Source organism: Pseudomonas akapageensis (genome assembly GCF_011355085.1).
Taxonomy (GTDB): Bacteria; Pseudomonadota; Gammaproteobacteria; order Pseudomonadales; family Pseudomonadaceae; genus Aquipseudomonas; species Aquipseudomonas akapageensis.
On sequence record NZ_VXCP01000057.1, the window covers coordinates 1 to 56445 of the forward strand.

Sequence of the window (56445 nt, forward strand, 5' to 3'; positions counted from 1 at the left end):
TGAGCGGGTGTTTTGCCAAGGTTCAAAAGAGTGGGTAGATGATTATCGCAGTGCGATCACCTTAGGCATGGCCCCCGGAGGCATCGTCAAGGTCTGGGTGGGTGGTCCGTGCCTGGGGTTCAAGGAGGTCGGTCGCTTTCAAGCCGAGATCGAGCCGCTTGGGCCGTACAGGGGGAAGAGCAACGGCCAATACGTGCCTATAGAGCCTGAGAACAAAGCCTATATCGACCAGCACGGGATTCCATATGGCTCTTGGTAACTCGCCCCCCATGAAGCGTCTGAGCCTGCTCGTCGGCCTGCTGTTCAGTTTGTCTGCCTGTGCCAGCGGCCCCAGGCCGCCCAAGCTGCCCTATGACGGCTGGTACGTTGGCTTGGCCGCGCCGCGCCACATGGAGGTCTGGGTCGAGACCGTGGATGTGCTCGACCAGCGCGGGATGGCGTTCTTTCGTGTGCATGGTGGTGTGGCAGGTTACACCCGCAAACCGGAAGGCTGGCACAAGGGCGGGGGGAAAATGAAGCCGGTAAACAACGTCGATCTGCCGGAGCGGATCTTCCTGCGCTGGCAATCGCTGGCAGAGCCGCAAGCCTACAAGATCAGAATCCAGATCCCGCAGTGGGTGCGCGATGAGATGGTTAGACCTGAGCGGGTGTTTTGCCAAGGCTCAAAAGAATGGAAGAACGACCATCGCAAGATGATCACCTTAGGCATGGCCCCTGGCGGAATCGTCAAGGTCTGGATGGGTGGACCGTGCCTGGGGTTCAAGGAAGTCGGTCGTTTTCAGGCCGAGATCGAGCCGCTTGGGCCTTACAGGGGGAAGAGCAACGGTCAATACGTGCCTATAGAGCCTGAGAACAAAGCCTATATCGACCAGCACGGTATTCCATATGGCACTTGGTAGGATTACCCGAAATAAACACCTGGCGTTGCTTATCGGCCTACTGCTCAGCCTTTGCGCCTGCGCCAGCGGTCCCAGGCCGCCCAATCTGCCCTATGACAGTTGGTATGTCGGGCTGGCCGCGCCGCGCCACATGGAGGTCTGGGTCGAGACTCTGGATGTGCTCGACCAGCGCGGATTGGCGTTTTTTCATGTGTTCGGAGGGGTAGCCGGTTACACCCGCAAGCCGGAAGGCTGGCACAAGGGGGGAGGGGCAATGAAACCGGTGAACAACGTTGACCTGCCGGAGCGGCTCTTCCTGCGCTGGCAATCGCTGGTGGAGCCGCAAGCCTACAAGATCAGAATTCAGATCCCGCAGTGGGTGCGCGATGAGATGGTTAGACCTGAGCGGGTGTTTTGCCAAGGAGCCAAAAAGTGGAAGGACGACTATCGAGACATGATCACCTTAGGCATGGCCCCCGGCGGCATCGTCAAGGTCTGGGTGGGTGGTCCGTGCCTGGGGTTCAAGGAGGTCGGTCGCTTTCAAGCCGAGGTCGAGCCGCTTGGGCCGTATCTGAACGGCAAAGGTATCTGTTACCGAGCGCCGAATCCCGAGGCTAAGGCCTATATCGATCAGCACGGTATTCCGTATGGGACTTGGTGAGGAGTACTTAAAGCGTGTTTGTTTTTATTTTCTATTTAAAACTCCGCTTTATTACTAGCGCATTTTGAGAAAGGGTAATTCCATGCAGAGAGTAAAGCATGCAGGTGGCACAAATAACTCTGATGGCAGTGTAACCAAGGTTGTGTCGGCGGACCATAGTTTGACGTGGGTGTCGCCAGCTGAAAACGAAGTGTTCAGTATCATGCAGGATGCCACGCTTCCCGAGATCGTTTTCGAGTTCCGCGCACAAGCGGCAGGCGATTATAAATGGTCATGGGTGATCGAATGGGAGGCGAAAGCCAGTGGGTTGAGGGAGCGGGCGCGGAAGGGCGATGTCCTGCAAACCTTCAAGGACTCAGGCTCGTTTCTCAGTAATGAGAGAACATGGTCGGTTGATTTTTCCGAAAAAGTCCTCGGTGGCAAGCTGACAGTGACGGTGGTTGTCGGCCAAAGGAAACTTGTGAGATCAGTCATGATAACGGGACAAAACCCCACCTCAGAGAGTGTTGCGACTTATGTAAGCACTCTCGAGGACATGACCGGTTTCGAAAAACTTCTCGAGCAAGAAACTAACTGCAAGCACTTCATCGATTTTGATGGTGAGCCAATCGTTGCCTTTGATAAAGGCTATGGCATCACGCAAATGACCAATCCTGCGCCTTCCTATGAACAGGCATGGAGCTGGAAAGCCAATATCCTGGCGGGGTCGTCCATTTACAAGGACAAAGTTAGGGCTGCCAGGAAATACCTGGGGCAAGCGGGCAGAACCTATACGGACGATCAGCTTCGGCATGAGGTGTTCAGCCGTTGGAACGGCGGTTCCTATCATGTGTGGGACTCGGCGGCAAATGCGTGGGTCAGGAAAAAGAACATCCTCTGCGATTCCAATACCGGGAACATCGGCTGGTCGATGGATAACGAAAAAAATAAAGACAAGACGGAGGCCGAACTGCGTGAGCGAGATAAGGATACTTACAAGAAAGGCACGAAGGGACAGTCGGATGATCACCCGTGGGGATATAAGGGAGTGTGCTATGCGGATCATGTCCTCGCGGAATAAATTTGGACGGCCGCTGGTTTTTATTTTGCTGGCTTTTACTGCAGTGGGCAATGTGTTTGCCGGTGTCGCAGCGTCATGGGTGGGCAACAAGGACGGCCAAGTGCGTATTGAGATGGCGGATGGAAGTGACTATGGCTTGAAGTTGTTCTCCGATGTGCAAGGTGTTTATTACGACAAGAGCAAGCACCAGATTGAGGGGAGTGCTTATGTCTCCGTATTCCAAGTGTCGCCTTCCAATCCTGGAAAGCCTGAGGGGTTTTGTGGAGCGGGCAGTGAGGTTTGGCTCTATGTATACAAGGTGGCCGGCACCAATTTGAGCGAGCAAACAAGAGTGTTGGTGAGTAGTTGCCTGCGTTCGATTTCAATGAACAGTCAGAATTCGGGTGAAGACACACAAGATGCTGATTTTTCTTCAGTGCAATGGCATGCACAGGGCTTTTCCATTGAGTGGTTCGAGAATGTAGATGCGGCAGGGCGGTCCTTGAGCTCAACCAAATATGTATTACGTGACAATGTGTTTTTGCCGCTGGAAGTATTGAATAAAGAAAGCCCGAATGAGTAAGTGATCGGTTCGTTTAAAAAGGAGTAATACATGAAAGGCATCATTCGTATTGGCGACAAAACGACCGGGGGTGGCACCGTACTTTCGGGCTCTACCGCCATGCAGTTCGGTGGTATCGGCGTGGCTCGTCTTGGCGACCCAGTGAAGTGTCCGATTCCGGGTCATGGTCGCACCGTGATTGCCGAGGGGCACCCGGTGTTTAAAGACAACGGAGTGCCAATTGCATTTCAAGGGCATTGCTGCGCCTGCGGTTGCACGTTGATTTCGTCACTCTCTCAAGCGGGCGCGATCTGACCATGCCAGTCAGACTGGATCAAGTTCCGGCGCTGGCGCCGCGCCCCGTCCCACCTCGTGCCTGGCTGTGGCTAGGCCTGCTTTTGCTTTTTCTGCTGCTGGGTGTGGGATTGACGTTGCTGTTCGGTGATGAAGCTTTGCGCCAGCAACCCGTTGATTTCTGGGGCCTGGCCTTGGGTGTGCCGCTGTTGGGTTGGGGCTTGCTGGGTTTAGGGCGCGCATTGCTTTACATCGGCCAGCAAAGCGCAGCCGACGGTTGGGATGAGGCGCGCGAGGAGGACTTGATCCGCAGAACGCGTCGGGGGCGGCGTTCCCAGCAAGTGTTGAGCGCCAGCGTGTATACCGCGCTGCGAAAGCCAGGGGAGAAGCCGGGAGCACAAATGGACGCCCTGCTGAAGGGAACTGTGGTGTTAACGGCACAGCCATCCCGGCTGGGCGAACCGGGACTGCGTCATAGCCGATTGCCCGGCGATACGGAAGGAGGCCCGGAGCTCATACTGCTGGGGGCCCTGGCGCAAGTGCTCGCCGACCTCGCGCCAACCCTGACACATCTGCCTGACGATACGCCCTTGGCCTTGCTGTTGGAGGTCGACAGCAGTTTGCCGGAGCATCAGTTGCGCCGCGTGTGGCGACAGGCCTGGAGTGAGTGCGGGATCCGTCAGTCGACCACGCCGGTCGAAGGAAGTGGCCTGACCGCACTCGACCAATGGCTCGACCAGCGCATCGACGATCAAGCGCTTTTGCTGGTGGTTGCGGTGCAGTTCGCCCCAGAGCAGCCCGAAGGCACGGCCGAGGCAGCGGTGGGGTTGCTGTTCGGCAACCGCCTGACACAAACCATCCTGCCGGCGATTGCCTACCTCCACCGTCCGGAGCAGGCACGCGGGCCGAGCACCGAAGCAGTGCGCTATGGGGCACGCCAGGCGCTGGACTGGGTGCCGCTGGAAGCGCCAGCCATCCAGCACGTCTGGCGGGTGGGAGTCACTGCACAACAGGATGCGGCGCTGAACACCGTATTGGCCGAACTCTCATTGCCGGCCAAGCCCAAGCAGAGCTTTTGCAACCTGGATGCAACGCTGGGGCATCCCGGCCAGGCCTCACCATGGCTGGCCATCGCCGCCGCGACCCAGACCATTCAATGTGGCGTCGGGCCGCAATTCATTTTCAGTGGGGGCGGCGCCAACGAGGCGGGGCTCTGGAGCACGGTGGTGACGCCGGTGCCATCGCTTTCGAACTAGGAGTCTTGCATGCAGTTTCGACGCTCGGTAGGGGTAGGTGGTGTTCTGGTTGGTGGGCTGTTGCTGACCGCTGTGGTCCTGGGGGGGGTGGTCTGGTTTCACCCAGAGTGGTTGGGGATGGCCGCTGGCAGTGCCCGGCAAACGTTCTGGCTGTCGGTAATCGCGGCGGCGGCATTGGTCGTGGTGACATTGCTGGGCAGCTACCGTCTGCTGTGGCGGCAGCAGGGCCTTTCCGCCTATCGCCTGCAGTACGCGGATGAAGGGTTACAGCCCAGGCAAGTCAGCTTGCCTCCTCCCGCAGAGGCGCGGACGGCGCAAAAGTTTGCCGCGCTTGATGCGCAAATGCGTCACCGCTACGGATTCTTCTGGCGTCGCAAGGTCCGTCTGCTGCTTGTCGTTGGCGAACCCGCACAGATCGATGCCATCGCCCCGGGCCTGATCGAGGCGCAGCCATGGTTGGAAGGGCAGAATACGGTGCTGTTGTGGGGCGGCAGTCTGACGGGCGCGCCGGGTGAGTCCTTGATCGAACAGTGGCGTCAGCTGTGTCGCTGGCGTGGGCTGGATGGGGTGGTCTGGACTTTGGACAAGGCGCAGAGCGCCGATGTGGCCGTGATGGGCGCGGGCGTGCGCCGTTTGCAGGATCTGGCCCGGGGGGGCGGCTGGCAGCTGCCGCTGCACCTGTGGCAGGTTTGCGACAGCGCCTGGCCGCAAGCCACGCGTAAAACCCAACCGGTGGGCTGCCGGTTGCCCCCGCAATTAACCGAGCAGGATCTGCAAACCCATCTGGATCCGTTGCTGGACCCCTTGCGTAGCACGGGCCTGGAGCAGATGCAGGGCGATATGGGCCATGACTTTTTGCTGCGCCTGTCCCGCGATCTGCAAGTCGAGGGCATTGCCCGCTGGCGCCAGGCGCTGGCGCCTTGGTTAAACGAGTTCGCCCGTGGCGTGCCACTGCGCGGATTGTGGTTCAGCCTGCCGCTGCAACGCGGTTCGGTGTTGCTCCAGCACGATTGGCTGGCGGACCCAGCCTGGGGTGGTGTGCTCGGTGATCACAACGCGACTGCTCGCCGGGTGGGCTGGAGCGCCCCGCGTATCGGCTATGCGCTGATGCTGGGTCTGGCCGCTGTGTGGGGCGCGGGGCTGCTGCTGTCGTTCACCAGCAACCGCGCGCAGATCGCGGAAATCCAGACCTCGTTGGCCACCCTTCAACAGGCCGAGCCCGGCGAAGCACAACGCCTGGCCCTGAGCGAATGGGTCCTCCAGTTGGGACGCCTGGACTACCGCGCCGAACACGGTGCGCCCTGGTACCAACGCTTCGGCCTCAACCAGAACCGCGCCTTGCTCGATGCTTTGTGGCCGCACTACGTCGAGGTCACTCACCGCCTGCTGCGTGATCCAGCCGCCGCCAATTTGACCGCGCAGCTCAACGCCCTGATCAAACTCCCCCCGGACAGCCCGGAACGCGCCAAACGTTCCGGCGAGGCCTACGACCAACTCAAGGCCTACCTGATGTTGGCGAACCCGGAAAAGGCCGACGCGGCTTTTCTGGTCAAAGTCCTGGGCCACGCCGAACCGGATATGTGGCAGTTCTACGCCGAACAGTTGCCCACCCATCCCCAGTGGCGCCTCGAAGCCGACCCTAAGCTGGTCGCCCAGGCCCGCCAGGTGCTGCTCGGCCAATTGGGTCAACGCAATGCCGAGGCCAGCCTGTACCAGCAGGTCCTCGACAGCACCGCCAGCCACTACCCAGCCTTGCGCCTGCAGCAGATGCTCGGTGACAGCGGCGGCATGGCGCTGTTCTCCACTACCGCCAGCGTCCCCGGCGTGTTCACCCGCCAGGCCTGGGAAGGGCAGGTGCGCCAGGCCATCGACAAAATCGCCGAGGCGCGCCGCGAGGAAGTCGACTGGGTGCTCAGCGACAATCCCGCGAGCCTCGCCGTCGAGCTGAGCCCGGATGTGCTGCGCGAACGCCTCACCGCCCGCTACTTCCAGGATTACAGCGGCGCCTGGCTGGATTTCCTCGGCAGCCTGCGCTGGCACCCGGCCGACAGCCTGGGCGATGTGATCGACCAGTTGACCCTGATGAGCGACGTGCGCCAGTCGCCGCTGATCGCCTTGATGAACACCCTGGCCTACCAGGGCCAGGCCGGCAGCCGTCGCCAGGCCTTGGCCGATTCGCTGCTGCAGTCGGCGCAGCAGTTGATCGCCCAGGATAAGGTGCCGGCGATCGAGCAACAGATGCAGGGCCCAAGTGGTCCGCTGGACGCCACCTTCGGCCCCTTGCTGACCCTGCTTGGCAGCGCCTCTGAAGACAAGACCGGCAACGACAGCCTGAGCCTGCAAGCCTTCCTCACCCAGGTCACCCGCGTGCGCCTGACCCTGCAACAAGTAAGCACCGCCCCCGACCCGCAAGCCATGACCCAGGCCCTGGCGCAAACCGTATTCCAGGGCAAGAACGTCGACCTCACCGAGACCCAGGCCTATGGCAACCTGCTCGCCGCCAGCCTCGGCGCGGAGTGGGGCGGGATCGGCCAGACCCTCTTCGTGCAGCCGCTGGAGCAGGCTTGGCAGCGGGTTCTGCAACCCTCGGCGGCGAGCCTCAACCGTCAGTGGCAGCGGGCGATTGTCAGCCATTGGCAGAGTGCGTTCGCCAGCCGCTACCCGTTCGCTGCTACTCCGAGCGACGCTTCGCTGCCGATGCTGGGGCAGATGATCCGCGCCGACTCCGGGCGCATCGAGCAGTTTCTGCAGCAGCAACTGGGCGGCGTATTGCGCAAGGAAGGCGACCGCTGGGTGGCCGACCCTCGGCACAGCCAGGGCCTGCGCTTCAACCCGCAGTTCCTCACGGCCATCAACCAGCTCAGCCACCTGGCCGACGTGCTCTATACCGACGGCGGCATGGGCCTGAGCTTCGAACTGCGCGGCAAACCGGTGCGCGACGTGGTGGAAACCATTTTCGTCCTCAATGGCGAAAAGCATCACTACTTCAACCAGAAGGAAAGCTGGCAGCGCTTCGCCTGGCCGGGACGCAGTGACCGGCCAGGCGTAAGCCTGACCTGGACCAGCGTACGCACTGGCGCGCGCCTGTTCGGCGATTACGAGGGCACCTGGGGCCTGATCCGCCTGCTGGAACAAGCCCAGGTCACCCCGCTGGACGACGCCGACAGCCGCTACCGCCTGGTGCTCAAGGCCCCAGATGGCCTGGGCCTGACCTGGCATCTGCGCACTGAACTGGGGGCGGGGCCCTTGGCCTTGCTCAAGCTACGGGGTTTCAAGTTGCCGTCGCAGATATTTCTCGCCGAGGGCGGTAAGAACGGAGGATTCGAATGAGTTTGCACAGTTTGATCACCAGTTGCCTGGGGGACCGCGACGCCCTGGCCCTTGCCCGGGAGCAGGAAGCGAAGTGGTCGGCCTGGCTGATGCCAATCAATCCCGACTCGCCCGTAGGCGAGGACCCTGGCTACGACGACGACTTCCAGCGCATGCGCGAAGAGGTCAACAAACTCTCCGGGGCGGATGCCGAGCGCGTGGTGCAACTGGCCGAAAAGCTGTTGACCCAAACCTGCAAGGATCTGCGCGTGGCCACCTATTACCTGTGGGCGCGCCTGCAGAGGGATGGTGAGGCAGGGTTGTCCGACGGTTTGAGCCTGCTGGCCGCTATTGTGGAGCGCTATGCCGCCCAAGTGCTGCCCGCGCGACCCAACAGCCGCAAGATGGCCCTGGAGTGGCTGGCCAGCAGCAAGGTGCTGGACAGTCTGTCGCTGTACCCGGAGGTGGTCAAATGCGAGGCTGAGCGCACGGTGGCGGCGCTGGCCTGGCTGGAGCACGGCCTGCAAGCCTGGCCGCAAGACCAGCGTCCGGCCCTGGGTTCGCTCTATGCCGCGTTGTCCGCCCGGCTGGCGCAATCCGGCGGAGTCAATGCGCTGGTGCCGCAGACCAGTATCAGTCACGCGTCAACCGCGCAAACAGCCTCGCAGAGTACCCCGGCCATCAAATCAGGACGCGACCTGCTGGACAGCGGCCGGGCCTTGGCGGTTTATCTGCGCGAGCAGCCCCTGGGCTGGCTGGCGGCCCACCGTTTGATGAAGAGCCTGCGCTGGGACACCGTGCACCAGGCGCCGCCCCAGGACGCCAGCGGCAACACCCGCCTGGCGCCACCGCGCGGCGACTATCGGGCGCAACTCAAGCGCCTGTATCTGCAACAGAGCTGGAATGAATTGCTCGACCAAGTCGAGCGAATGTTCGCCGAAAGCGTGAACCATTTCTGGCTGGACCTGCAGTGGTACCTGTTCCAGGCGCTGAGCAAGCAGCCCGCGCCACAGGATGGCTGGGCCGATATTGCCAAGCGTGACCTGGGCATGTTCCTCGAGCGCCTGCCGGGCCTGGAGGAACTGTGCTGGAGCGACGGTACCCCCTTCGCCGACGAGACCACCCGCGAGTGGCTCACCCAGCACGTCAGCGGCAATCGCCCGCAGACATGGCTGCCTGCACCGGCGGCAGCACCGGCAACCGCAGCTACCGAAATCCTCTCGCTGGAAAGCGAGGCCCTGGCCCAGGCCGACAGCGAGGGTGTGGAGGCAGCGCTGGTTTGGCTGGCGGAACGGCCCGGCGTGCAAACCGGCCGCGAACGCTGGTTACTGCGCCTGCTGATGGCGCGGGTCGCCGAGCAATGCGGCAAAAGCGATCTCGCTATCCACCTGCTGGGCGAACTGGACGCCAGTGCCCAGCGCCACGGTCTGGCGGAATGGGAGCCGGAGCTTAACTTCGAAGCCAAGGCACGCCTGCTCAAGCTATTGCGCCTCAAAGCCCAGCGCAACGATGCGGACAGGCCGGCCCTGGCCCGGCGAATGGAGGCGTTGCTGGCAACGCTGGTGGCCATTGACCCGGTACGCGCCGCAGTGCTCTGCGGCTGAACCTCACTGATCAGGACTTTTTATGGACAAGGACAATCTGACGTTGCACTACTTCGACGCCGAAATGCGCTACCTGCGCGAGGCCGGCAAGGAGTTTGCGCAAGCCTTCCCGGACCGGGCGGCACAGCTGAACCTGGACAAGCCGGGGGCGCACGACCCTTATGTGGAGCGCCTGTTCGAAGGCTTTGCTTTTCTGATGGGGCGGCTGCGCGAGAAGCTCGACGATGATCTTCCGGAGCTGACCGAAGGGCTGGTCAGTCTGCTGTGGCCGCATTACCTGCGCACTATTCCATCGCTATCAGTGATCGAGCTGGTGCCCGAGCTTGACCAGATGAGGACGAGCAAGCAGATCAGCAAGGGCTTTGAAGTGTTGACGCAGCCCATCGGTCCGCAGCGCACCCGTTGTCACTACACCACCACCCAGGACTTGACGCTGCAACCTCTTGCCCTGGAGTCTCTGCGAGTTGCCCATGAGCCGGATGGTCGTTCGCTGCTGCGTCTGCGCTTTGCTTGCAGCACGCTGACGGAGTAGAATCAAACAGACCTGAGGCGCCTGCCGTTGTACCTCAACGCTGACGCTCCGATGGCCAGTGCGCTGCACCAGGCACTGACCCTGAACACCCAGGCCTTGTACGTGCGCTTCCCGGAGCAATCGGACCGCCAACCGATGGACGGCCATTTTGCGGCCAAGGGCTTCGCCGATGAAGATAGCCTGTGGCCCAAGGGCGACAGCGCTTTCAGCGGTTATCAACTGCTGCTGGAGTATTTCACCTTCCGTGAGAAGTTCATGTTCGTGACCCTTTGCGGACTGGAACAGTTGAACATCCTGCCAGGCACACCCTGGTTCGAACTTGAAGTTGTGTTACGCGAGCCGTGGCCGCACACATTTGACCTGAGTGCCGAGCATATTCGACTGCATGCGGTGCCGGTGATCAATCTGTTTGCGCTGGAGGCGGATCCCTTGGCCCTGGCACCCTTGCAAACCGACTACCTGCTCAGGCCCATGCGTCTACAGGATGGCCATACCGAAATTTATTCGGTGGACCATGTCACTTCTTCGAAGAACGGCGAGCATACGGAATATGTGCCATTCACCAGCTTCCGCCACAAGGGCGGCATGCTGCGCGACGAAGCGCCCGAGCGGTACTTCCATACCCGCCTCAAGCGTGGCGCCAACGGACTGTACGACACCTGGCTGATCCTGGGTGGCGACGGCTTCGACAAGGATAGGCTGGACGAGAACAAAAACCTGTCGTTAAGCCTGACCGGCACCAACGGCCAGCTCCCGCGCAAGGCCCTGCAAAGCACCTTGCTCGATTCCCTGGTGCAATCCCAGGATGGCTTGCGGGTGCGCAACCTGTGCGCACCGACCTTACCCTGCTACCCGCCAAATCGCGATCGTTTTCACTGGCGCGTGCTCAGTCACCTGGGCTCGAATTTCCTGCCGATGCTCGACAGCGCCGAAGTGCTGCGCGGCACCCTGGCGCTGTACGACTGGACGGGCAGTGAACTGAACCGTCGGCGCCTGGAAGCGATAGTCGAAGTCAACCATTACCTGATCCAGCGTTTCGAGAAAGGCTTCCTGCTGCGCGGCGTGGATATCGAAGTGACCCTGGATGCCAATGGCTTTTGCGGCGAAGGCGATATCTGCCTGTTCGGCGAGATGCTCAGTCGCTTCTTTGCCCTGTACGCCGACATTCACCTGTTCAACCAGCTCACGCTGATCCTGCAACCTACTGGAAATTGTCTGCGATGGAACGAGAATCACAGTCAGCGTATTCCCGGCTGAAAGCCGATGGCTTGCTGGAGACGCTGGAGGGCAGGGTGGCCGAAGCCAATCTGTTTCGCTTCTGCCAATTGCTGGAACAGGCCATGCCCGGCCATCCGCCGTTGGGTAGTACCACGCGCCCGGCGGATGACCCTGTGCGCTTTCGTCCCGATCCCGGCATGGGCTTTCCTGCCGGCGAACTGAAGGCCATCGAAACCGATCGGCATTATCCCGAGCGCCCGGCCACGGTACGTACCCGAATGCTCGGCCTGTATGGTGTCGACTCACCCTTGCCGACCGCCTATCTGGATGACATCGCCCAGCGCCGGGAAGGGCATGACGCGCTGGAAGCCTTCCTCGATATCTTCAACCACCGGATCTTCACCCAGTTCTATCGCATCTGGCGCAAGTACTCGTACCCGGCCACGTTCGAGCCCGGGGGCGGCGATGCGACTTCCCAATGCCTGCTGGGGCTGATCGGTCTTGGCATTCCCGGCACCGCCGAGCAGATTGCCACGCCGATGTCGCGCTTTCTGGCGTTGCTCAGCGTCATGCGCCTGCCTACCCGTAACGCAGAAGGCATCACCGCGCTGGTCACGCTTCTGGCACCCAATACCCAGGCACGGGTGACCCCGCACTGGCCGCAGAAAATTCCCTTGGCGCATCCCGCCAGCCTGTCCGCGAGCGGTCCTGTCAGCCTGTCCCAAGGCACGCCCTTGGGCAGCGTTGGGCAGGACGCCAACAGCCAGCTGCACCTGGCGCTGTTCACCGACGACCCGGCAGAAGCCCGTGGCTGGTTGCCGGGTGCCCGCTTGCACAATGATCTGCTGGTATTGCTGCGTGTGTACCTGGGCTGGCGTTGTACCGCGAAACTACAGCTGTCGCTTCCTGTATCCAGCCTGCCGGAACCGGTGCTGGGAGGCACGCCGGTGCTACTGGGGATGACCGCTGTACTGGGCTTGGGCGGTGAAGCCTGGCAAGTCGCGGATAACGCCACGATCACGATCAACCTGGGCCGCTACCAAGGCCTGCAGAGCAACTTCATGGACAGAGAGAAAAAGCATGTCGTGTACTCGTTTTAATGCATTGATGGTGGTTGCGCTCGGTGCGCTGCTCGGCGGATGCGGGCTGACCCAAACCGTGGGTGACTCCACCACCTCCACCGCCCAGGCGATCTTCTACAAGCAGGTGAAAACCCTGCACCTGGACTTCAGCGGTCGAGCGGCGATGAACACCGATGCGGCGGACATGAGCGCGTTGTCAGTGCCTACACTGGTGCGGGTGTACCAGCTGCGCGATAGCAAGGCGTGGGAAAAGGCAACCTACGACACCTTGCTGGCCGATGGCGACCGTGTACTCGACGCCGATCTGCTGGACCAGCGAGCCTTGGTGGTCAAGCCCGAGGAGGGTGCGCAACTGAACGTGCCAATGGCCAAGGGCGCACAATTCGTCGCGGTGGTAGCGTTGTTCCGTGACCCCGAAACCCCAATGACTCCGTGGCGCCTGACGCTGGCCCGCGAGGACCTGGAGCCGGACCGGGCGCGTGTGATCGAACTGGGGGACAACCGGCTGACCCTGCGCCCCTTGGCCAAGGAGTGAACAATGACCGAGTTCAATCCTTCGCTCTACGAAACGCTCCTGCAGAATTTCACTGGCGAACTGGACCTGCATAGCGTCGGTGAAGAGGACCAGCAGACCCTGTCGGTGCTGGACAACGTGCAACGCATCCTCAACAGCCGGGCGGGCACGCTCAGTCATCTGCCCGACTACGGTCTGCCGGACATGGGCCAGATCCTGCAGGGGCTGCCCGCCTCGGCGCAGGGGCTGATGAACACCATGGCCACGACCCTGCTCAACTACGAGCCGCGCCTGGCGTCGGTGAATATCGAGCTGCTGCCCCAGGTGCTACCAGGGCATCTGGAATATGCCCTCGACATGCAACTCAAAGGCGGCAGGCGAGTGTCCTTCGGTACGACCCTGGCGCCTGAGGGCAGAGTACTGGTGCGTCACCTCAAAAGGCAGGCTTACCTGTCGAAGCCGTGAACCTGTAAACGAAAGGAAGCCCGATGACGGCGCTGTTTGAAATGCGTATTCGAGTAGGCGGGGATCCCCGCGGCTTCGCCGAGTTCACGGCGCTGCGTGAGGAATTGGCGAAACTCAGCCACCCGGCTTGCCCGGACGTGGACTGGGGCCGGGTAGAGCAGTTGTGCCTGGGTCTGTTTCAGAAGAACGGTGCGGATCTGCAAACCGCCGCCTTTTTCGCCCTGGCCCGTAGCCAATGCCTGGGCCTTACGGGCATGGCCGAAGGGGTGGCGCTGATGAGCGCGCTTACCCGTGAATGGGTGCACTTGTGGCCGCCGATGGCGCCCGTGCGCCTGGACATCATGGCCTGGTTTTTCGCGCAATTGCGTCCGTTGCTGCGCAGCCAGGAAGTGAATTCGCGATCTCTGCCTGCACTGGTGCAGGTAGACGCAGAGCTTGAACGATTGAACGAGCAACTGGATCGTCAGGTGCAGGTTACTCTGGTGACATTGCAGGCCCTGCGCCAGCAAGTCGGCAGCCTTATCCAACGCCTGGCGCGAAACAGCGTTTCGGGCGAAGTCGTGCTGCCCTACGCCAGGTTGCCCGAACCGGAGCGCCTGATGCCGGTCATGATCCTGCCGCCGCCCCCTCTGCCCGAGGTGACGGTCCTGCAGCCGAACGCAAAGAGGCGTCGCATGGCTATGTGGCTGATCGCCGCGGTCGCCACGATCATCTTGGCCGGCGGGCTTTGGCTGGCAGGCTCGGGCGGTGATGGCTGGCTTCGCGCGGTGAGTCTCTCCCGACAGGAACAGCCGACACCTGAACCGGTACGCCTGGACAGTCTCATGCTGTTCAACGCCGGGAGTGCCGAGCTCAAACCCGACTCCACCCAGGTACTGATCAATGCCCTGGTCAACATCAAGGCCCAACCCGGCTGGCTGATCGTCATCGCCGGGCACTCCGATGCCACGGGCAACGCCGAGCAGAACCTGCAGTTGTCACGCGCCCGGGCAGCCGCGGTGCGTGACTGGATGCAGCGCATGGGTAACATCCCCGACAGTTGCTTCGCTGTCCAGGGGGTCGCAGACGGCCAGCCCATTGCCAGCAACGACACCGAGGCGGGGCGTGCGGCCAACCGGCGGGTCGATATTCGTCTGCTACCGCAAGTGGGGGCCTGCATGCCGTAACGGTCCAGGGTGCTCCCTAAAAACAAAGCCCCGACCAAAGTTGGCCGGGGCTCTGTCATTTCTGCGTTATGCACAACACCCCAATCAACGAATCCCCGCGTTCCGCAACGCCCCCGGCGTGAAGTCGTTCATGGTGCTCTTCTGATCATACCGGGTGGCAAATTTCGATTCGTTGGTCATGCCCTGGATCACATAGCGACCGGCGACCAGGTCATACAGGGCCTGGCCTGCATAAAGGCTGATGCCACGCTGGTAGTCCTGCACCTGGTAGCCTTCGCCGACCCGCCACAGTTGGCCGCGACCGTCATAGTGATCGACTTCCACCAGTGTCCAGGTGTCCTCGTCGAAATACATGTGGCGCTTGGCGTAGATATGACGTTGGCCCGGCTTCAAGGTGCCTTCCACTTCCCACACGCGGTGCAGTTCGTAGCGCGCCAGGTTCTGGTCAATGTGCCCGGGCTTGAGGATGTCCGCGTACTTCACCTGGGGCGACCAGAGCTTGTAGTTGTTGTACGGAATGTACATTTCCTTCTTGCCGATCAGCTTCCAGTCGTAACGGTCCGGTGAGCCGTTGTACATGTCGGCGTTGTCGGCGGTGCGCAGGCCATCGGCCGCGGTGCCCGGTCCGTCATAGGCGACTTGCGGGGCGCGCCTGACGCGGCGCTGGCCGGCGTTGTAGGCCCAGACGTCGCGCGGTGCCTTGACCTGGTCGATGGTCTCGTAGGCCAGCAGCACGTTGCCGGCCAGGCGCGACGGGGCGGTCACCGTCTGCTTCATGAACATGAGCTGGTTGGCGCTTTTTTCCGGGTCCACGTCCGGCATCTGCTGCGGGAAGGCGAGGTCCTGGTCCATCAGGACAATGTTGTAGTCGCCGTTGACCTGAGGCGTCGCCTGGGCGACGGTCTGGGTGTAGTTGGTGCCGCGATAGCGGGTCTCGTGGTTCCACACCACCTCGACACCGCTCTTGGGGATCGGGAAGGGGTAGTAGCGGTTGGTGCTGAAGTTGCTCAGGCCGTTGCCGTCATTGACCAACTGGGTCGTCACGGCGCTTTTTTTGGCGATCTCGTAGATCTCCTGGGGCGCGGCAGCGGTGCGCTGGGTCTTGTAGACCGGAATCTTGTAGGTGTCCGGATAGCGTTGGAACATGGCCTGTTGGCCAGGGCTCAGCTTGTCCTTGTACTGGGCGACATTCTTCGCCGTGATGACGAACAGCGGTGTTTCGCTGGCGAAGGGGTTGCCGAGGAAGCCGTTGGCATCCACCGGCGCGGCATTGGGCTTCAGGCCGCCGGTCCAGGCCGGGATGCTGCCGTCGGCGTTGCCTTCCTTCTGGCCGCCCAGTGGGGTCAGGGTGGTGCCCAGTTGGGCCGCTTCCTGGGGTGAGACTGCCGCCATCACGCTGCAAGACAGCAGCGACAGGGCCAATGCGCCAGTGCGCAGCATAGTGATCGTGTTCATTGTTATTGTCCTCTGCTGGTGTGGATTCAGAAGTTCACGCCGAAGCTGAGCGCGACATAGTCGCGGTCGGTATTGGTGTTGAAATCGCCACCGAAGAAGTCGGTGTAACTGAGGCTGGCGGTGTAGGTGCTCTGGTAGTCGGCATCCAGGCCCAGGCTGACGGCCATGTTGCCTTCCTCGAAATTGGGGCCGAAGCCGTCCACGTCGTGGGACCAGGCCAGGTTCGGCGACAGGTTGATGCCGGCGATGACGTTCGGGTAATCGAGCTTGGCGCGGGCGCGGTAACCCCAGGAGTCGGCGGTGTAGAAGCCTTTGTCATTGCACTTCTGTTGTGGGTTGCTGGCATTGGCCTGGCCCACGTTGGTGCCGACACACAACGCGTTCTGGGCGCCCGGGAGTTCACCTGGGCCCCAGCCCGGGTTGCGGCCGAAGCGCAGGTCGCTGCCATCGGCGCTGCCCAGGCTGCTGATATGGTTGTAACCGACTTCGCCCACCAGGGTCAGGCGGCTGGCGCCCAGTACCTGGTCGTAGAATTGGGTGGCGGTCAACTGCGCCTGGTACACCGGCATGCGCTTGTAGCCGTCGATGGTCGCCCCCGGTGCGTTCACGGCCTGGCCGGTGGTGAAGATCGCGCCCCTGGGGTTCTGGCCCAGCGCCGCCAGGTTCAGGTCAAGGGTGTTGATCTGCAACGGCATGTTCGGCCGATAACTGATCTCGCCACCCAGCGCGGTACCGCCCACATTGGTCTGGAAACTCAGACCGTAGAGATGGATATCCTCGGGATAATCGATGTAATAGCGTGCAGAACGGATGGCCCCGAATGGATCGCCAGGCGCCGCCAGGGCCGGGTTGTTGCGTTGCAGGCTGAGGAAGGGGCTGCGGCTGTGGTAATTCAGGGCGTAGGCACCGAATTCGGTGTCGTTCAGCTCCGGCATGAACCAGCGCAGGGCCACGCCATACTGGCCGCCATCGCGGGCGTCATTGTCCTGCAGGCGCGGGACATAGGCATCGTCCGTAAAGCGGGCCAGCACGGCGGCCGCCCCGCCGGTGTTGGCGGCTGTTCCGGGTGCCAGGTCCAGGCCCTGGGCCACCAGGCGGTCGTTGCAGCCTTCGGCGATGGTATCGGTGCCAAAGAAGGTGCCGCAGTTGTCGACCACCGACTTTTCCCACTCCAGCTGGTAGAAGGCTTCGGCGGTGATGTTCTCGCTCAACCCCTGGGACACGTAGAGCATGTTGACCGGGATCAGGCCTTCCTTGATCTCGGCGCCGGGGCGGCGCAGGGCAGCGACGTCGATCGGGTTGATGCTGTTGATGGAGTTGCCGATGAAGGTGCTTTCCCCCCAGCTGACCACTTGCTTGCCCAGGCGCACGTTACCCGGCAGATCGGCGATGTTGTAGTTGTGGTAGACGAAGGCGTCGAGAAATTCCGCACCGGAGGCCTTGGCCAGGTCATTGCGACCGCTGTCATCGATGTCATAGAAGTGCTGGTGGCCATCCTTGAGCTCGAAGTCGTACCAATACTTGCCGCGCAGGAAGGCGCCGCTGTCGCCGTACTTGAGCTCCAGGTCGTGGATACCCTTGAATATCGTCGAGAAATTCTCGCCCGCCCGGAAGTTCAGGTGATTGTCGTCGATGGTGCGCGACGCCGCCGTGCCACCTGCAACGCCCTGGCTATTGAAGTTGGAGATGAATTTCCTGTCCGGATTGGTCGTCGACCAACTGCCCCCTACCGACAGCGATGAGTCGAACTGCCCCTCGATCTCCCCGACAGTGAAATTGACGGCGTGCGCCTGTGTGCTGGCGCCCAGGGCGACGGCCAGGGTCAATTGGCGCAGGGGCAAAGCCCGGGGGCGGGATTGGATCGGTAGCCACATGCTGGGGTTCCTCGATGCTTTCTTGTAATTGTTTTTGGGGGCTGCGAACCGACGCACAAATGGCTCCGGACAGGATGAAGCAGCCCGGACAAGGTGCTTGATTATCGAAAAGGAAGCGCAAGCGACGGCCGACAAAAAATGATCATGGCGGTGCTACGCACGAGTGACTCGATGGGAGGAGAAGTGGGACGGTGCGAGTATCTGCAGATGAATAGTTTTTGTCGGGCATCGCTTGCGCCGGATCCTGCGCGATACCGCTTTACTGCGGCGCCACCTGTTCGGGTGTGCGCCGCTTTCATTTCTGCCAGGAGAGTTTGCCGTGTCCTATGCCTTGAATATTCCTTTCAGTCGCCGACGACTGCTCGGTGCAATGGGCCTGCTCGGGGCCACTTCGTTGTGCCCCGACTGGATCCTGGCCGCCAGCCGCTTGAGCGACACTCGACCTGAAGATGTTCGGGCGATTGCCCACCAGGCCTGGATCTACGCCTATCCGATGCTGATGCATTACCAGACCCTGCAAAAGCAGGTGCTCAATCCTGGCGCCGCCGAATACACCGGCGGTTTCAATCGCTTCCGGCATTACAGCCAGCAGTTCACCCCGAACAACCGCGATATCGTTACACCCAACAACGACACGCCATACTCCTGGGCCTGGCTGGACCTGCGCAGCGAACCCCAGGTGTTGAGCGTGCCGGTGGTCGCGGACGATCGCTATTACGTGCACCAGTTGGTCGATCAGTACACCTACAACTTCGCCTACGTCGACGTGCTCAGCACCGGGCGCGAGGCGGGCGACTACCTGATCGCCGGGCCGAGCTGGAAGGGCGAGATACCGGCCGGGATCAAGCAGGTACTTCGCAGTGAAACCGAGATCGTCATGATCCTTGGGCGTACCGGTCTCAGGAACGCCGCCGACATGCCAGCGGTGCAAGCCTTGCAACAGCAGTACCGCCTGCGCCCGTTGCACGAATATGCCGGTACGCCGGCACCGCAAGCGGTTGCGCCCGTCCCTTGGCTGCCGTGGGACAGCAAGACCGGGTTGGGGCCTGGCTTCATCAATCATCTCAACCAGATCTTCACCTTGTGCCCGACTCATCCGTCCGAGCAGGCCCTGCGCGACCGCTTCGCCCGTATCGGTATCGTCCCCGGCCAGGCGTTCGACATCGCTGCATTGACGCCTGAACAACATCAGGCGCTGATCGCCGGTATTCAGGATGCCCAGGCCGAGCTGCAAGCAGCCGGGGCCAAGGTACATTCTACCCTCGGCCTTTTCGGTACCCGTGAGGCGATGCACGGCAATTACCTCAATCGTGCGCTGGCCGCGGCCATCGGGATCTACGGCAACAGTGTCGAGGAGGCGTTCTACACGGGAAGCAAGCAGGACGATCAGGGCCAACAGCTGATGGGAGGACGGCGCTACCGCTTGCGTTTCGCCCCGGGGCAGTTGCCACCGGCCAGCGAGTTCTGGTCATTGACCCTATACGACCTGCCGGATCGGCAACTGGTCGCCAACCCTATCGACCGCTATTGCCTGAGCAGTCGCGATGCACTGCAAACGGACGCCGATGGCGCCCTGACCTTGCTGGTACAGAGCACGGCGCCGCAGGAAGGGCTGCAAAGCAATTGGCTGCCAGCGCCGGCATCGGGGGCGTTTACCCTGGTCTTGCGGCTGTATGGGCCCGGGAAGCAGGTGATCGAGCAGCGGTGGCAGATGCCGGTTGTAGAAGTTATAACGTGATTCCACCCATACCCTCGTTCCCACGCAGAGCGTGGGAACGAGAGGTGTGAGCCTGGGATCGAGGTGTACATGATCAGGGCGTGACGATATTGAACTGCGGACTGAAGGTATCCAGCGCCCCCAGCAACTCGCCCAGTTTCTTGCCGTTACCCTCGAGCTTGATAAACCCTTTCTGGATCGCCGTCGGGAAGTCCAGTTGCTTGAGGCTGATCTGCTCCAGGGTGGACTTGTCCATGCTGAGGCTGGCATCGGCCTGGGGGTTGCTGCCGGCGCGGTGGGTCAGTACGCCGTTGCGCAAGGTCAGGTTGAAGGGCTGGTTCTGGTCGGCGAAGGTCCAGTTCAGGGTCAGGTCGTGGCCCACGGCCTTGTCGCTGTCCAGGCGGATGGCCAGGTAGTCGAAGAACATGTCCGGGGTCATGGCGCGGACCATGTCGGCCGACACCGAGCTGCCTGCATAAGCGGGTACGCCATTGCGCAGTTCCATCACCGCGGTGAGGTACATGTTGCGCCACAGGGCGTTTTCGCTCTGGTAGCCCAACTGTTCCAGCGCATCGGCCTGGGCCGCGCGGCCCTGGGTGTTGTCCGGCTCGGCGAACATCAGATGATTGCCCAACTGCGCCGCCCAGCGGTATTCGCCCTTGACCATGGCCTCGCGCATCTTCTCGACCACTGCAGCAGCGCCACCCATGGCCTGCACGTAGTGCTGGGACGCCTCCACCGACGGCAGGGGGTTGAGGTTCGCCGGGTTGCCGTCGTAGAACCCCATGTAGCGCTGATAAACGGCCCGCGAGTTGTGGCTCAGCGAGCCATAGTAGCCACGGGTGTACCACTTGTTCTCCAGGGCGCCGGGCAGCTTCTGCATGTTCTGGGCGATTTCCATGGGCGTCATGCCCTGGTTGAGCAGGTGCAGGGTGCGGTCGTTGAGGAATGCGTACATGTCGCGCTGGTCGGCGAGCAGGGTGCGGATGCGCTCGCCACCCCAGGTCGGCCAGTTGTGCTGGGTGAACAGCACGTCGCTCTTGTCGCCATAGCGGGTCAGGCTGCTGTCCAGGTACTGCGCCCAGGCCTTGGCATCGCGTACCAGCGCGCCCCGTGGCGTGAGGATGTTATGCATCATCTGCGTGGCGTTTTCGGCCATGCACAGGGCACGCAACTGGGGCAGGTAGAAGTTCATTTCCGACGGCGCTTCGGTACCCGAGGTCAGTTGGAACTCCACCTCGAGCCCTGCGATGGTGCGGGTGTCGAGTGCCTTGCCGATCAGGTCGGTGGGCTCGATCAGGGTGATGCTGCCGCCCACCGGCAGGCTCTTGCCCACGCCGGCGTCGACCTGGGCCTTGTCGCCACGCGGCAGCAACGTGCCGAACTGATACTGGGCGCGGCGGCTCATGGCGTTGCCGGCGTACACGTTCTCGCTCATGACGTGTTCCATGAACCCGGACGGCGCGTACACCTTGACCTTTCCGGCCTTGACGTCGGCCTCGTCGATCACCCCGCGCACACCGCCAAAATGGTCCACATGGCTGTGGCTGTAGATGACCGCCACCACCGGCTTGCGCGGGCGGTTCTGGTAATACAGGTCGAGCGCTGCCCTGGCGGTTTCAGCCATGGTCAGCGGGTCGATAATGATCAGGCCATCATCACCCTCGATGAGAGTCATGTTCGACACATCGAGACCGCGCACCTGGTAGATCCGTGGGCTGACTTCGAACAGGCCGGCGTGGGCGCTGAGCTGGGCCAGGCGCCAGAGGCTGGGGTTGACGGTGTCCGGGGCCTGGTCCTTTTCCAGGAAGCGGTAGGCGTCCATGTCCCAGATCACCTTGCCGGCGGCATCCTTGACCTGGCCCTTGAAGGGCGCCACCAGGCCACGGGTCACCGACTCGTAGTCGGTGCGATCGCTGAAGGGCAGTTGCTGCAGGACGGCGGCGTTGCTGGCGGCCGTGATACTGCTGGCTGCTGCCGGCAAGGCCGTGGGGTCTTGAGTTGTCGCGAACACGGGTTGCGCCAGGCAAGCGGTAATGAGACTGGCCAACAGGGCGCGAGGGGGCAGATTGAAGCTAGGCATGAAAACTCCGTTTTCTTGTCGTTATTGCGGGCGTCCTGAGCCTGAGGTTTGCGAGCAAAACCCGCGCAATCGTCAAACGACAAAAAACATGCAGCCTACTGCCCCGAGCGGCCCAACGCCTCCAGCTGCTGGGGTGACAGAATCTCGATGCGGCCATAACCCAGGGCCAGGATACCTTCGCCTGCCAATGCATTGAGCTCGATGGACAGGGTTTGCCGCGACACGCCCAGCATCATCGCCAGGGTTTCCTGGGGGACGTGCAGCGTGTGGTGCATCTCCACGCTCTGGATCGAATCGCCATGGGCCAGCGCCAGCAACCGGCGCGCGACACGGGCGCGCAGGCCGCGCAGGGTGGCATCCTCCAGCAGCCCGAAGAGGGTACGGATGCGCCGGCTCAGCAGGGCAATGATGGCCTGGGCAAAGGCATTGTCCTGCATCAGCCGGGCATAGGCGTCGTTGGGTACCACCAACAGCTCCAGCGCAGTCAGGGCCGTGGCGTCATGGGTGCGCGGCACACCATCGAAGGGGGTGATCTCGCCGAACCAGCTGCCGGGTTCCAGCACCGAAAGAATGGCTTCGCGGCCATCGCTGCGCAGGGTGGAGATCTTGATCTGGCCGGATACCAGGCCATAAAAGCCACCGCTTGCCGCATCCACCGCTTCGTTTTGGCGAAACACTACAGCTCCCTGACCCACGTGCTGCCATTGGCAGGCTGCGAGCAATGCCTCACGGGTGGCAGGGGGTAGATTGCTGAACCAGGGGTTGATCGAGAGTGCCTGACGCTGGGCTTCGGACAGGGGCGGGTGCAGGGGCATACAGGCGTCCGGATGGTCGGAAAGCGGCAATTGTCGGATTCCCGATAGTTGGTGGTCAAGGGCGTGGCTAGAGTGAGCCTCGTCGCCCTGACAACAACTACAACCACAACCTTTGGGAAGATCCGACCATGAATTGTGCCGCGCCCTCCGATGTTCAAGCACGCGTGTCCGCCGAAGAGTGGAATCTGCGCGTCAACCTGGCCGCCTGCTACCGCCTTGTGGCTTTTTACGGCTGGACCGACCTGGTGTTCACCCATATCAGCGTGCGCATTCCAGGACCGGAACATCACTTCCTGATCAACCCCTATGGCTTGATGTTCGACGAAATCACCGCGTCGAATCTGGTCAAGGTCGACCAGGACGGCAACAAGGTGCTCGACACCCCGCACCCGGTCAACCGCGCCGGTTTCGTGATTCACAGCGCCATTCATGATGCCCGCGAAGACGTCCAATGCGTGCTGCACACCCATACCCGCGCCGGCGTCGCGGTGAGCGCGCAGAAGTGCGGGGTGTTGCCGATCAGCCAGCAGTCGACCTTCGTCCTGGCTTCGCTGGCCTATCACGACTATGAAGGTGTGGCGGTGCACGATGAAGAGAAGCCGCGCCTGCAACACGACCTGGGCACCGCCAGTTTCTTCATGCTGCGCAATCACGGCCTGCTGACCGTCGGCAAATCCGTGGCCGAGGCCTTCCTGGCCATGTACCTGTTCGAAAGCACCTGTCAGATCCAGCTCTCGGCCCAGGCTGGCGGCGAGTTGCTGCAGGTTGATCCGCAGATCATCGAAGGCACCGCCCACTCGATGAAAGTACAGACCAGTGGCCTGGGCGCGGACTTCGTCTGGCCGGCCTTGCTGCGCAAGCTCGATCGCACCGACACCAGCTATCGCACTTGAGGAGTTCGACCATGACCCGGAAAATCTGCATCGCCATTTCGCGCCAGGTTTCCGAGCCGATACTCGAGCGCCTGCGTTCACTCGGCGACGTGCGCATGCCGGACTCGGACGCCCCGGCCGATCTCGCCGAGCTGTTCAAGGACGCCGATTACGCACTGGTTACGCCGCTCGATGGTCGCATCGATTGGGCAGTGCTGGCGGCATGCCCGCGACTGAAACTGATCAGCACCATCAGCGCCGGCTACGACCACATCGACATCGAGGCCTGCACCGAGCGTGGCATTCATGTCTGCAACACCCCCGGCGCGGTGGTCGCGGCCACCGCCGACCTGGCCTTCGGCCTGATGCTGGCGGCAGCGCGCTGTATCGTCGAAGCCGATGCCTTCGTCCGCGCCGGGCGCTGGGGCAGTGGTTCGGCACCGATCTACGGCATGGACGTGCACCACAAGCGCATGGGCATCATCGGCATGGGACGGATCGGCGCGGAACTGGCCAAGCGTGCGCGTGGCTTCGACATGGAGGTGAGCTACTACAACCGCCGCCAGCTGCCGCCGGAAGAAGAGGCGCGGCTCGGTGTGCGTTATCTGGATCTCGACAGCCTGTTGGCGCAAAGCGATTTTGTCATGGTGCAGGCACCCTATGGGCCGGACACTCGCCATCTGATCGGTGCAGCGCAACTGGCGCGGATGAAACCCACCGCCGTGCTGGTGAATGCCGCACGTGGTGGCGTGGTGGATGACGCGGCGTTGGCTGCGGCGTTGCGCGACAAGCGCATTGCTGCCGCTGGGCTGGACGTGACGGAGGGCGAACCGAGCGTTCATCCGGATTTGTTGCCGCTGAGCAACCTGGTGCTGGCTCCGCACATCGGCAGCAATACCCGCGAAACCCACTTGCGCATGGCGATGGAGGCAATCGAAAACCTGCTCGGAGCGGTCCAGGGCGCGCCGTTGCGCAATTGCATCAACAAGGCTGAGGAGGCTGCCAGCGTGCCAGCCTGAGTCGTGTCATCCTGTGGGAGCGGGCTTGCCCGCGATTCAAACGCCGCGGTATGTCTGAATTTTTGCAGTGTGGCCATCGCTGGCAAGCCAGCTCCCACAATGACCCTCCAAGTTTTCTGCAAGCTGTCTGTCAGCAGTTATAGGCCCACACCGCTCACCGCCGCGCCGTGCGCCGCGCCACCCCGGCAACGCTCACTGGCGTCAGTGGGCGCCCGACCACGGCTTCGGCGGAGGAGATGATGCTGTGCACCCCGGGAACCGAGAACGCCTGGCCCAGTTCAAGGGCGCAGACCATGATGAACCCGCCCAGCAGGCAGGCACCGACTAGCTTCACACTGTTCATTTGGCTTTTCCTTTGACAAAGTTCGACGGCAGTTCATCGGCCTCGGGAAGGTCCTTCAGGTCGATCTGCTTGGCGTTCGTCGAATTGTTGAAGACAAAATTGTCGTGCGGGACATCACCCCCGGTTTTCCAGTTGTGGATCTGGATACTGTACTGGGGCGAGCCGGCCACGAGCTTGGAGGTAATGACATAACGGCAAGGGTAGGGCTGGTTGCCCTGGGCGATCCAGATCTGCCAGTCCACTTCCTTGGTGCGAAAGGCCAGGTGGTCGCACTCCACGCCGCCGATCACGCCACTGCCCAGGTCCTTGGCGTCGACCACTTCAGGCATCAACTGATCGTGTACGTTGGCCATCAGCAAGTCGGCGCCGGGAAGGGGCCGATCGTATTTGTCGCGCAATACATCGACCAGGTTATCGACGGTGCCGGGTACTTCGACCTGGGTATAGAGGTTGGCGTTCTTGCCGAACACGGTCAGGGTTTTCCCGTCAAACAGCATCTCGATATTGGCAAAGCCACCGAAGCGGTTGCTATGGACTTTGTCGGGCCGATTGAGCAGGACGCTGCCGGAACTCGCCAGCGCCAGTTTCTGCTTTTCCTTGGTGACGATCTCGAAGTTGGTGTCGTAATCAAACGACAGGGTCGTTTGCGCTGCCAGGTACTCGGACATGTTCTTGACCAGCGACCGGGCATTGGCAGAGTCTTCGGCATGGGCGGGCAAGGGCGCCGCCATACCGATCATCATTGCGAGCATTGCGCCAGCGATGTCGGGCGCAGGGAGGTTCCGTTTCCAGGCCGTCATGTGCATCTGAGCTCACCCATTCTTGGAGTGTTGGCAGAACATCAGATTTATAACGATAGCCCCTCCACGAAGCAGGTACTGCAAATAGGCCTGCCATCGGGCGGGTAACTCAACGCCGTGCTCAGCGACGGTGAAAGCCTCCACCGCCACCCATCCTGGGAGCAGTCATCTTCTGTCAACGTGTGCATCAGGGCGTACCGGCGGCGTTTTCGATAATTTCCCGGTAACGGCCGTTCTCGTGGATATGCTCCAGGCCGCGATTGAAGTCGTCGATCAACTGGACGGCATCGGGCAGTACCCGGGGCACGATGAGATAGTTCAGGTCGGTGGCAATGACTTCCCCCACCGGGACGACCTTGTGCTCCAGGTGGAGCCTCCTGTTCAGGCTGCCAGCCACCATGGGGTTGATCGCCGTGAGCTCAACCCGCCCGGAACCCACCATCAGCAGGCAGTTCTCGATATCCGAGGGCCGTTCGAGCTTGAAGCCGTAGTGCTCGATGGGCTGCAGCAGTTGCGTGGTATCCCAGCCGTCCGGGATGCAGAGGGTTTTGCCATACCATTGCCGGGTATCGGCCATGGGGCTGTCCAGCAGGGCGAAGAAACGTATCTGGCCCTGGTAGATAGGGTGTGAATAGAGGAAGTGTTGCTTGCGCTCTTCGTTCATTGCCCAGGGGTAGGAGGCGGCATAGTGGCCGGCACGGGTTTGCGCCGCTGCCCGCCGCCAGGGCATGAACATCAGGGTGGTCTGATAGCCCGCGGCCTCGAAGGCCGAGCGCACGATCTGGCTGCTCAGGCCCTGGCCTGGCAACGACTCGCTGACGTAAGGCTGGAACTCGCCGGTGGCCAGTTTCAGTGTTTCGGCCTGGACAGCCGGCAATGCACCCAGCAAAAGCCATGAGAGCAGGACACTGGGGAATAGCCGAGGTCGTCGGTGGGTGTCGCCCAAGCGAAATCTCCAGGTGTCGGACAGGAAGGCGCGGTTCAGCGCTGCATTATCGCTGAAGCCGGCAATCAAGATAGCCCTCCTGGATCATATCGAGCGAAATGTCCTCGTTGCTCTTGTTCCCGCGCTCTGCGTGGGAATGCCTCACCTGACGCACTGCATCTCGACGCGGGGAACGTCTGTCGCTGCATTCCCACGCAGAGCGTGGGAACGAGAAATCCCGGACTATGCTTTCTTCACCGCCGTGCAGCCTGGAAGGAGCGTGAAAATGGCCACCGTAACCCCGGATTCAGCTTGCAAGTATCTCAAGGAGCTCGCGCTGCCCGGTCTGGCGCGTGGTTTTGACTTCGAGGGTGGGCCGAGCCTCGACTTCGATGCCTTGAAAGACCAGGCGGCCGTGGTCGGTTCGGAAGTGGTGTCGTTTGCCAAGGGCGTTTCGGCCGAACACCGCCAGGACATTACCGATTGCACCTTGTTGGCGCAGTTGGCGGCAAACAGGAAAATCACCCCGGGTAGCGGGATCTTCGACTGGTACAACGATTACTTCGCGGTATTGGAGAACCTGGGCTGGGTGATCCAGTCAAAAAGCTTTGACGTCTATCACGCCCAGGCCGATGGCCTGGAAACCCACGAGGCCATTCTCAAGGTCGCGGCCGGTTTGCTTGGCGCAGGCTCTGGCGCATTGGCGATCGTGGTGTCGACGCTGGAAGCGATGAAGTCGATGGACGCGGATAACCCCTGGATCACCATCTTCAACCGCGAAAGCCGGCGCGCGAAAGCGACAAGGTTTCAGATCGCGCTTGCGCAACAGCAAGATAACGGCGCGCTGGGCATTTCGATGATGGCCTTTGCACTGGAAGCCGATGCCGTCACGACCCAGGTGCTGTTTTTCAAGGTCCGTTCCGATGCGCTCCAACTGGAGCATTGCTCGGGCCAGGTCACTGTCGACGAAGCGGTGCTGACGGGTGTTCGTGATGCCTTGCGGGAGAAACTGATTGGTCGGAGCAAGGGGTTCATTGATTCGATTGATCTGGGGTAGTGGGGGCTGCTTGGCAGCCCATCGCGGCGGTCCGGCGATCCGGCAAGCCCGCTCCCACAGGATATGTGTGGATCCTGTGGGAGCGGGCTTGCCCGCGATGACGCCAGACCAGGCAACGCAATACTCCGATCAGACATCACGCCACGAGCGACAATCCAGCTCAGCCATTTAAGAACCAGTGACTACCCATTACACTTCACGTCACAAAATCGACGACTGACTCAAACCGAGACCTTACATGGCCCGCCTGCACCTGGAATTTCCTGAAGATCAGTTTTACTACACGACCCAGCTGACCGTCCGCGTGACCGATATCAATGCCGCCAATCATCTGGGCAACGACTCGATGATCTCGATGATTTCCGAAGCGCGCGCCCGCTTTCTGTTCGATTACGGTGCGGACTCCCAGAGCATCATCGTCACCGACCTGGCCACCACCTACCGCGCAGAAGCCCACGCTCGCGATCAATTGCTGTTCGAGGTGGGGGTGATGGACTTCAACAAGTACGGCGGTGACATCATCTTCCGCATCACCCGCCCGGCCGACGGGACGCTGATCGCCATGGCCAAGTCGGGTTTCGTGTTTTTCGACTATGTAGCCGGCAAGGTTTCGGCGATGCCGGCTGATTTCGTTGCCAGGTTTCCCAAGGTCAATAAACTGGCTTGAAGCCGCTTTTAACCGTGCTCATACCAGCAAGCGCTGACCGCCGATCGCAGCAAGCGCCAGCCGCTGCTCCTGTTCAGCCAGATGCTCGCGGTAGTGGGCCTGCAAGTCCGCCTCCCAACTGGCTACGTCGTCAAGAATGGCGCAGGCCTGCGTCTGGTCCAGATGGTAGTGCGCGGCTTGGCTCAGCAGGTTACGTCGAGTCAGAGCATGCCCAAACTTGCCGACCGCCATCGCCAGGCGAGGCGGTGGCGAGCCATCCAGGCAGGGAACCACGTCGTACATCGGCGATAACCGCCAGCGACCCTGGTCAAAGATCACGCTGACATTCTTGGGATGATCGTCATCATTGCCGACCAGGATGTTGAAGCAGATTCTACGGTAGAGTTCGTGTTGGTCCTCGACAGGCACCTGGCGCCGGTTCATCTCGTCCACCAGCAAGCCATAGCGCCACTCCTGTTCATGCGCGGCCGGATTCTTCCAGTCACTGTCGAGCAACGTCAAACCACTCATCATCGGCAAGCGTAGAAACTTGCCATCGTTGGTTGCTCGGCGATCGAAGCGATCCACGAGCAAGGTACTGGCCTTGCCACGGTGCAGTTCGACGTGTGCGACATGCAGCCCCTTGCTGGCAGCAAACGACATTGCAGCGAACTCCAGTGCTGGAACGTCGAAGTCGTCGTGTCGGTCCCGCGGTTTGGCCAGGATAAGTCTGTCATCGACGCGTAGCGTGCACTTGGGGCGCGCACCACCGAGCGAAGAGCGTTGTCGCAACGCCTGACGTGCCATTTCATCAGTGAGTTTCGGGAAGCCATTCTGGATGTTGTCGGCAAAGGCGATAAATTCGTCCAGTGCCGTGAGCCTCGAAATACCTGCCTGTCCAACCCCGTTCGGCGGCGTCTTGGCAACTCCCATCATCAGGCTGCCGGCGCGGTCCTGATTGGGGGATTTGAGGAGGAAATCCAAGGCATCCAATGTCCCGTCGCTGGTCTTGAGCAGCACCCGCTCACCCCATCCATCCGGCGCGGCATCGCGGATGAACCCCGGAATGCCCTGGTTTTTGGTGATGGCCTGAAACACCTGGGCACGCAATGGGTAGCGAATGGGATCGGGTACCCAGCCGCCCTCGGCGACATACTCGGGGTTGTAGACGAATTCGCCGACACCGGCCCGGGTGTCGAGTCGCCCAAGGGTGACGGTTTCGAGAGAGTCGGGAAGTTGCATGTACACATAGACCCGTCGCATCAGAAATCGTCCTTCGCTGTTTTTTTCAGTCGGACCCGATGTTCCGGGGCATAGGTGGCCAGGGCAGGCGGCGCAATGATCGGGAAGACGTCGCCAAGCAGGCCAAGGTGCCAGAGCACGACCATGTAGGCACGCATCTCGACCGAAGGGGCTCCGGTTTCGATTTTGCCGAGAGTCTGGGTGGAAATGCCAACAGCGTCGGCGATGTCCTTTTGGCGTATTTTTCGTTCCAGGCGCCTGTTTTTGACCAGAAGGCCAATGTTTTCGAGCTGTTCAGCGCAGGCGAGAGGAAATATCTTCATTTATAAGCTCTCTCAAAGTCACTCTTGTGGCGTTTAAGAGTGACTATAGCATTGCTTATGAAAGAAGATAGTGTGCCATTCGAAGGCAGGGAGGCCGCAAGATCATCCCTTGCCGGACAACGGAATCGCCAGGCTCAACCACACATTCCAGCCATCCGGGCGATTCTTTGCGTCGAACTCGTGATACCCCTTGAGGTTGATGTACCAGAGTTGTTCGCCAACCTTGAAGAAATGCCCGACCTGGGGCCCTATGCCTGCGACCCGCGATTTGAAAGAACCCTGGGTAGTGCCGCTACCGCTGTCGCCGGTGACCTGGTTGTAGAAGTAGCCCACCAGGCCGGCATGGGTCTGTGCGGTGAAGAAGTGCGAGGCGCTCATGTCCAGGTGGGAATCGATACCGTTCTGGTAGTCGATGTCGGTGTTTTCCCAGTTGTAGGTCACGCCCGCCACGGCCGAAAACTCGTTGACCTTGTCGAAGTAGGTGTAGCCGCCACCGGCATCGAACGAAGCGTGGCCCAGGCCGAGGTTGACCAGCCGATCGGGGTCATAGGCGCCGACGGGAATGTTGCCCATGCTGTAGGCCATGAAGTTGTGCACGCCATGGTTCCATTTCATCGTGCCCAAAAGGTAAACGTCGCTGGTGCCCCAAAGGGTGTCATCCAGACCGCCGGAAAAGGTACGTCCACGCGGGCCGGTTATCGTGGCATCAACACTGGCCTCGTCACGGCCGGAGGCAACGGCTACCGAGATTGCCGCCTGGGCTCCCAGGAAAGGATCGGCAAAGGTATAGGTCGGGAGGGCGTACACCAGGTCGGCTGTTGCGTCGAGACCCAGTGTGGTACGGCCGCCGCGTGGAATGGCCGTGTTCGAGTCTTCACTGACTTTGGCATGGTAATAGATCAATGGCAGGCTCCAACCGGGTTCGGTCGGTACAGCGGCCAGTGCGCCGAACTGGCCGGGCAACCAGAAGCTGATGCCGCCTTCGTCGGCCAGTACGGCGGTTGCTGGCAAACACGCCAACAACCCAAAAATGCCTAGGGTTCTCTTCATGAGTACTCGCTTGTTGAGCTGTCCTGGATGCTCGCAATTTAGTCGAGCTGAATTGCAAGCGTTTGTTCCCGGATGCCACCTCATGAAGGGGGCATCCGGGCCACCCGCGATCAGAACTGCTCGTCGTCCATTTCCAGCGCCGCATCGCCACCCTGAATCACGCTATGGGCCAGGCCATTGGCGCGGGCCAGGATGTGGTCGGCGTAGAAGCGTGCAGTCAGCAGCTTGGCGCGATAGAAGTCCTGCTCGCTGGTGCCTTCCTTGAGGCGGGCTTGCGCCACCAAGGCCGACTGGGCCAGCTGCCAGCCGCCGGCAACGGTGCCGAACAGTTCCAGGAAGGGCACCGAGCCGACCGAGACCTTGGCGACATGGGCGTCATAGTTGTCGACGATGAAGCCCACTGCCTGCTCCAGCGCCACTATGCCCTGGCCCAGGGTCCGGCCGATCGCGTGCAGTGAATGATCGTCGACCAGGCGCTGCGCCACGGCGCGCATCTGTTCGATCACCAGGCCGATGGCATGGCCCTTGTCACGGGCAATCTTGCGCCCGATCAGGTCGGCCGCCTGGATACCGGTGGTACCTTCATAGATGGTGGTGATGCGCGCATCGCGCAGGTGCTGCGCGGCGCCAGTCTCTTCGATGAAGCCCATGCCGCCATGAATCTGCACCCCGAGGGAGGCGATATCGATCGCGTTTTCGGTGCTCCAACCCTTGACCACCGGGATCATCAGGTCGACGAAGGCCTGGCTGGCCTTGCGGGTTTCAGCGTTATCGTGGCTATGGGCGGTGTCCATGGCGGTGGCGACCAGGCAGGCGAGGGCGCGCATGGCTTCGGTGCGCGATTTCATCGACAGCAGCATACGGCGTACATCGGGGTGGCGCAGGATAGCGACCTTGTCGCGGCTGCCGGCGCCGACTTCGGTGCCCTGCACGCGATCGCGGGCGTAGGCCAGGGCGCGCTGGTAGGCACGATCGGAGAGGCCGATGCCTTCGATGCCGACGGAGAAACGCGCGGCGTTCATCATGATGAACATGTATTCCAGGCCACGGTTTTCTTCACCCACCAGCCAGCCGGTGGCGCCGCCTTTGTCACCGAAGGACAGCACGGCGGTGGGGCTGGCATGGATACCGAGCTTGTGCTCGATGGACACGCAACGCACGTCATTGCGTGCGCCCAGGCTACCGTCGACCTCGACCATGAATTTCGGTACCACGAACAGTGAGATGCCCTTGACGCCTTCCGGTGCGCCGGGAACCCGGGCCAGCACCAGGTGCACGATGTTGTCGGTGAGGTCGTGTTCGCCGTAGGTGATGAAAATCTTCTGCCCAAAGACGCGGTAAGTACCGTCGCCTTGAGGCTCGGCGCGGCTGCGCACCGAGGCCAGGTCGGAGCCGGCCTGGGGTTCGGTGAGGTTCATGGTGCCGGTCCACTCGCCGCTGATCATCTTCGGCAGGTAGGTTTCTTTCAGGTAGTCGCTGCCGCGCAGTTCCACGGCTTCGATGGCGCCACGGGTCAGCATCGGGCACAGGCCGAAGGACACGTTGGCGGCGTTCCACATTTCCTCGACCAGGGCCGAGACCAGTCGCGGTAGGCCCTGGCCGCCGTGCTCGGGGTCGCAGGACAAGGCATTCCAGCCGCCTTCGACGAACTGCTGGTACGCCTTGTGCCAGCCCTTGGCGGTGTGTACCTCGCCATCGACCCAGCGCGCGCCTTCGCGGTCGCCGCTGACGTTCAAGGGCGACAACACACCTTGGGCGAACTTGCCGGCTTCGGCGAGGATAGCGTCGGCCAGGTCCGCGCTGACGTCCTCACAACCGGGTAATTGACTGACTTGATCGAGCAGGCCAAGTTCATTCAGGACGAACTGCATGTCGCGCAGGGGCGCGGTGTATTCACTCATGGCGGAATTTCCCTTTGGTTCGCTGGGCAAGCCGCATACGGCTCGGGCAAATGCCAAGTAGATCAGACTGCGCGGCGAACACCCCCACCCGTAGCGAGTGGGCGGCTCTTTACCGGCGCAGCGCCAGTCGGGTGGTCAGGAAGTCGATGAACGTCCTGACCCGCAGTGAAACGTGACGCGCATGGGGGTACAGCAGGTTGAAGGGCCGCGTGGTGCCCCCATGCTGGGGCAAGAGCTCGACGAGTTCGCCGGACGCCAGATCCTTCTCGACGATAAATCGATAGGCCTGGACGACGCCCGCCCCATTGCGCGCCAGCGTGACCATGCCCAGATAGTCCTCCAGACAGGTATAGCCGCCCTGAGTCGAAACCTCGACCGGTTTGCCGTCTTGTAAAAAGGACCAAGGCATTTTACGCCCGGTGCTGGGCAACTCGAACTGTATGCAATCGTGTTTTTGCAGATCGTCCAGTGTCGCCAGCGGCGCCGATCTTTTCAGGTAGGCCGGCGCTGCGACCAGGACCATTTCGGCATCTTCGAGTTTTCGCGCAATCAGCGAGGAGTCGACGGGATCGCGTCCGCGTATCGCCAGGTCATAACCCTCATCGGCAAAGTCGATATTGCGGTTGCTGACGTGGACCGCCACCTGCATGTCCGGATACAGCTGGCGGAATTCCGGCAGCAACGGCAACAGGCGGTAATGGGCATAGGGCGTCGGCACGCTGATGCGCAGCAGCCCCGAGGGCGCACTCTGCCGACCTGCGACTTCGCGTTCGGCGTCCACCAGCTGTGACAGTGCCTGGCGGCATTGTTCGTAATAGGTTTGTCCACCTTCGGTCAGGCGCATCTGGCGCGTGGTGCGCACGAACAAGCGCACCCCCAGCCGCGCTTCCAGGCGCGACACCGAACGGCTGACGGCAGCCGGGGTGACGCTGGCGGCGGTGGCGGCAGCAGTGAAGCTGCCCATTTCCGCTGCCAGGCAGAACAGCTCGATGCTTCCCAGCTGGATATCGTCGAAATGGCGTTGCATGACGGGGCTCATTGATTACATGACGTATCAATACAATGCCTGAATTGCGTTTTTATCAATAGGAGGAGCATCCAGGCGCAGGGGGCTGCAGAGCCGGATCACCCGTGTATCAAACTGTGTATGAACACGCGTGGGATACATACGCTGCCGTTTCGGCTACTGCACGACACATCAGCGATACACGCCTTCGGTCAACTGGGCGGGTGGGCTGGCGTTACCCGCTCGCGCCTTGTCGATCATCGAAGGAGTACCAGCGTGTCCAGAACTTCCAGCATTGAGCAATTGCCCGTGGACCACCTGCGGGTTCAAACCTATACCAACGGCATCATTGGGCCCAGCCAGCCGATGCTGGGGCCTCTGGCCGATGGCGGCACCCTGGTTACCGGAACCCCGCCGGGCTGTTGGGGGCCAATGATCACGCCGGCCTTCCAGGGCGGTCATGAGGTGACGCAACCGGTTGCGATCGCCGGCGCCGAGGTCGGTGATGCGGTTGCATTGAAGATTCAACGCATGCGCGTCACCTCGCTGGCGACCTCCTCAGGGGTGATGAAATTTGTCGAAGGTCGCTACCACGGTGACCCATTCGTGGCCAAATTCTGCGCTGCCTGCGGCACCGAGCACCCGGCCAGTCATGTCGAAGGCGTTGGCGAGGACGCCATTCGTTGCAATCACTGTGGTGCCGAGGTGAGTGCATTTCGTTTCAGCCACGGTTACGTGATTGTGCTGGATGAGGAAAACCAGGTCAGCCTCACCGTCAACCAGGACGTGGCCAACCGCCTGGCCGGTAACGCCGGGGAAATGTCGGCACTGCCGGAGTTGGCGGCCCAGCATTCGATCCTGTCGCTGGCTCGCGCTGACATGCCTGGCGTGGCGGCGCATATGCGGCCGTTCCTCGGCAACATCGGCACTACGCCTGCGCGAGACTTGCCGGACTCGCACAACTGCGCCGATTTCGGCCAGTACCTGATCGATGCACCGCACCGCTTCGGCATGACCCATGACGAGCTGCACGCGGCCAAGACCGATGGCCATATGGACACCAATTCCGTGCGCGAGGGCTGCATCCTGATCTGTCCGGTCAAGGTGCCGGGGGCCGGCGTGTACATGGGCGACATGCATGCCCAGCAAGGCAACGGCGAGATCGCCGGGCATGCCACGGATGTTTCCGGGGAAACCCGGCTCCAGGTGGAAGTTATCAAGAACCTCACCCTGGAAGGTCCGATCCTGTTGCAAAACTTCGAAGACCTGCCGCCCATGGCCCGGCCAATGAACGCCCGACAACGGCAGCAGGTGAAGGCGCTGGGTGCTCGCTGGGGGCAGCATGAAGTCGAGCAGAGCGGCCCGATTACCTTTGTCGGCAGTGGCGTGAACCTCAACGCCGCCACTGAAAACGGCCTGCGTCGCGCCGCCGCGGTCACCGGGCTGCCCTACGACGAAGTGCTCAACCGCGCCACCATCAATGGCTCCATCGAGATCAGCCGTCTGCCTGGCACGGTGCGCGTCACCTTCCTGTGCCCGATGGCGATCCTTGACCGCATGGGCATCGGCCATCTGGTGCGCGAGAAGTATCAGCTGCAGTAACCGTCTCTGGCTGGCGTGTATCTGATTGTGTACGAACGCCTGGGAGATACACCCGCACAGGTTTTTGCGGTGCTGGACACACAGTCCGGATACACGCCGGGGGTTAACTGTGTTCAACCTCTTTCTTATCGGAGATTACCCAGATGCTGGCAATTGAATCGACTCCACTGCAGGCCAGGGCCGCCGGGCTTGGCTTGCGCCGGGCATTGCTCAAGGAACTGCAAATCGCCGCCCCCGGTGATTTCGACTTTCTCGAAGTGGCCCCGGAAAACTGGATAGGTATCGGTGGCGCCCATGGCGCGGCGCTGAACGCGCTGGCCGAGCGCTACCCGCTGACCTGTCATGGTCTGTCCCTGTCCCTGGGCGGTAGCGCGCCACTGGATGTGGCCTTTCTGGGCGAAGTGCGGGTGTTCCTGGAGCGTTACAAGGTGCCGCTGTACAGCGAACACCTGAGTTACTGCAGCGATGACGGGCACCTGTACGATTTGCTGCCGCTGCCATTCACCGAAGAAGCGGTGCACCATGTGGCCGCGCGGATCCGCCAGGCCCAGGATGTGCTGGGCCGGCGCCTGGCGGTGGAGAACGTGTCCTACTATGCCGCACCCCGTCAGGACATGGACGAGTTGACCTTCACCAACGCGGTACTCGCCGAAGCCGATTGTGATCTGCTACTGGACGTCAACAACGTCTATGTGAACTCGGTCAACCACGGCTTCGATCCCCATGGGTTCCTGGCCGGCATCGCACCGGACAGGGTGGTCGCCATGCATGTGGCCGGGCATTACGACGAATCCGACACCCTGAAGATCGACACCCATGGCGCACCGGTCAAGCCGGTGGTGTGGGATCTGTTGGCACAGGCCTATGCGCGCTTCGGTGCACAGCCGACCTTGCTGGAACGTGATTTCAATTTTCCAGGTTTCGATGCATTGCTGGCCGAGTTGAACACTATCCGCCGCCTGCAGCATCAAGCTGACGGCACCCGCCGGGAGGTGGCCTGATGTCTGGTTCAAAGACACTGCTTGACCAGCAACTTGCCCTGACCGGGTACCTGCGCGACCCCGACAACCGCCAGCCACCGGAAGGGATGGATGTGGCGCGGGTGGAGGTTTACCGCGAGCTGGTCATGGAAAACCTGGTATCGCTGCTCAGCAGCACTTTTCCAGTATTGATCGGTGTTCTGGGCGACAAGGCCTGGCGCGAACTGGTACGGGCCTTTTTGCGCGACCATCGCGCAGCCACGCCAAAGTTTGGCGAAGTGGCCCAGGAGTTCGTTGCCTTCCTGTCTGCCTGGGAACCGTTGCAGGCCGATGGAGCCTGGCCAGCGTTCACCGTGGAGCTGGCCCATTACGAATGGATCGAGATGGCGCTGCAGCAATCCGAAGCTGCGCCTTTGCCTGAAAGCGCTGCCGATTTGCTGTTGGAGCGGCCGCTGCGCATCTCGGCCCTGGCCTGGCCTTTGGCCTACACCTGGCCGGTCCATCGCCTTGGGCTCGATTATCAGCCCGTGGCGGCGCCGGCCCAGCCGACCTTGCTGCTGATTCGTCGTGGGGCTGACTGGCGTGTTCGCTTTTCCGAGCTGAGCCCGTTAGCGTTCCGCCTGCTGCAGCGTATTGAAGAGTTTGCGCAGCTTAATGGGCAAGAACAGTTGCTGGGCCTGGCCGAGGAGGTCGGCAATCAGGCGCCTGACGGTTTCATCCGCAGTGGCCTGGCCCTGTTGCAGCAGATGCACGCCGAGGGCGTTATTGGCGTGGCGGAAGCGGCAGCGTGAGTTCCGCTTCCAGGCCACCGCCTTCGCGGTTGCGCAGGGTCAGCGTGCCGCCGGTGGCCTGGGCCAACTGCTGGGCGATGGCCAGGCCCAGGCCGGTACCTCCGGTGCTGCGGTTACGCGAGCTTTCCACGCGATAAAAAGGCTTCATGACCTGCGCCAGGTCATCCTCCGGGATGCCCGGGCCGCGGTCCAGGACCTTGATCGACACCCGGCCATCGGCCGTTGGCGCCACCAGCAGCTGTGCCGCGCCAGAGAACTTCAATGCGTTGTCCAGCAGGTTGACCAGTATCCGTCGCAAGGCGTGGGGACGGCTATCGAGCACTACCCCGTGCTTGCCTTCCAGCTGCACGTCCTGGCCGGTGTCCTGATAGTCGAACACCAGGCTGTCGAGAAACGAATCCAGATCGATACGGCAATTGGCCTCGCTCGCTCCGTGAACGCTGCGCGCATAGGCAACGCCTTCGCGCACCAGATGCTCGATCTCGCCCAGGTCCTGGGACAGTTTTTCCTTTTCCGCAGACTCGTCCATGAACTCGGCACGCAGTTTCATCCGCGTGATCGGCGTCTGCAGGTCATGGGAAATGGCGGCCAGCAATTGCATGCGCTCTTTCAGGTAGGCAGCGATACGCTCCTGCATGGCATTGAATGCGGTCGCGGCGTGGGCAACCTCGGTGGGACCGCTTTCATCCAGGCGCGTGGCGTGGGCATTGGGGTCCAGGGTTTCCACGGCGCGGGCAAGGCGAGTCAAGGGGCTGATCGCCGTTCGCACCGCCAGCCAGGTGCAGCCCAGCAGAAGTCCGAGCTGCAACAGGAGCACGATAGGCAACCAGAATGCCAACGGGACATTTGCCGGGGTGACGTCGATGGTCACCGGGCTGCCGTCATGCAGCTTCAAGTGGACCTGGAAATGTGGCCGCACCCCTGGGATATCGGTGAACGTCAGGGGGTAGTCCTCACCGATCGCCAGTTTGATCGGGCGTACGGCCACGGGCGGGGCATTCATGTCCATGGGCACGCCGGGTTCGCCTTCGCCGAGCAGATAGCGGTAATTGTTCTGTTCCAGGCGCGGCAGCCAGGCGGCGCGTTCGTCTGCCGGCAAACGGTCGAGCACGGCGATCGAGATGGAGACGTTGCTCTCCAGGTTGCCCAGCATCGTGTTCCGGGTGCTCTGGTAGCGTTCATAGAACTGCGCGCTGAAGGACAGGGCATGGGCGAGCAACAGGCTCACCAGAAAGATCAGCGACAGCCGCGACGCCAGCGTACGCGGCCAGCGCAGCCAGCGGCTCACGGCTGCTCCCCGAGGATTTCCACCGGCAGGGAAAACACATAACCCTCGCTGCGTACGGTCTTGATGTAGGCCGGTTCCCGGGCATCGTCGAGCAGCCGTTGGCGCAAGCGGCTGACCAATAGATCAATGGAGCGGTCGAACAGATCGGCATCGCGGCCCTGGGTCAGGTTGAGCAACTGGTCACGGTTCAGCACACGCTGGGGATGGTCGAGAAATACCCGCAACAGGCGGTATTCGGCACCGCTCAAGGCGACCATGGTGCCGTCCTGGTCGAGCAGGTGGCGGGCGGAGGTGTCCAGGCGCCAGCGGCCGAAAGCCAGCAGACGACCGGTTTCGGTGACCACCAGGTTGGGCGGCAACATCCGTGTGCGCCGCAATACGGCATTGATCCGCGCCAGCAGCTCACGGGCTGCGAACGGCTTGACCAGATAGTCGTCGGCGCCCATTTCCAGGCCGATGATGCGATCGGTTTCATCGTTGCGGGCGGTGAGCATCAGCACTGGAGTGGTCTTGTGCTTGCCGGCGCGCAGTTCGCGGCACAGCAGCAGGCCGTCATCGCCCGGCATCATGATGTCGAGCACGATCAGGTCCACCGGCGTGGTCTCGAGAAAGGCGCGCATCTGCCGCCCATCGGCGACCACGGTGGTGCGCAGGCCATTTTTCTTCAGGTAGTTGCCCACCAGTTCTCTGATCTCGCGATCATCATCAACGATCAGAATATGGTCGACATGTTCCATGGGTGCAGCCCCCTGCGAAAGTGTGGTGGGTGTGCATTCTAGCGAGCGGCCACAGGCGCGCCCGCGGCCCTTTGTATTGCAGTGTATCCGGGCCGGCCGCGGATACAGTGAAAGGCAAAATGCACATTTTTTTCGGCGGTTTGTATCGCTGTGTATCCAGATGCCGTTTGGATACTTGCCGAACCAACCGCCCGCCAGCGGCGACACATTCGGGATACCTCAAGGGCATTAAATGGGTTCCATCGAGGCAAGCAGACATGCCTCGGCGCCAATCAACGATTGAAGCCTGGAGCAACGCCCATGAACCTGAAAGCCGCCTGCGCCGCCTGTGTCTTTGCAGCATTGAGCATTTGCACGATTTCCGCCCGTGCCGAAGTCACTGTCAAACCACAAACCTACACCTACGGCACCCATCTGGATATCCGCAAAGTGCTCTCGTCGAGTGAGGACGCGACACCTGACTGCGGGGTGGTCAATGCCCACCTGACTTACCTGGACTCCCATGGCCAGAGCCGGACCCTCGACTACCTCAAGGCCGCTGATACCTGCAACGCCGGAAATTGATCCGGGCGCCATGCACTTGCGTACTCAACTTATTTGATTGACAGGATAACCCTCATGAAAAACGTAAAAAGCCTTTTGACCGCTGTTGTCTTCGCCCTGGCCGGTGTTGCCGTCCATGCCAATGCCGCGACTGAATCCCAGCTTTGCGCCAGTGGTACCTGTTTTCAACTGACGCCGCTGGCGCAGAAGGAGGCATTGCCGGCCCTTGCCTCTGATGGCTCCAGCAAGACACCGCTGGGCATGCAGCTGGAGGACGCCGCTGCGGTAGTGGCGGAAAATGGCTCCAGCAAGACACCTCTGGGCATGCAGCTGGAGGGCGAGGCTCCGGTAGTGGCGGAAAATGGTTCCAGCAAGACGCCGCTGGGCATGCAGCTGGACGCGGACGCGCCAGTGGTCGCGGAAAACGGCTTCCAGCACACGCCACTGGGCATGCAGCTGGAGCATCAGGTCGAAAGCGCCTGATTCACCTGGTCGTTAACCCATAACATTGATAGGTGATAGTCATGTTACTCATTGCATTTCTGGGCGGGATATTGACTGTCCTGAGCCCCTGTATCCTGCCGGTGGTGCCGTTCCTGTTCGCCGGTACCAACCGCTCGCGTTCTTCGGTTTTCCTGACCTTGAGCGGCCTGGTCCTGACCTTTGCCCTGGTATCGAGCCTGGCGGTGGTCAGCAGCGAATGGGTGATCAAGGCCAATGAAACCGGGCGCTACGTGGCGCTGATCGTGATGGTGCTGTTCGCGCTGTCACTGCTGTCGGCCAAGGTCGGTACCTGGCTGGCGCGCCCCCTGGTCCTGCTGGGCAACCGCATCGATCCCTCGGCCCGCAAGATGTCCGGCCCGGCGGCTTCACTGCTGGTGGGTATCGCTACGGGGCTGCTCTGGGCACCTTGTGCCGGGCCGATCCTGGGGGTGATCCTCAGCAGCGCCATGCTACAAGGCGCAAGCGCCCAGACCAGCCTGTTGCTGGTGGCTTATGGCCTGGGCAGCGCGTTGTCGCTGGGCACGCTGATCTTCGCCGGTCGCGGCCTGGTCAGCCGGTTGAAACCCTCGATTCCCGTCACCGGCTGGCTGCGCCGTGGCACGGGCCTGGCCGTGTTGCTGGCCGCCGTGGTCATCGGCACCGGATCGAGCAACGCACTGCTGGCCGGGACCTCATCCCAGGGCGCAAACGCGATCGAGCAGGGCATCCTGAAAACGGTACCCAAGGCCATCGATTACATCGTCGCCAAGGTCATGGCCGACACCTCGGCGCAGGCAAGTGCCAACGGCGAAATGCCCTCTCTGGACGGCGCCGTGGAGTGGCTCAACTCAGCGCCCTTGAGCAGCCAGGCCCTGCGCGGCAAGGTGGTGCTGGTGGATTTCTGGACCTACGACTGCATCAACTGCCAGCACAGCCTGCCTTATGTGAACGCCTGGGCGAAGAAATACGAGAAGGACGGCCTGGTGGTGATTGGCGTGCATACGCCGGAATACGGCTACGAAAAAATCATCGACAACGTGCGCAAGCAGGTCAAGCAACTGGGGATCGGCTATCCGGTCGCCATCGACAATGACTACGCGATCTGGCGGGCATTCGACAACCAGTACTGGCCGGCCCATTACATCTTCGATGCCAAGGGGCAGATTCGCTACACCCATTTTGGCGAAGGGCGGTATGACACGCAGGAGGAGGTGATTCAGCAGCTGTTGAAGGAGGCGAAGGCTGCAGGGTAGAGCCTTGCATCCAAACACCCCCACAACCCACACCCACCCCCTCATTCCCACGCTCCGCGTGGGAATGCCTCCTGCGACGCTCTGCGTCGCGCTTCCACAGCTCGACGCAGAGCGTCTGCCACTGCATTCCCACGCGGAGCGTGGGAACGAGAAAAAGACTCTACTCTGTCGACTTCATCCCACTCGTTTCAGCCCCATCAAGCAACGCATCGACCAATGCCTTGGCCACTTCCACAGAATGCAGGATCGACCACAGCAACCCCTTTTCCAGTGTGCTCGATTGATTGCAGGCCGCATCGGCTGATGCACAAGCACACTGCAGCATCAACGATGTATGCACCAGCGCATCCTCGGCATTAATCCCACCGCGTACGGCGAACAACGGACCATGACCAGCGTCGCATGAACCAAAGGCGCTTTCTGCGGTTTTGTGGACGGTTCCGGGTGGAAACGAGAAGGGTGGATCGGGGACGATATTGATCATCGTACAACTCCTGGAGTAGTGGAGCCGACACCCATCGCTACCAAACGATTGGGTGGCGGCTGTACACAGGTTGGTAGACCGGGACTCCAGGAACCCAGCGCACACTAAGGTGCCCCGCGCACAGCCGCCATGACACAAAGCAGCCCACAAAAGAATCGTTGGCTGATTGGATGGGGCGTTTGCACGCCTGGAAGATCATCGGGCTACCAAACCCGGTCGCTGATTTTGCAGCGACGCGAGGAGGGTAGAGCTCGATTCCAGGCAGGGGAACCCCGGGACGGACTAACGTTGCGTAGGATATTTCCTTAAAAATGAAAAAGCTAACGTTTGCGAGCACTCAAACAAAAGCCCGGCGGGTCAGGCCGGGCTTTTGTTTGAGTACTGCAGACGGGCAATTCATGCACGGCGTTCAGTCAGACGATCCGAACCACCTTCAGCAACACGGCGATCGATCAGACGGTCCGAACCACCTTCAGCCACGCGGCGGTCGATCAGGCGATCGGAACCACCTTCGGCAACACGGCTGTCAATCAGGCGATCCGAACCGCCTTCAGCAACGACCGGGTGGGCGGAGGAAGCTGCAAAAGCGTTGGCTGCCAGTACCGAGAAAGCAAAGCTGAGGATGAGTTGGCGTTTCATGGTGGTGTGCTCCGGGTGTTTTGGGTTGGTATGGAGCAGATGTTACGCGACAGGATTTTTAAGAGAATTTCATTGGGTCGATGGTGGAAATCGACGCAAGTGATGGTGGTTCAGGTGGACCGAGTTGCCTGAATCGCTGGCAAGTCGAGTCGTCGCACCGCAGCTCCCACAGAGATAGCAAGGGCCTCTCGATCTCCTGTGGGAGCTGGCTTGCCAGCGATAGGGCCAGACGGGCCAGCCCAAGGCGCTGAGCGAGGAAGAGACCGTTCAATTCAAGGCATCGTCCCCTGAAAACTCGGCAACGCCTGCACCCGATCCCACCACGGCGCAAAGCCCTCAACATCGAATACCTCTTTTGCATCCGGCGTCAGCGAAACGTAAAAACACATCGGCGCCGGAAACAAATCGGCAACCGACAGCTGCTGCCCGGCCAGAAACGGATCGTTGCCCTTGATCTTCATCAGCACCTGAAGCACCTGCCGGACCCGCTTGATCCCCTCGCGCCGGGCATTGTCATTCTGTCCACCGAGGAAATCGGGAAACAGGTGATAACCGGCAACCTGGACAAAACCGCCATACCCGTAGGAATCGTAAATCCCCATGACCATATTGGCCCGGGCACGGTCCTTGACGTTGCCCGGCACCAGCGACGGGCCGGGCAGCACTTCGTTCAAGTAGGTCGTGATGGCCCCGGTTTCGATCACTTGAAAGCCGTCATGGTCGATAACCGGCACCTTGCCGAATGGGTGACGGGTCAGGTGCTCGGGCGAATGGGGTTCGCCCTTGAGCACATCGACCTGGACCTGCTGATATTCCGCACCTTTTTCCGCGAGGAACATCCTGACCGTGCGCACATAGGTGCTGCCGTTGGCTCCATAAAGAGTGATGCTCATTGTCTTTCCCCTTCAAATGAGTGGAAATTCCTGACGTGTCACCGTGGCCGGAAGGTTCGCGCCAGCAGCGCATCCAGGCTCAGTTTGCCCGGCCCCTGGAGCAGCAGCGGCAGAAGCGCGGCGAGGTAGATCGCAGGCAGCTTGAAGTTGCCGTAGCCCTTGTTGCTGATGGAATAGCCCTGGGCGAGTTCGCTCAAGGTCGACCAATCGGCAGGCCAGTGAACGGCGGCGGTTGCGACTACGGTGACCACCATCAGAATCAACGCCGACAGACGCGTCCCCAATCCCAGCAGCAGGGCCGCGGCACAGAGCAGTTCTGCCCACAGGGAGAGTTCCCAGTTCAGCGCAGCCGGAACATGGTTGAACGGAAACGGGAAGGCGGCCTGGATGTCGGCAAACCAGTTTACACCAAGCCACTTCTCCCGCCCGGATTCGAAAAACTCCCAGGCCAGGAAAATGCGCAGGCTGATGGGCCCGAACCACGCGCCAGCGCGCTCTACGTGATTCCGTAACACGGTCAACGCCGATGAAAGGTTGGCTTGCATTGGTTTGATCTCCACATGTTTCGGTCAGCCAGCGGATGTGCCGACCTTTGTGCAGATTTCATCGCGCCGGTGTATCGGCTGTGTGTCGACGGAGGCCCGAACTGTTCGCAGGATGTGTCGCAGCGGCGGCCGTACACATTGTGATACTCAGTCAAGGGAGTAACCATGGAGGAATATGGCATTTCGGCCAATCTTGGCTAAAGTATCAAGAGTCGGCGTGCATAACGCCGCAACCGTGATCGCCCACGAGAACCTGGCCATGGACCGGGTTCCTCCACCTGATCAGGAGTGCACGATGGACCTCAACCGTCGTCAGTTCTTCAAGGTCGCTGCCATAGGCCTTGGCGGCTCCAGCCTGGCCGCGCTGGGCATGGCCCCCGCGCCAGCCTTCGCCGAGCAGATACGCCACTTCAAGCTGACCCACACCCACGAAACCCGCAATACCTGCCCGTACTGCTCGGTAGGCTGCGGCTTGATCATGTACAGCCAGGGCGACACGGCCAAGAACGTCGCCCAGAACATCATCCACATCGAAGGCGACGCCGACCATCCGGTCAACCGCGGCACCCTGTGCCCCAAGGGCGCGGGCCTGCTGGACTTCATTCACAGCCCCAGCCGCCTGCAATACCCGCAGGTGCGCAAGCCGGGCAGCAGCGAATGGACGCGGGTCTCGTGGGATGAAGCGCTCGACCGCATCGCCGACCTGATGAAGGCCGACCGCGACGCCAATTTCATCGAGAAAAATGCCCAGGGCCAGACGGTCAACCGCTGGCTGTCGGTGGGCTTTCTCGCGGCTTCGGCGTCTTCCAACGAAGCCGGTTACATGACCCACAAGGTCGTTCGCAGTCTGGGCATGCTGGGGTTCGATAACCAGGCACGTGTCTGACATGGCCCGACGGTGGCAAGTCTTGCCCCGACGTATGGCCGTGGAGCCATGACCAACCACTGGACCGATATCGCCAACGCGAACCTGGTCCTGGTAATGGGCGGTAACGCCGCCGAAGCCCACCCGTGCGGCTTCAAATGGGTCACCGAAGCCAAGGCGCACAACAAGGCGCGTCTGATCGTGGTCGATCCGCGGTTCACCCGTACGGCCTCGGTGGCAGACTATTACGCACCGATCCGCACCGGTACCGACATCGCCTTCATGGGCGGCCTGATCAATTACCTGCTCACCGAAGACAAGATCCAGCACGAGTACGTGAAGAACTACACGGACGTGTCGTTTATCGTCAAGGCAAGCTTCGGCTTCGAGGACGGCCTGTTCACCGGGTACGACGCCAGCAAGCGCAGCTACACCGACAAGTCCAGCTGGGGCTATGAAATCGGCGAAGACGGCTTTGCCAGGGTCGACCCGACCCTGCAGGACCCACGCTGCGTCTATCAGCTGATGAAGCAGCACTACAGCCGCTACACACCGGAGCTGGCCAGTCAGATCTGCGGCATGCCGCAAGACAGCATGAAGAAGATCTGGGAAGAGATCGCCACGTGCTCGGCACCGGGCAAGACCATGACGATCCTCTATGCCCTGGGCTGGACTCAGCACTCGATCGGTTCGCAGATGATCCGCAGCGCGGCCATGGTGCAGTTGCTGCTGGGCAACGTCGGCATGCCGGGCGGGGGCGTCAATGCCCTGCGCGGACACTCCAACATCCAGGGTCTGACCGACCTTGGGCTGCTGTCGAACCTGCTGCCGGGCTACCTGACCCTGCCGGGCGACGCCGAGCAGGACTACGACGCCTACATTGCCAAGCGTTCGCCCAAGCCGCTGCGGCCCGGGCAGTTGTCCTACTGGCAGAACTACGGCAAGTTCCATGTCAGCCTGATGAAGGCCTGGTACGGCGCCAACGCCACGGCGGAAAACCACTGGGGCTACGACTGGTTGCCCAAGCTCGACATTCCTGGCTACGACATCCTCAAAGTGTTCGACATGATGAGCCAGGGCAAGGTCAACGGCTACGTCTGCCAGGGCTTCAACCCCATTGCCGCCTTGCCCGACAAGAACCGCGTGATGGCCTCGCTGGCCAAGCTCAAGTGGCTGGTGGTGATGGACCCGCTGGCCACCGAAACCTCGGAGTTCTGGCGCAATGTCGGGCCTTACAATGACGTGCAAACGGCCAATATCCAGACCGAAGTCATCCGCCTGCCCACCACCTGCTTTGCCGAAGAGGACGGCTCCCTGGTCAACAGCGGCCGCTGGCTGCAATGGCACTGGAAGGGCGCCGACGGGCCAGGGCTTGCGCGCACCGACGTGAAGATCATGAGCGATCTGTTCATACGCCTGCGCAAGCGCTATCAAGCCGAAGGTGGCGCCTGGGCCGAGCCGATCCTCAAGCTCAGCTGGCCCTACAAGGTGCCCGACGATCCGACCCCGGAAGAGATCGCCAAGGAGTACAACGGTTATGCCGTTGCCGATGTCACCGACGCCACCGGCGCCGTGATCAAGGCCGGGCAGCAGCTCTCGGGGTTCGGCCAGCTCAAGGATGATGGCAGCACGGCCTCGGGCTGCTGGATCTTCTGCGGCAGCTGGACCGAGGCGGGCAACCAGATGGCCCGCCGCGACAACACCGACCCCTACGGCATGAAGCAGAACCTGGGGTGGGCCTGGGCCTGGCCGATGAACCGGCGCATCCTCTACAACCGTGCCTCGTCCGACCCTGCCGGCAAGCCCTGGGATCCGAAAAAACGCCTGGTGTGGTGGAACGGCAAGGCCTGGGGCGGCACCGACGTGCCCGACTACAAGGCCGACGTGCCGCCGGAAGCGGGCATGAATCCGTTCATCATGAACGCCGAAGGGGTGGCGCGCTTCTTCGCCCGGGAATTGATGAACGAAGGCCCGTTCCCCGAGCATTACGAGCCGTTCGAGACGCCGATCGGCATCAACCCGCTGCACCCCAACAACAAGAAGGCCACCAGCAATCCAGCCGGACGCGTCTTCGATTCGGTGTGGGACACGCTCGGGCAGGCCAAAGAGTTCCCCTATGCCGCGACCAGCTACCGGCTGACCGAGCATTTCCACTTCTGGACCAAGCATTGCCCGATCAACGCTGTCCTGCAGCCGGAGCAGTTCGTCGAGATCGGCGAAGCCCTGGCCAAGGAGAAGGGGATCGCCGCCGGCGACCGGGTCCGGGTCAGTTGCAAGCGCGGGCATATCGAGGCGGTCGCGGTGGTGACCAAGCGCATCCGTCCGCTGCAGGTCAACAACCAGACCGTGCACCAGATCGGCATCCCGTTGCACTGGGGCTTTACCGGGGCCACCCGGCACGGCTACCTGACCAACACCCTGGTGCCGTTCCTCGGCGACGGTAACACCCAGACCCCGGAATCCAAGTCGTTCCTGGTCAACGTGGAGAAAATCTGATGGCCAGCCAAGACATCATTGCCCGTTCGGCCACCACCACTCCATCACCGTCGGTGCGCGAGCAAGAGCAGGTGGCCAAACTGATCGACACCACCAAGTGCATCGGCTGCAAGGCCTGCCAGGTGGCCTGTGCGGAATGGAACGAGCTGCGCGACGAGGTGGGCCACAACCACGGCACCTACGACAATCCGGCCGACCTCAGCAGCGAAACCTGGACGCTGATGCGCTTCACCGAGTATGAAAACGACGCGGGCAACCTGGAGTGGCTGATCCGCAAGGACGGCTGCATGCACTGCGACGACCCCGGCTGCCTGAAGGCCTGCCCCAGCCCCGGAGCGATCATCAAGCATGCCAACGGCATCGTCGATTTCAATCAGGACCACTGTATCGGCTGCGGCTATTGCATCACGGGGTGTCCGTTCAATATCCCGCGTATCTCCCAGAAAGACCACAAGGCCTACAAGTGCACGCTGTGCTCGGACCGCGTGGCGGTGGGTCTGGAACCGGCCTGCGTCAAGACCTGCCCGACCGGGGCCATCGTGTTCGGCAGCAAGGAGGACATGAAAGAACACGCCGCCGAGCGTATTGTCGACCTCCAGTCCCGCGGCTTCGAGCACGCCGGGCTGTACGACCCCGACGGGGTTGGCGGTACCCATGTGATGTACGTGCTGCACCACGCCGACAAGCCCTCGCTGTACGCCGGCCTGCCGGATCAACCGGTGATCAGCCCGCTGGTGGGGCTGTGGAAGGGCGTGAGCAAGCCCCTGGCGCTGCTGGCCATGGGCGCGGCGGTGCTGGCCGGGTTCTTCCATTACGTGCGCATTGGCCCGAACCGGGTCGAGGAGGACGAACACCCGTCGGCGCCGGACACCAGCGTGCATGAAGTCGACCCGGCGGTGCATGTCTATGACCCGCACAAACCCGGGCCACAGGGGGATCAGCGGCCATGAGCAACAAGACGATTTTGCGCTACACCGCCAACCAGCGCACCAACCACTGGCTGGTGGCAATTCTGTTCATCTGCGCGGCCCTGTCGGGGCTGGCCCTGTTCCACCCGGCGCTGTTCTGGCTCAGCCATCTGTTCGGCGGCGGGCCGTGGACGCGCATCCTGCATCCCTTCATGGGCGTGCTGATGTTCGTGTTCTTCCTGGGGCTGGTGATCAGCTTCTGGCGGGCGAACTTTTTTATCGCCAACGACCGCGTGTGGCTCAGGCGCATTGACCGGGTGATGCGCAACGAGGAGGAGAGCGTGCCCCCGGTGGGCAAGTACAATGCGGGGCAGAAGCTGCTGTTCTGGACACTGCTGGCCTGCATGCTGGTGCTGTTGCTCAGCGGTCTGGTGATCTGGCGGGTGTATTTCAGCCACTACTTCGGTATCTCGTCCATTCGCCTGGCGAGCCTGTTGCACGCCCTGGCGGCGTTCGTGCTGGTGCTCTGCATCATCGTGCACATCTACGCCGGCATCTGGATCAAAGGCTCGGTCAGCGCCATGCTGCATGGCTGGGTCAGCCGGGCCTGGGCCAGGAAACACCACGAACTCTGGTACCGTGAGGTGACCCGCGACGAGACGCCTGCCAGCCGAGTGAGCAAAAAAGGATGATGCCTTGAGCCTGATACTGGAGCCCGGACAAATCGAGGCGTCGGCGAGCACGCCGCCGTTCCTGCGCTTGCCGCCGCATAATCTATTTGCCTTGCGTGCCATGCGCCTTGAACAGTTGGCAGGCGGCCACCCGCTGGCCGACTATCTGCATCTGATTGCCAGCCTTTGTCACGTGCAGCAGAGCCTGCTTGACCAACCGCCGCCGGTTGCCAGCCCGGACCAGGGCCGCCTGGCTTTGTGTCAGGAGCATGGCTTGCCGCCATTGGCTGCCGACAGCCTGGTCCGTGAGGACGACTGGCTGCTGTTTCTCGATGCCTTGTTGCAGCGCTATCAGGCACCGGCCCAACCCGAAGTGCAAAAGGCAGTGGCTACCCTGGGCGGTGCCAATGCCGGGCAGCGCAAGGTCTGGGCCATTGCCTTGCTCAGCGGCCAATATGCCGGGTTGCCGGCAGCGCTGGTGCCGTTCCTCGGCGCCGCCTTGCAGGCGGCCTGGAGTCACTGGTTGCTGAGCCTGCCAGGCGCCGAACTCAAGCCGTGTGACAGCCTTGGCCAGTGTCCGGCCTGCGGCTCGCCGGCCATGGCCGGGGTGATCCACCAGCGCGGCCGGTACAACGGGCTGCGTTATCTGGTGTGCTCTCTGTGTGCCTGTGAATGGCATGTGGTGCGGGTCAAATGCATCCAGTGCGAATCAAGCAAGGGTCTGCGCTACGTCAGCTTCGATGACGACCGCCACAGCGCCGAGCAGGCGCCGTTGCGGGCGGAAGTCTGCCCTGGCTGCAACAGCTACCTGAAACTGCTCTACCTGGAAAACGACGCCGAGGCCGAAGCCCTTTCGGCGGACCTGGCCAGTCTGGCCCTGGACCTGCGCCTGGACATGGAAGGCTACCAGCGCCTGGCGCCGAATCTGATGCTGGCGCCTGGGGGAGATTGACCAGCCTTGCAAGGGAAGGCTTTGCCTTCCATTCGCTGGCAAGCCAAGCCAACTACAATCTCCTGCATACGACGCCGGAGTATTTCGATGCCCCCCAATCCAGCCCATGCAATGGAGCACCTGCCCTCCATCGACAGCCTCCTGCGCAGCCCCGCCTGCCAGCCGCTGACCGACCGCTATGGCCGCGAAGCCGTGCTCGCCACCCTGCGGCAATTGCTCGACGACCTGCGCGAGCCCGCCCGGCTCGGCCAACTCGATTCTGCAGAACTCGGCACTGAAGTCCTGGCCGGCCGCGCCGGTGAACGCCTGGCCATTCAACACGCCAGCCGCGTGCGGCGGGTGTTCAACCTCACCGGCACGGTGTTGCACACCAACCTGGGGCGGGCGCTGTTGCCGCAAGAGGCCATCGAGGCGGTAGAGAACGCCGCCCGCTACCCACTCAACCTGGAATTCGACCTGGTCAGCGGCAAGCGTGGCGACCGCGACGATCTGATCGAAGGCCTGATCCGCGAGCTGACCGGCGCCGAGGCAGTAACGGTGGTCAACAACAATGCCGCAGCCGTGTTGCTGGCGCTCAACAGCCTGGGCGCGCGCAAGGAGGGCATCATCTCCCGGGGTGAGTTGATCGAAATCGGCGGCGCCTTTCGCATTCCCGATATCATGGCCCGGGCCGGGGTCAGGCTGCATGAGGTGGGCACCACCAACCGCACCCATGCCCGCGACTACGAAACTGCCATCGGACCGCGCAGCGGTCTGCTGATGCGTGTGCACACCAGCAACTACAGCATCCAGGGCTTCACCGCCCAGGTGCCGACCGCGGAACTTGCGCAACTGGCGCATCGCCACGGCTTGCCGCTGCTTGAAGACCTGGGCAGTGGCAGCCTGCTGGACCTGACCCGCTGGGGCCTGCCTGCTGAACCCACGGTGCGCCAGGCCTTGCTCGACGGTGCCGATATCGTCACCTTCAGCGGCGACAAGTTGCTCGGCGGGCCACAAGCCGGCTTGATCGTCGGCCGCAAGGCGTTGATTGCGAAGATCAAGAAAAACCCGCTCAAGCGTGCCCTGCGGGTGGACAAACTGACCCTTGCCGCCCTCGAAGCCGTGCTGAACCTGTACCGCGACCCCGATCGACTGGCCGAACGCTTGCCCAGCCTGCGCCTGCTGACCCGGCCACAGGCCGACATCCTGGCCCAGGCCGAACGCCTGCGCCCGCAGTTGGCAACGGTGCTGGGCCAGGCCTGGAGTGTGGCGGCACTGCCGGCACTGGGCATGATTGGCAGCGGCAGCCAACCGGTGGCGCGACTGCCCAGTGCTGCCCTGTGTGTGCGCCCATTGGTGCCGAAACGCCTGCGCGGACGGCAATTACTTGGCCTGGAGTTGGCTTTGCGATCCTTGCCCATCCCGGTGCTCGGACGTATCGACGACGATGCCCTGTGGCTCGACCTGCGCCAACTGGACGACGAGGCCGTCTGGCTTGCGCAACTGGGCCAGTTGCAAGGGGAGGGCTCGCAAGGGTGATCGTCGGCACTGCAGGGCACATCGACCATGGCAAGACCGCCTTGCTGCAAGCCTTGACCGGCCAGGCTGGCGACCGCCGCCGCGAGGAGCGCGAGCGCGGCATCACCATCGACCTGGGTTATCTCTATGCTGCTCTGGAGCCGGGAGCGCCGTTGACCGGTTTTATCGATGTACCCGGCCATGAGCGTTTCATCCACAATATGCTCGCCGGCGCCCAGGGCATCGACGTGGTGCTGCTGGTGGTGGCCGCCGATGACGGCGTGATGCCCCAGACCCGCGAGCACCTGGCGATTGTCGAGCTGCTCGGCATCCCCCGGGCATTAGTGGCGATCAGTAAATGCGATCGGGTTGAACCGGGCCGGGTGCAGGCCGTGCAAGCTCAAGTCGAAGCTTTGCTCGCCGCCGGGCCGTATCGCGATGCCTTGCAGTTCCCGCTGTCGAGCGTGACCGGGGAGGGCGTCGAGGCCTTGCGCCAGGCGCTGCTGGCCGCCCAGGCCCAGGTCCGCCAGCGCAGTGCCAACTGCGGTTTTCGCCTGGCCATTGACCGGGCCTTCAGCGTCGCCGGCGCCGGTATCGTGGTCACCGGGACCGCCCTGGCCGGGCAGGTGGCGGTGGGCGATACACTGCTGCTTGGTCAGTCCGGCAAGCCGGTGCGGGTACGTGGCCTGCATGCGCAGAACCAGGCCGCCGTCGAAGCCTGGGCCGGGCAGCGGGTGGCCCTGAACCTCAGTGCCGAACGCCTGGCCCTGGAGCAGATCCACAGGGGGGACTGGCTGCTCGCCGAGTGGCTGCACGCCCCCACCCAGCGCCTGGATATCGAGATGCAGTTGCTGCCTGGCGAGCCACGTCCCTTCGAACATTTCAGCCCGGTGCACGTGCACCTGGGCACTCAGGATGTCACCGCGCGGGTCGCCTTGCTCGAGGGCAGCAGCCTGGCACCGGGCGGGCGCATGTTCGCGCAATTGTTGGTGAACGCTCCGCTGCAAGGGGTGCATGGCGACCGACTGGTACTGCGTGACCACAGTGCCCAGCGCACCCTGGGCGGGGGGCGGGTGCTAGACCCGTTCGCTCCGGCCCGCCAGCGCCGCCAGCCCGCGCGCCTGGCTCAGTTGCAAGCGCTGGCCGCGAGCGACAGCCTGGAGCAGGCCTTGCCCGCGCTGCTCGCCAGCACCGATACCGGCCTTGACCCGCAGCGCCTGGAGCGCCAGTTCAATCGGCTGCGCGCGACCTGGCGGTTACCCGAAGACGTACTGGTGGTTGCCACGCGTCAGGGGCCGTTGTTGTTCAGCAACACCCGTTGGCAGGCGCTCAAAGCGCCGTTGCTTGCGCAGTTGGCGCGCTTTCATGAACTGGAGCCCGATCAGTTGGGGCCGGACCGGGACCGGCTTCGTCGGTTCGCGGCAACGCCCCTGGAGCGCCCGGCATTCGTCAGCCTGCTCGAAGAGTTGCTGGCCAGCGGCAGCATCAAAGCCAGCGGGCCATGGCTGCACCTGCCCGAGCACCAGGCACGCCTGAGTGATGAGGACGCGGCGCTGTGGCAGCAGTTGCAGCCGTTGTTGGAGCAGGGCAACTTCGATCCGCCCTGGGTGCGCGACCTGGCCAGCGCCACGGGTCGTGAAGAATCCGAGGTGCGCCTGCTGCTGCGCAAGCTGGCACGGCTGGGGCAGGTTCACCAGGTGGTGCGCGATCTGTTCTTTCTCGATGCCACGGTACATCGCCTGGCGGCTATGCTCATGCAACTGGCCGCCGACAACGAGAATATCCAGGCGGCTGCGTTTCGCGATAGCGTAGGCATAGGTCGTAAGCGCAGCATCCAGATTCTCGAGTTCTTCGACCGTATCGGATTGACCCGGCGGCTTGGCGATCAGCGCCGCATCCGGCTCGACAATGCCCTGGCGCAACGCCCCACAGGCTGATTTCAAGGAAGGCAATCGCGCCCGGTGGCGCGGCCGGGCTTCAAACCCGGTTGGGGACGGCAGCCGTTCCCGGGCAGGTTCGACTCCCGCTGCCTTCCGCCACTTTTCGTTAGAAGGTAATTTCCAGGTTAACCGTTGGTGCCGAAGTGCGGCTGCCCTGGCCACCGTCCACGCCGAACTTGTTGTGCCAGTACTCGTAACCCACGCCGAACCAGAGATTGGGCTTGATGTTCTTGCCCGGGAGCACGGCGTACATCAGCGAAGTGCGGATCAGGGTTTCGGGGGCGGTGTCGTTGTCGAAGTAGTCTTCGCCTTTCTCGCCGACGTAGTTGATGAAGCCCTGGAACTTGCTGGCATGGTTACCGATCTGGAAAGGGCGCATCCAGGACAGGTTCAGGTTGTAGGTGCCGTCGAAGGTCAGTTCTTCGTGCTTGGCACCGGGAATGCCGGTCTGGTTGTGTTCGCGGTAATACAGCACGCTGAAATCCAGCACGCCGACCGTGTTGAATTTCAGCGTGGGGCCGAGCACCACGGCCCGCTTGTTGGATGAGGCAAGGTTGTTGTTGCGGTTGGCATCGAAGCCCAGGGTGAAGGCGTAATCCTTGATCAGGCCGGTGCCCAGCGGTTGGTCGAACACCCTTGAAGCAAACAGCTGGTGGCGATAGACCCCGTAGACTTCGCTGCCGCCATGGTCAGTGCCTTTGCGCGGGTCGTTGCTGTCGGAAAAGAACACGTCGATGTTGAGAAAGTTGCTGCCGTAACGGTAGCCGTCGGCGTGGGTGAAGCTGTAGATGCGCTTGGCAATGTAGTTCGGGTTATTCGGGTTGGTGAACTCTTTCCCGTAGCGAAAGCCGACGCTGTTGTTCATCCATTCGAATGCACCTGCCTGCCCCATACTCGCCATGGCAACGATCATGGCGGCGCCCTGTACTTTCCATTTCATTATTGTTGTTTTCCTGTTCATGGAATGAGTGGTGACTGCTCGGTCAGCAGTATCAACAGAATTCACTGATCACCAAAGAACAGAATATCGAGCACACCGATGCCGAATCGGCATCGGCAAAATTGACTTAAAAGTCAAATAATTCAGGGGCTTGGAAAGGCTCGCTCAAGCAATGACTTGGGTGAGTTCGGCGCTTTCGCGACGGGCGATTTCTTCACTGAACAAGCGCGAAACGGCGTCCACGGCGACCGGTAAATGACGGTCGGCGCGAATGTACAAACCCAGGTCGCTGACCACGCCGCCGTTGTCCCTGAGCGGGATGTGGACCAACTCGCCCTTGGCCAGGTCGCTTTCGATGCCGATGCGCGTCTGGAACGCCACCCCCAGGTTGCGCTTGGCCAATTGCCGGGCCAGTTCCATGGAGCCGCTTTCCAGCACCGGCCGTGACATAAGGCGCAGGCGTTTATGCAGTGGATCGAGCAGGTGATGGATCGACAGTTCGCTCTTGGCCAGGATCAACCCGTACTCAGAGCAGGTGGCGAAGCTCACGTCGCGACGCGAGGCCAGCGGATGGTCAGGCGTGACGATGGCGCCGAGGCGAAAGTGACCGACCGCCAATTGTTGCAGCTGCGGGGTGCGGGGCAGGGCAAAGGCCAGGCCGATGTCGGCCTTGCCGCTTTGTACAGCCTCGGGAATCGACTGCGAGCCGAGCACCGTCACGCCGATGGTCACATGGGGGTAACGCTCGCGCATATGGGCCAGCACGCAGGGCAACAGGTCGACGGTGACACCTTCGACCGCGGCGATTTCCACATGGCCGCTGTGCAGGCCTTGCATGGCATCGAGTTCGGAGCGCACCCGCTCCAGGTCCTGCAGGACCACGGTGACATGGCGGGCGAGAATCTCGCCGGCGGGGGTCAGGCGCAGGCCCCCGGGGAGGCGATCGAATAGCGGGGCGCCGATTTCGTCTTCGAGCTTGAGGATCTGCCGGTTCACGGCTGAGGAAGCGACATTCAGGCGCCGTGCAGCCTCGCGGATGGAGTTGCAGTGGCGGACCATGTCGAAGTAGTGGATGGCCGATGAGTGGAAGCGCAGTTTGCGGCTCATGGTGGTGGCGTGCCCCGGTTTTTTTGCCGGATCATACCTTGTGTTGCCTGTACCGGCCTCATCGCTGGCAAGCCAGCTCCCACAGGATTAGTGAACGCCGCCGGACCTCTGTGGGAGCTGACTTGCCAGCGATGAGGCCCGACCAGACAACACAAAACTTCAAAATGTATCAGCACATTTAAATTCTGGTGACATCAAGGTCCTAGGAATTACCCTACGATTTCTGCTGCCTTCAGTAACTTGTCCGGGGAAGGACTGAACACTAGTCTCGCCCAGTCACTGAATGTTCGGTGATCGGGTTTGGCGACCCGGGCGAAATTATTCAACCCCCCATTACCTTTGCCAACTTGTTTGTCGGCAATGTCTATTATGGCGGCTGTGCGCGGGAGGGCTTCGGCCCTGCCGGGTTTTGCCTAATTTACCGGTTCGCCAACCCGCGTATAGCTGCCACCTATTTGTTTGGCGACGAACTCGTGGTAGCTCCATCAAATTTGGATATCTACCATGAAAAAACTTGTCCCCGATCCACCCACCTTCAACCTCGGCCAGACCGCCGAAACCCACTTCGGCGCCTGCGATGGCCACGCCCCTTTATTTTCCGTGCGCCCCGGCATCAGCGCCGAAGACGCCCTGGTGCACGCCGCGTTGTATCTCAAATGCGCGAGTGACACGGGCCCGCAAGTGGTCGAGCACAGCAATGAAGTGGGTCGTGGCTTTGCCTGGTCAACCCTGCATTCGGTGCAAATGGCCAGGGCGCTGATCGAGGCTGTGCTCGATGGGATAGAGGCCCGTTATCTGCACGCAGGCCCCCGATGATCTTGTGTTGAATGTTCGGGCCTCATCGCTGGCAAGCCAGCTCCCACAGGAATTCAGTATTTCCACCATTTTGTGAACACTGAAGATCCCCTGTGGGAGCTGGCTTGCCAGCGATAAGGCCCAAAGGGCCTTCCGCTTTAGTGCTTGAACATCACATGCCGAACAGTGGTGTAATCCTCCAACCCGTACATCGACATGTCCTTGCCATACCCCGACAGCTTCTGCCCGCCATGGGGCATTTCGCTGACCAGCATGAAGTGCGTATTGACCCAGGTGCAGCCGTATTGCAGGCGGGCCGATATGCGAT

51 protein-coding genes, 1 tRNA gene and 2 pseudogenes (1 of these 54 only partly in view) are annotated in these 56445 nt (G+C 61.9%); 33 read left to right on the forward strand and 21 right to left on the reverse strand.

Annotation, left to right across the window (positions count from 1 at the left end):
• From F2S13_RS27310 to F2S13_RS27375, 14 genes and pseudogenes are all read left to right on the forward strand, one after another.
• Positions 1-259, forward strand: a 259-nt coding sequence (locus F2S13_RS27310; RefSeq protein ID WP_166366832.1) for a DUF2931 family protein, incomplete at its 5' end; no start/stop codon positions are given.
• Positions 260-269: 10 nt separating this feature from the next.
• Complete coding sequence (locus F2S13_RS27315) at positions 270-899, forward strand: DUF2931 family protein (protein WP_166366834.1); 630 nt, start codon at positions 270-272, stop codon at positions 897-899.
• Positions 886-1539, forward strand: coding sequence for a DUF2931 family protein (locus F2S13_RS27320; protein ID WP_166366836.1), 654 nt, complete (start codon positions 886-888; stop codon positions 1537-1539). Before F2S13_RS27315 ends, F2S13_RS27320 begins: the two co-directional genes overlap by 14 nt.
• A gap of 82 nt (positions 1540-1621) precedes the next feature.
• On the forward strand, positions 1622-2599 hold the full coding sequence (locus F2S13_RS27325; RefSeq protein WP_166366838.1) for a hypothetical protein: 978 nt from the start codon (positions 1622-1624) through the stop codon (positions 2597-2599).
• Positions 2574-3161, forward strand: coding sequence for a hypothetical protein (locus F2S13_RS27330; protein ID WP_166366840.1), 588 nt, complete (start codon positions 2574-2576; stop codon positions 3159-3161). The genes F2S13_RS27325 and F2S13_RS27330 overlap by 26 nt, the downstream gene beginning before the upstream one ends.
• 30 nt (positions 3162-3191) lie before the next feature.
• Positions 3192-3455: a PAAR domain-containing protein gene (locus F2S13_RS27335; protein ID WP_166366842.1), complete on the forward strand. Its 264-nt coding sequence runs from the start codon at positions 3192-3194 to the stop codon at positions 3453-3455.
• A gap of 2 nt (positions 3456-3457) precedes the next feature.
• On the forward strand, positions 3458-4690 hold the full coding sequence (locus F2S13_RS27340) for a hypothetical protein (protein ID WP_166366844.1): 1233 nt from the start codon (positions 3458-3460) through the stop codon (positions 4688-4690).
• Between the two features lie 9 nt (positions 4691-4699).
• A complete protein-coding gene (locus F2S13_RS27345; RefSeq protein WP_166366846.1) occupies positions 4700-8020 on the forward strand; it encodes an ImcF-related family protein in 3321 nt (1106 codons plus the stop codon).
• Positions 8017-9603 carry a type VI secretion system protein TssA gene (gene tssA, locus F2S13_RS27350; RefSeq protein ID WP_166366854.1) on the forward strand — a complete coding sequence of 529 codons (1587 nt, stop codon included), beginning with the start codon at positions 8017-8019 and terminating at the stop codon, positions 9601-9603. The genes F2S13_RS27345 and tssA overlap by 4 nt, the downstream gene beginning before the upstream one ends.
• Before the next feature lie 22 nt (positions 9604-9625).
• Positions 9626-11392 (forward strand): annotated as a pseudogene (gene tssF / locus F2S13_RS27355) (type VI secretion system baseplate subunit TssF).
• Positions 11356-12453 (forward strand): type VI secretion system baseplate subunit TssG, encoded by a 1098-nt coding sequence (tssG, locus tag F2S13_RS27360; protein WP_166366856.1) that lies wholly within the window; start codon positions 11356-11358, stop codon positions 12451-12453. The pseudogene tssF and the gene tssG overlap by 37 nt, the downstream one beginning before the upstream one ends.
• Positions 12434-12970, forward strand: a complete 537-nt coding sequence (tssJ, locus tag F2S13_RS27365; protein ID WP_166366858.1) for a type VI secretion system lipoprotein TssJ — start codon at positions 12434-12436, stop codon at positions 12968-12970. Before tssG ends, tssJ begins: the two co-directional genes overlap by 20 nt.
• A gap of 3 nt (positions 12971-12973) precedes the next feature.
• Entirely contained in the window at positions 12974-13414 is a 441-nt protein-coding gene (gene tssE, locus F2S13_RS27370; RefSeq protein WP_166366860.1) for a type VI secretion system baseplate subunit TssE, read from the forward strand.
• Between the two features lie 23 nt (positions 13415-13437).
• Positions 13438-14580, forward strand: a complete 1143-nt coding sequence (locus F2S13_RS27375) for an OmpA family protein (RefSeq protein WP_166366862.1) — start codon at positions 13438-13440, stop codon at positions 14578-14580.
• A gap of 84 nt (positions 14581-14664) precedes the next feature.
• On the opposite strand, the gene F2S13_RS27380 is transcribed toward F2S13_RS27375, so the two are convergent.
• Positions 14665-16035 (reverse strand): DUF1329 domain-containing protein, encoded by a 1371-nt coding sequence (locus F2S13_RS27380; RefSeq protein ID WP_166366864.1) that lies wholly within the window; start codon positions 16033-16035, stop codon positions 14665-14667.
• A 26-nt stretch (positions 16036-16061) separates the two neighbouring features.
• Positions 16062-17909, reverse strand: a complete 1848-nt coding sequence (locus F2S13_RS27385; RefSeq protein ID WP_166366866.1) for a DUF1302 domain-containing protein — start codon at positions 17907-17909, stop codon at positions 16062-16064.
• A gap of 319 nt (positions 17910-18228) precedes the next feature.
• Here F2S13_RS27385 and F2S13_RS27390 point away from each other — a divergent pair, with 319 nt between their 5' ends.
• Positions 18229-19647 (forward strand): DUF1254 domain-containing protein, encoded by a 1419-nt coding sequence (locus tag F2S13_RS27390; protein ID WP_343047619.1) that lies wholly within the window; start codon positions 18229-18231, stop codon positions 19645-19647.
• Between the two features lie 73 nt (positions 19648-19720).
• Here F2S13_RS27390 and F2S13_RS27395 read toward each other — a convergent pair whose 3' ends face one another.
• Complete coding sequence (locus tag F2S13_RS27395) at positions 19721-21709, reverse strand: alkyl/aryl-sulfatase (protein ID WP_166366868.1); 1989 nt, start codon at positions 21707-21709, stop codon at positions 19721-19723.
• Between the two features lie 95 nt (positions 21710-21804).
• On the reverse strand, positions 21805-22524 hold the full coding sequence (locus F2S13_RS27400) for a Crp/Fnr family transcriptional regulator (protein ID WP_166366870.1): 720 nt from the start codon (positions 22522-22524) through the stop codon (positions 21805-21807).
• Between the two features lie 128 nt (positions 22525-22652).
• On the opposite strand from F2S13_RS27400, the gene F2S13_RS27405 reads away from it, so the two are divergent.
• Both F2S13_RS27405 and F2S13_RS27410 read left to right on the forward strand, forming a co-directional pair.
• A complete protein-coding gene (locus F2S13_RS27405) occupies positions 22653-23417 on the forward strand; it encodes a class II aldolase/adducin family protein (protein ID WP_166366872.1) in 765 nt (254 codons plus the stop codon).
• A gap of 11 nt (positions 23418-23428) precedes the next feature.
• Positions 23429-24415 (forward strand): 2-hydroxyacid dehydrogenase, encoded by a 987-nt coding sequence (locus tag F2S13_RS27410; protein ID WP_166366874.1) that lies wholly within the window; start codon positions 23429-23431, stop codon positions 24413-24415.
• A gap of 154 nt (positions 24416-24569) precedes the next feature.
• On the opposite strand, the gene F2S13_RS27415 is transcribed toward F2S13_RS27410, so the two are convergent.
• The 3 genes from F2S13_RS27415 to F2S13_RS27425 all read right to left on the reverse strand — a co-directional run bounded on the left by F2S13_RS27415 (position 24570) and on the right by F2S13_RS27425 (position 26573).
• Positions 24570-24758: a hypothetical protein gene (locus tag F2S13_RS27415; RefSeq protein ID WP_166366876.1), complete on the reverse strand. Its 189-nt coding sequence runs from the start codon at positions 24756-24758 to the stop codon at positions 24570-24572.
• The gene (locus F2S13_RS27420) at positions 24755-25558 is read right to left on the reverse strand and encodes a DUF2092 domain-containing protein (RefSeq protein ID WP_178119054.1); all 804 of its coding nucleotides are present in this window, start codon (positions 25556-25558) and stop codon (positions 24755-24757) included. The genes F2S13_RS27415 and F2S13_RS27420 overlap by 4 nt, the downstream gene beginning before the upstream one ends.
• Positions 25559-25745: 187 nt before the next feature.
• The gene (locus tag F2S13_RS27425) at positions 25746-26573 is read right to left on the reverse strand and encodes a substrate-binding periplasmic protein (RefSeq protein WP_166366880.1); all 828 of its coding nucleotides are present in this window, start codon (positions 26571-26573) and stop codon (positions 25746-25748) included.
• A gap of 196 nt (positions 26574-26769) precedes the next feature.
• Here F2S13_RS27425 and F2S13_RS27430 point away from each other — a divergent pair, with 196 nt between their 5' ends.
• Complete coding sequence (locus F2S13_RS27430; RefSeq protein ID WP_166366882.1) at positions 26770-27540, forward strand: hypothetical protein; 771 nt, start codon at positions 26770-26772, stop codon at positions 27538-27540.
• A 238-nt stretch (positions 27541-27778) separates the two neighbouring features.
• Positions 27779-28207: a thioesterase family protein gene (locus tag F2S13_RS27435; RefSeq protein ID WP_166366884.1), complete on the forward strand. Its 429-nt coding sequence runs from the start codon at positions 27779-27781 to the stop codon at positions 28205-28207.
• Positions 28208-28225: 18 nt separating this feature from the next.
• On the opposite strand, the gene F2S13_RS27440 is transcribed toward F2S13_RS27435, so the two are convergent.
• From F2S13_RS27440 to F2S13_RS27460, 5 genes are all read right to left on the reverse strand, one after another.
• The gene (locus F2S13_RS27440) at positions 28226-29449 is read right to left on the reverse strand and encodes a type II toxin-antitoxin system HipA family toxin (protein WP_166366886.1); all 1224 of its coding nucleotides are present in this window, start codon (positions 29447-29449) and stop codon (positions 28226-28228) included.
• The gene (locus tag F2S13_RS27445) at positions 29449-29751 is read right to left on the reverse strand and encodes a helix-turn-helix domain-containing protein (RefSeq protein ID WP_166366888.1); all 303 of its coding nucleotides are present in this window, start codon (positions 29749-29751) and stop codon (positions 29449-29451) included. The genes F2S13_RS27440 and F2S13_RS27445 overlap by 1 nt, the downstream gene beginning before the upstream one ends.
• A gap of 102 nt (positions 29752-29853) precedes the next feature.
• Complete coding sequence (locus tag F2S13_RS27450) at positions 29854-30801, reverse strand: SphA family protein (RefSeq protein ID WP_166366890.1); 948 nt, start codon at positions 30799-30801, stop codon at positions 29854-29856.
• 110 nt (positions 30802-30911) lie between these two features.
• On the reverse strand, positions 30912-32702 hold the full coding sequence (locus F2S13_RS27455) for an acyl-CoA dehydrogenase (RefSeq protein ID WP_166366892.1): 1791 nt from the start codon (positions 32700-32702) through the stop codon (positions 30912-30914).
• 109 nt (positions 32703-32811) lie between these two features.
• Entirely contained in the window at positions 32812-33729 is a 918-nt protein-coding gene (locus F2S13_RS27460; RefSeq protein ID WP_166366894.1) for a LysR family transcriptional regulator, read from the reverse strand.
• A gap of 273 nt (positions 33730-34002) precedes the next feature.
• Between F2S13_RS27460 and F2S13_RS27465 the strand changes: the two genes are divergently transcribed.
• The 3 genes from F2S13_RS27465 (at position 34003) to F2S13_RS27475 (ending at position 37081) form a co-directional block, all read left to right on the forward strand.
• On the forward strand, positions 34003-35310 hold the full coding sequence (locus tag F2S13_RS27465; protein ID WP_343047623.1) for an acetamidase/formamidase family protein: 1308 nt from the start codon (positions 34003-34005) through the stop codon (positions 35308-35310).
• A gap of 143 nt (positions 35311-35453) precedes the next feature.
• Positions 35454-36311 carry an HvfB family MNIO-type RiPP peptide maturase gene (locus tag F2S13_RS27470; RefSeq protein WP_166366898.1) on the forward strand — a complete coding sequence of 286 codons (858 nt, stop codon included), beginning with the start codon at positions 35454-35456 and terminating at the stop codon, positions 36309-36311.
• Positions 36311-37081 (forward strand): HvfC family RiPP maturation protein, encoded by a 771-nt coding sequence (locus F2S13_RS27475; protein ID WP_166366900.1) that lies wholly within the window; start codon positions 36311-36313, stop codon positions 37079-37081. Before F2S13_RS27470 ends, F2S13_RS27475 begins: the two co-directional genes overlap by 1 nt.
• On the opposite strand, the gene F2S13_RS27480 is transcribed toward F2S13_RS27475, so the two are convergent.
• Both F2S13_RS27480 and F2S13_RS27485 read right to left on the reverse strand, forming a co-directional pair.
• A complete protein-coding gene (locus F2S13_RS27480) occupies positions 37053-38369 on the reverse strand; it encodes an ATP-binding protein (RefSeq protein WP_166366902.1) in 1317 nt (438 codons plus the stop codon). The two genes, F2S13_RS27475 and F2S13_RS27480, sit on opposite strands and share 29 nt — an antisense overlap.
• A complete protein-coding gene (locus tag F2S13_RS27485) occupies positions 38366-39106 on the reverse strand; it encodes a response regulator (RefSeq protein ID WP_166366903.1) in 741 nt (246 codons plus the stop codon). Before F2S13_RS27485 ends, F2S13_RS27480 begins: the two co-directional genes overlap by 4 nt.
• 300 nt (positions 39107-39406) lie before the next feature.
• Here F2S13_RS27485 and F2S13_RS27490 point away from each other — a divergent pair, with 300 nt between their 5' ends.
• From F2S13_RS27490 to F2S13_RS27500, 3 genes are read left to right on the forward strand one after another with little or no spacing between them, the layout of a single operon-like run.
• Positions 39407-39670: a DUF2790 domain-containing protein gene (locus F2S13_RS27490; protein ID WP_166366904.1), complete on the forward strand. Its 264-nt coding sequence runs from the start codon at positions 39407-39409 to the stop codon at positions 39668-39670.
• Between the two features lie 54 nt (positions 39671-39724).
• Positions 39725-40132 (forward strand): hypothetical protein, encoded by a 408-nt coding sequence (locus F2S13_RS27495; protein ID WP_166366905.1) that lies wholly within the window; start codon positions 39725-39727, stop codon positions 40130-40132.
• A gap of 41 nt (positions 40133-40173) precedes the next feature.
• On the forward strand, positions 40174-41385 hold the full coding sequence (locus F2S13_RS27500; protein ID WP_166366906.1) for a cytochrome c biogenesis protein DipZ: 1212 nt from the start codon (positions 40174-40176) through the stop codon (positions 41383-41385).
• Between the two features lie 160 nt (positions 41386-41545).
• On the opposite strand, the gene F2S13_RS27505 is transcribed toward F2S13_RS27500, so the two are convergent.
• The 4 genes and pseudogenes from F2S13_RS27505 to F2S13_RS27520 form a co-directional block, all read right to left on the reverse strand.
• Positions 41546-41869, reverse strand: a complete 324-nt coding sequence (locus F2S13_RS27505; RefSeq protein WP_166366907.1) for a DUF6124 family protein — start codon at positions 41867-41869, stop codon at positions 41546-41548.
• A 402-nt stretch (positions 41870-42271) separates the two neighbouring features.
• Positions 42272-42508 (reverse strand): annotated as a pseudogene (locus F2S13_RS27510) (hypothetical protein); the annotation flags it as partial.
• Between the two features lie 272 nt (positions 42509-42780).
• Entirely contained in the window at positions 42781-43401 is a 621-nt protein-coding gene (locus F2S13_RS27515; RefSeq protein ID WP_166366909.1) for a glutathione S-transferase family protein, read from the reverse strand.
• A gap of 38 nt (positions 43402-43439) precedes the next feature.
• Positions 43440-43946, reverse strand: a complete 507-nt coding sequence (locus tag F2S13_RS27520) for an HvfX family Cu-binding RiPP maturation protein (protein ID WP_166366910.1) — start codon at positions 43944-43946, stop codon at positions 43440-43442.
• A gap of 295 nt (positions 43947-44241) precedes the next feature.
• Here F2S13_RS27520 and fdnG point away from each other — a divergent pair, with 295 nt between their 5' ends.
• From fdnG to F2S13_RS27555, 7 genes are all read left to right on the forward strand, one after another.
• Positions 44242-47307, forward strand: a complete 3066-nt coding sequence (gene fdnG / locus F2S13_RS27525; protein WP_166366992.1) for a formate dehydrogenase-N subunit alpha — start codon at positions 44242-44244, stop codon at positions 47305-47307.
• Positions 47307-48257, forward strand: a complete 951-nt coding sequence (gene fdxH / locus F2S13_RS27530) for a formate dehydrogenase subunit beta (protein WP_166366911.1) — start codon at positions 47307-47309, stop codon at positions 48255-48257. Before fdnG ends, fdxH begins: the two co-directional genes overlap by 1 nt.
• Positions 48254-48907 carry a formate dehydrogenase subunit gamma gene (locus tag F2S13_RS27535; RefSeq protein ID WP_166366912.1) on the forward strand — a complete coding sequence of 218 codons (654 nt, stop codon included), beginning with the start codon at positions 48254-48256 and terminating at the stop codon, positions 48905-48907. The genes fdxH and F2S13_RS27535 overlap by 4 nt, the downstream gene beginning before the upstream one ends.
• A 4-nt stretch (positions 48908-48911) precedes the next feature.
• Positions 48912-49838, forward strand: a complete 927-nt coding sequence (fdhE, locus tag F2S13_RS27540) for a formate dehydrogenase accessory protein FdhE (RefSeq protein WP_166366913.1) — start codon at positions 48912-48914, stop codon at positions 49836-49838.
• A gap of 111 nt (positions 49839-49949) precedes the next feature.
• Positions 49950-51356, forward strand: a complete 1407-nt coding sequence (gene selA / locus F2S13_RS27545) for an L-seryl-tRNA(Sec) selenium transferase (RefSeq protein ID WP_166366994.1) — start codon at positions 49950-49952, stop codon at positions 51354-51356.
• On the forward strand, positions 51353-53272 hold the full coding sequence (gene selB, locus F2S13_RS27550; protein ID WP_166366914.1) for a selenocysteine-specific translation elongation factor: 1920 nt from the start codon (positions 51353-51355) through the stop codon (positions 53270-53272). The genes selA and selB overlap by 4 nt, the downstream gene beginning before the upstream one ends.
• A 6-nt stretch (positions 53273-53278) precedes the next feature.
• A tRNA-Sec gene (locus F2S13_RS27555) sits at positions 53279-53374 on the forward strand.
• 7 nt (positions 53375-53381) lie between these two features.
• Here the strand turns inward: F2S13_RS27555 and F2S13_RS27560 are convergent.
• Both F2S13_RS27560 and F2S13_RS27565 read right to left on the reverse strand, forming a co-directional pair.
• Positions 53382-54215, reverse strand: coding sequence for a nucleoside-binding protein (locus F2S13_RS27560; protein ID WP_166366915.1), 834 nt, complete (start codon positions 54213-54215; stop codon positions 53382-53384).
• Positions 54216-54380: 165 nt separating this feature from the next.
• A complete protein-coding gene (locus tag F2S13_RS27565; RefSeq protein WP_166366916.1) occupies positions 54381-55322 on the reverse strand; it encodes a LysR family transcriptional regulator in 942 nt (313 codons plus the stop codon).
• A 504-nt stretch (positions 55323-55826) separates the two neighbouring features.
• Between F2S13_RS27565 and F2S13_RS27570 the strand changes: the two genes are divergently transcribed.
• Positions 55827-56138, forward strand: coding sequence for a DUF3077 domain-containing protein (locus tag F2S13_RS27570; RefSeq protein WP_166366918.1), 312 nt, complete (start codon positions 55827-55829; stop codon positions 56136-56138).
• Positions 56139-56275: 137 nt separating this feature from the next.
• Here F2S13_RS27570 and F2S13_RS27575 read toward each other — a convergent pair whose 3' ends face one another.
• Positions 56276-56445 carry the end of a gamma-aminobutyraldehyde dehydrogenase gene (locus tag F2S13_RS27575; RefSeq protein ID WP_166366920.1) on the reverse strand. It continues 1255 nt past the right edge of the window, so the window shows 170 of its 1425 coding nt (coding positions 1256-1425); its start codon lies off the right edge, out of view — the gene reads right to left on this strand; its stop codon occupies positions 56276-56278.

What these genes read in the sequence shown, in the direction of transcription:
- fdxH (WP_166366911.1), top strand. Translation starts at nt 47,307, where the DNA reads ATGGCCAGCCAAGACATCATTGCCCGTTCGGCCACCACCACTCCATCA.
- F2S13_RS27535 (WP_166366912.1), top strand. Translation starts at nt 48,254, where the DNA reads ATGAGCAACAAGACGATTTTGCGCTACACCGCCAACCAGCGCACCAAC.
- F2S13_RS27460 (WP_166366894.1), bottom strand. Translation starts at nt 33,729, where the DNA reads ATGCAACGCCATTTCGACGATATCCAGCTGGGAAGCATCGAGCTGTTC.
- F2S13_RS27380 (WP_166366864.1), bottom strand. Translation starts at nt 16,035, where the DNA reads ATGAACACGATCACTATGCTGCGCACTGGCGCATTGGCCCTGTCGCTG.
- F2S13_RS27515 (WP_166366909.1), bottom strand. Translation starts at nt 43,401, where the DNA reads ATGAGCATCACTCTTTATGGAGCCAACGGCAGCACCTATGTGCGCACG.
- tssJ (WP_166366858.1), top strand. Translation starts at nt 12,434, where the DNA reads ATGTCGTGTACTCGTTTTAATGCATTGATGGTGGTTGCGCTCGGTGCG.
- F2S13_RS27345 (WP_166366846.1), top strand. Translation starts at nt 4,700, where the DNA reads ATGCAGTTTCGACGCTCGGTAGGGGTAGGTGGTGTTCTGGTTGGTGGG.
- F2S13_RS27440 (WP_166366886.1), bottom strand. Translation starts at nt 29,449, where the DNA reads ATGCGACGGGTCTATGTGTACATGCAACTTCCCGACTCTCTCGAAACC.
- F2S13_RS27500 (WP_166366906.1), top strand. Translation starts at nt 40,174, where the DNA reads ATGTTACTCATTGCATTTCTGGGCGGGATATTGACTGTCCTGAGCCCC.
- F2S13_RS27455 (WP_166366892.1), bottom strand. Translation starts at nt 32,702, where the DNA reads ATGAGTGAATACACCGCGCCCCTGCGCGACATGCAGTTCGTCCTGAAT.
- F2S13_RS27375 (WP_166366862.1), top strand. Translation starts at nt 13,438, where the DNA reads ATGACGGCGCTGTTTGAAATGCGTATTCGAGTAGGCGGGGATCCCCGC.
- F2S13_RS27410 (WP_166366874.1), top strand. Translation starts at nt 23,429, where the DNA reads ATGACCCGGAAAATCTGCATCGCCATTTCGCGCCAGGTTTCCGAGCCG.
- F2S13_RS27565 (WP_166366916.1), bottom strand. Translation starts at nt 55,322, where the DNA reads ATGAGCCGCAAACTGCGCTTCCACTCATCGGCCATCCACTACTTCGAC.
- F2S13_RS27415 (WP_166366876.1), bottom strand. Translation starts at nt 24,758, where the DNA reads ATGAACAGTGTGAAGCTAGTCGGTGCCTGCCTGCTGGGCGGGTTCATC.
- tssA (WP_166366854.1), top strand. Translation starts at nt 8,017, where the DNA reads ATGAGTTTGCACAGTTTGATCACCAGTTGCCTGGGGGACCGCGACGCC.
- F2S13_RS27495 (WP_166366905.1), top strand. Translation starts at nt 39,725, where the DNA reads ATGAAAAACGTAAAAAGCCTTTTGACCGCTGTTGTCTTCGCCCTGGCC.
- F2S13_RS27385 (WP_166366866.1), bottom strand. Translation starts at nt 17,909, where the DNA reads ATGTGGCTACCGATCCAATCCCGCCCCCGGGCTTTGCCCCTGCGCCAA.
- F2S13_RS27400 (WP_166366870.1), bottom strand. Translation starts at nt 22,524, where the DNA reads ATGCCCCTGCACCCGCCCCTGTCCGAAGCCCAGCGTCAGGCACTCTCG.
- tssG (WP_166366856.1), top strand. Translation starts at nt 11,356, where the DNA reads ATGGAACGAGAATCACAGTCAGCGTATTCCCGGCTGAAAGCCGATGGC.
- F2S13_RS27450 (WP_166366890.1), bottom strand. Translation starts at nt 30,801, where the DNA reads ATGAAGAGAACCCTAGGCATTTTTGGGTTGTTGGCGTGTTTGCCAGCA.
- F2S13_RS27335 (WP_166366842.1), top strand. Translation starts at nt 3,192, where the DNA reads ATGAAAGGCATCATTCGTATTGGCGACAAAACGACCGGGGGTGGCACC.
- F2S13_RS27395 (WP_166366868.1), bottom strand. Translation starts at nt 21,709, where the DNA reads ATGCCTAGCTTCAATCTGCCCCCTCGCGCCCTGTTGGCCAGTCTCATT.
- F2S13_RS27420 (WP_178119054.1), bottom strand. Translation starts at nt 25,558, where the DNA reads ATGACGGCCTGGAAACGGAACCTCCCTGCGCCCGACATCGCTGGCGCA.
- F2S13_RS27330 (WP_166366840.1), top strand. Translation starts at nt 2,574, where the DNA reads ATGCGGATCATGTCCTCGCGGAATAAATTTGGACGGCCGCTGGTTTTT.
- F2S13_RS27445 (WP_166366888.1), bottom strand. Translation starts at nt 29,751, where the DNA reads ATGAAGATATTTCCTCTCGCCTGCGCTGAACAGCTCGAAAACATTGGC.
- F2S13_RS27520 (WP_166366910.1), bottom strand. Translation starts at nt 43,946, where the DNA reads ATGCAAGCCAACCTTTCATCGGCGTTGACCGTGTTACGGAATCACGTA.
- F2S13_RS27485 (WP_166366903.1), bottom strand. Translation starts at nt 39,106, where the DNA reads ATGGAACATGTCGACCATATTCTGATCGTTGATGATGATCGCGAGATC.
- F2S13_RS27490 (WP_166366904.1), top strand. Translation starts at nt 39,407, where the DNA reads ATGAACCTGAAAGCCGCCTGCGCCGCCTGTGTCTTTGCAGCATTGAGC.
- selA (WP_166366994.1), top strand. Translation starts at nt 49,950, where the DNA reads ATGGAGCACCTGCCCTCCATCGACAGCCTCCTGCGCAGCCCCGCCTGC.
- F2S13_RS27475 (WP_166366900.1), top strand. Translation starts at nt 36,311, where the DNA reads ATGTCTGGTTCAAAGACACTGCTTGACCAGCAACTTGCCCTGACCGGG.
- F2S13_RS27570 (WP_166366918.1), top strand. Translation starts at nt 55,827, where the DNA reads ATGAAAAAACTTGTCCCCGATCCACCCACCTTCAACCTCGGCCAGACC.
- F2S13_RS27325 (WP_166366838.1), top strand. Translation starts at nt 1,622, where the DNA reads ATGCAGAGAGTAAAGCATGCAGGTGGCACAAATAACTCTGATGGCAGT.
- F2S13_RS27560 (WP_166366915.1), bottom strand. Translation starts at nt 54,215, where the DNA reads ATGAAATGGAAAGTACAGGGCGCCGCCATGATCGTTGCCATGGCGAGT.
- F2S13_RS27315 (WP_166366834.1), top strand. Translation starts at nt 270, where the DNA reads ATGAAGCGTCTGAGCCTGCTCGTCGGCCTGCTGTTCAGTTTGTCTGCC.
- F2S13_RS27320 (WP_166366836.1), top strand. Translation starts at nt 886, where the DNA reads ATGGCACTTGGTAGGATTACCCGAAATAAACACCTGGCGTTGCTTATC.
- tssE (WP_166366860.1), top strand. Translation starts at nt 12,974, where the DNA reads ATGACCGAGTTCAATCCTTCGCTCTACGAAACGCTCCTGCAGAATTTC.
- F2S13_RS27435 (WP_166366884.1), top strand. Translation starts at nt 27,779, where the DNA reads ATGGCCCGCCTGCACCTGGAATTTCCTGAAGATCAGTTTTACTACACG.
- F2S13_RS27470 (WP_166366898.1), top strand. Translation starts at nt 35,454, where the DNA reads ATGCTGGCAATTGAATCGACTCCACTGCAGGCCAGGGCCGCCGGGCTT.
- F2S13_RS27430 (WP_166366882.1), top strand. Translation starts at nt 26,770, where the DNA reads ATGGCCACCGTAACCCCGGATTCAGCTTGCAAGTATCTCAAGGAGCTC.
- F2S13_RS27405 (WP_166366872.1), top strand. Translation starts at nt 22,653, where the DNA reads ATGAATTGTGCCGCGCCCTCCGATGTTCAAGCACGCGTGTCCGCCGAA.
- F2S13_RS27340 (WP_166366844.1), top strand. Translation starts at nt 3,458, where the DNA reads ATGCCAGTCAGACTGGATCAAGTTCCGGCGCTGGCGCCGCGCCCCGTC.
- F2S13_RS27505 (WP_166366907.1), bottom strand. Translation starts at nt 41,869, where the DNA reads ATGATCAATATCGTCCCCGATCCACCCTTCTCGTTTCCACCCGGAACC.